The organism is Flavobacterium muglaense (assembly GCF_014305155.1).
In the GTDB taxonomy this organism is placed as follows: Bacteria; Bacteroidota; Bacteroidia; order Flavobacteriales; family Flavobacteriaceae; genus Flavobacterium; species Flavobacterium muglaense.
Genome location: NZ_JACRUK010000026.1, coordinates 1 through 50,380 on the forward strand (window position 1 = coordinate 1; position 50,380 = coordinate 50,380).

Annotated in this window: 50 protein-coding genes; 8 read left to right on the forward strand and 42 right to left on the reverse strand. The window is 34.2% G+C overall.

The features are described from left to right. Positions 1 to 135: 135 nt before the first annotated feature. Positions 136 to 2,742, reverse strand: coding sequence for a TonB-dependent receptor (locus H8R24_RS11080; protein WP_187018903.1), 2,607 nt, complete (start codon positions 2,740 to 2,742; stop codon positions 136 to 138). A 163-nt stretch (positions 2,743 to 2,905) separates the two neighbouring features. Between H8R24_RS11080 and H8R24_RS11085 the strand changes: the two genes are divergently transcribed. From H8R24_RS11085 to H8R24_RS11095, 3 genes are all read left to right on the forward strand, one after another. Continuing rightward, entirely contained in the window at positions 2,906 to 3,940 is a 1,035-nt protein-coding gene (locus tag H8R24_RS11085) for a LacI family DNA-binding transcriptional regulator (protein WP_187018905.1), read from the forward strand. Between the two features lie 113 nt (positions 3,941 to 4,053). Further along, positions 4,054 to 5,079 (forward strand): hypothetical protein, encoded by a 1,026-nt coding sequence (locus H8R24_RS11090; RefSeq protein ID WP_187018908.1) that lies wholly within the window; start codon positions 4,054 to 4,056, stop codon positions 5,077 to 5,079. A 10-nt stretch (positions 5,080 to 5,089) separates the two neighbouring features. After that, positions 5,090 to 5,947: a polysaccharide deacetylase family protein gene (locus tag H8R24_RS11095; RefSeq protein ID WP_187018910.1), complete on the forward strand. Its 858-nt coding sequence runs from the start codon at positions 5,090 to 5,092 to the stop codon at positions 5,945 to 5,947. A gap of 158 nt (positions 5,948 to 6,105) precedes the next feature. On the opposite strand, the gene H8R24_RS11100 is transcribed toward H8R24_RS11095, so the two are convergent. The 25 genes from H8R24_RS11100 to H8R24_RS11220 form a co-directional block, all read right to left on the reverse strand. Further along, on the reverse strand, positions 6,106 to 7,422 hold the full coding sequence (locus tag H8R24_RS11100) for a murein hydrolase activator EnvC family protein (RefSeq protein ID WP_187018912.1): 1,317 nt from the start codon (positions 7,420 to 7,422) through the stop codon (positions 6,106 to 6,108). 24 nt (positions 7,423 to 7,446) lie between these two features. Beyond that, complete coding sequence (locus H8R24_RS11105; protein ID WP_187018915.1) at positions 7,447 to 8,220, reverse strand: DUF4292 domain-containing protein; 774 nt, start codon at positions 8,218 to 8,220, stop codon at positions 7,447 to 7,449. Between the two features lie 7 nt (positions 8,221 to 8,227). After that, positions 8,228 to 9,571 carry a tetratricopeptide repeat protein gene (locus H8R24_RS11110; RefSeq protein ID WP_187018917.1) on the reverse strand — a complete coding sequence of 448 codons (1,344 nt, stop codon included), beginning with the start codon at positions 9,569 to 9,571 and terminating at the stop codon, positions 8,228 to 8,230. A gap of 74 nt (positions 9,572 to 9,645) precedes the next feature. Continuing rightward, complete coding sequence (locus H8R24_RS11115; RefSeq protein ID WP_187018919.1) at positions 9,646 to 10,662, reverse strand: sugar nucleotidyltransferase; 1,017 nt, start codon at positions 10,660 to 10,662, stop codon at positions 9,646 to 9,648. A 101-nt stretch (positions 10,663 to 10,763) separates the two neighbouring features. Continuing rightward, on the reverse strand, positions 10,764 to 11,198 hold the full coding sequence (gene dut / locus H8R24_RS11120; protein WP_187018921.1) for a dUTP diphosphatase: 435 nt from the start codon (positions 11,196 to 11,198) through the stop codon (positions 10,764 to 10,766). A 131-nt stretch (positions 11,199 to 11,329) separates the two neighbouring features. Continuing rightward, positions 11,330 to 12,796: a lipopolysaccharide biosynthesis protein gene (locus H8R24_RS11125; protein WP_187018923.1), complete on the reverse strand. Its 1,467-nt coding sequence runs from the start codon at positions 12,794 to 12,796 to the stop codon at positions 11,330 to 11,332. Positions 12,797 to 12,867: 71 nt separating this feature from the next. Then, positions 12,868 to 13,323, reverse strand: a complete 456-nt coding sequence (locus H8R24_RS11130) for a hypothetical protein (RefSeq protein ID WP_187018925.1) — start codon at positions 13,321 to 13,323, stop codon at positions 12,868 to 12,870. A 10-nt stretch (positions 13,324 to 13,333) separates the two neighbouring features. Next, a complete protein-coding gene (locus tag H8R24_RS11135; protein WP_225876810.1) occupies positions 13,334 to 13,771 on the reverse strand; it encodes a GNAT family N-acetyltransferase in 438 nt (145 codons plus the stop codon). A 100-nt stretch (positions 13,772 to 13,871) separates the two neighbouring features. Next, positions 13,872 to 14,732, reverse strand: a complete 861-nt coding sequence (gene atpG, locus H8R24_RS11140) for an ATP synthase F1 subunit gamma (protein ID WP_187018927.1) — start codon at positions 14,730 to 14,732, stop codon at positions 13,872 to 13,874. Positions 14,733 to 14,806: 74 nt separating this feature from the next. Next, complete coding sequence (atpA, locus tag H8R24_RS11145) at positions 14,807 to 16,384, reverse strand: F0F1 ATP synthase subunit alpha (RefSeq protein ID WP_187018929.1); 1,578 nt, start codon at positions 16,382 to 16,384, stop codon at positions 14,807 to 14,809. Positions 16,385 to 16,422: 38 nt separating this feature from the next. After that, positions 16,423 to 16,956: an ATP synthase F1 subunit delta gene (atpH, locus tag H8R24_RS11150; RefSeq protein WP_187018932.1), complete on the reverse strand. Its 534-nt coding sequence runs from the start codon at positions 16,954 to 16,956 to the stop codon at positions 16,423 to 16,425. Between the two features lie 4 nt (positions 16,957 to 16,960). Beyond that, a complete protein-coding gene (locus tag H8R24_RS11155; protein ID WP_187018935.1) occupies positions 16,961 to 17,452 on the reverse strand; it encodes a F0F1 ATP synthase subunit B in 492 nt (163 codons plus the stop codon). Positions 17,453 to 17,534: 82 nt separating this feature from the next. Continuing rightward, on the reverse strand, positions 17,535 to 17,735 hold the full coding sequence (gene atpE, locus H8R24_RS11160; protein ID WP_031453874.1) for an ATP synthase F0 subunit C: 201 nt from the start codon (positions 17,733 to 17,735) through the stop codon (positions 17,535 to 17,537). A gap of 40 nt (positions 17,736 to 17,775) precedes the next feature. Then, a complete protein-coding gene (gene atpB, locus H8R24_RS11165) occupies positions 17,776 to 18,948 on the reverse strand; it encodes a F0F1 ATP synthase subunit A (protein ID WP_394354173.1) in 1,173 nt (390 codons plus the stop codon). Between the two features lie 104 nt (positions 18,949 to 19,052). Next, entirely contained in the window at positions 19,053 to 19,436 is a 384-nt protein-coding gene (locus tag H8R24_RS11170; RefSeq protein WP_187018937.1) for a hypothetical protein, read from the reverse strand. Further along, positions 19,436 to 19,663, reverse strand: a complete 228-nt coding sequence (locus H8R24_RS11175; RefSeq protein ID WP_187018939.1) for an AtpZ/AtpI family protein — start codon at positions 19,661 to 19,663, stop codon at positions 19,436 to 19,438. The genes H8R24_RS11170 and H8R24_RS11175 overlap by 1 nt, the downstream gene beginning before the upstream one ends. Then, the gene (locus H8R24_RS11180; protein WP_187018942.1) at positions 19,632 to 20,039 is read right to left on the reverse strand and encodes a bactofilin family protein; all 408 of its coding nucleotides are present in this window, start codon (positions 20,037 to 20,039) and stop codon (positions 19,632 to 19,634) included. The genes H8R24_RS11175 and H8R24_RS11180 overlap by 32 nt, the downstream gene beginning before the upstream one ends. A 23-nt stretch (positions 20,040 to 20,062) precedes the next feature. After that, the gene (gene porW / locus H8R24_RS11185; protein WP_187018944.1) at positions 20,063 to 22,690 is read right to left on the reverse strand and encodes a type IX secretion system periplasmic lipoprotein PorW/SprE; all 2,628 of its coding nucleotides are present in this window, start codon (positions 22,688 to 22,690) and stop codon (positions 20,063 to 20,065) included. A 231-nt stretch (positions 22,691 to 22,921) separates the two neighbouring features. Next, a complete protein-coding gene (locus H8R24_RS11190) occupies positions 22,922 to 23,617 on the reverse strand; it encodes an ABC transporter ATP-binding protein (RefSeq protein WP_187018947.1) in 696 nt (231 codons plus the stop codon). Positions 23,618 to 23,666: 49 nt separating this feature from the next. Continuing rightward, complete coding sequence (locus H8R24_RS11195; RefSeq protein ID WP_187018949.1) at positions 23,667 to 25,136, reverse strand: DUF5687 family protein; 1,470 nt, start codon at positions 25,134 to 25,136, stop codon at positions 23,667 to 23,669. Between the two features lie 46 nt (positions 25,137 to 25,182). Further along, the gene (locus H8R24_RS11200; RefSeq protein WP_187018951.1) at positions 25,183 to 25,890 is read right to left on the reverse strand and encodes a hypothetical protein; all 708 of its coding nucleotides are present in this window, start codon (positions 25,888 to 25,890) and stop codon (positions 25,183 to 25,185) included. 13 nt (positions 25,891 to 25,903) lie between these two features. Beyond that, positions 25,904 to 26,584: a hypothetical protein gene (locus tag H8R24_RS11205; protein WP_187018953.1), complete on the reverse strand. Its 681-nt coding sequence runs from the start codon at positions 26,582 to 26,584 to the stop codon at positions 25,904 to 25,906. 9 nt (positions 26,585 to 26,593) lie between these two features. Next, the gene (locus H8R24_RS11210) at positions 26,594 to 27,253 is read right to left on the reverse strand and encodes a hypothetical protein (RefSeq protein WP_187018955.1); all 660 of its coding nucleotides are present in this window, start codon (positions 27,251 to 27,253) and stop codon (positions 26,594 to 26,596) included. A 3-nt stretch (positions 27,254 to 27,256) separates the two neighbouring features. After that, a complete protein-coding gene (locus H8R24_RS11215; RefSeq protein ID WP_187018957.1) occupies positions 27,257 to 27,910 on the reverse strand; it encodes a hypothetical protein in 654 nt (217 codons plus the stop codon). Between the two features lie 10 nt (positions 27,911 to 27,920). Then, the gene (locus tag H8R24_RS11220) at positions 27,921 to 28,262 is read right to left on the reverse strand and encodes a PadR family transcriptional regulator (RefSeq protein ID WP_026708801.1); all 342 of its coding nucleotides are present in this window, start codon (positions 28,260 to 28,262) and stop codon (positions 27,921 to 27,923) included. 127 nt (positions 28,263 to 28,389) lie between these two features. Between H8R24_RS11220 and H8R24_RS11225 the strand changes: the two genes are divergently transcribed. Beyond that, entirely contained in the window at positions 28,390 to 29,442 is a 1,053-nt protein-coding gene (locus tag H8R24_RS11225) for a ferredoxin--NADP reductase (protein WP_187018959.1), read from the forward strand. Positions 29,443 to 29,532: 90 nt separating this feature from the next. On the opposite strand, the gene H8R24_RS11230 is transcribed toward H8R24_RS11225, so the two are convergent. Both H8R24_RS11230 and H8R24_RS11235 read right to left on the reverse strand, forming a co-directional pair. Then, positions 29,533 to 30,546 carry a glycosyltransferase family 9 protein gene (locus H8R24_RS11230; RefSeq protein WP_187018961.1) on the reverse strand — a complete coding sequence of 338 codons (1,014 nt, stop codon included), beginning with the start codon at positions 30,544 to 30,546 and terminating at the stop codon, positions 29,533 to 29,535. A 33-nt stretch (positions 30,547 to 30,579) separates the two neighbouring features. Continuing rightward, positions 30,580 to 31,185: a DUF4254 domain-containing protein gene (locus H8R24_RS11235; protein ID WP_187018964.1), complete on the reverse strand. Its 606-nt coding sequence runs from the start codon at positions 31,183 to 31,185 to the stop codon at positions 30,580 to 30,582. Positions 31,186 to 31,316: 131 nt separating this feature from the next. Between H8R24_RS11235 and upp the strand changes: the two genes are divergently transcribed. Next, positions 31,317 to 31,970 carry a uracil phosphoribosyltransferase gene (gene upp / locus H8R24_RS11240; RefSeq protein ID WP_187018966.1) on the forward strand — a complete coding sequence of 218 codons (654 nt, stop codon included), beginning with the start codon at positions 31,317 to 31,319 and terminating at the stop codon, positions 31,968 to 31,970. On the opposite strand, the gene H8R24_RS11245 is transcribed toward upp, so the two are convergent. Next, positions 31,965 to 32,894: a DUF6427 family protein gene (locus H8R24_RS11245; protein ID WP_187018968.1), complete on the reverse strand. Its 930-nt coding sequence runs from the start codon at positions 32,892 to 32,894 to the stop codon at positions 31,965 to 31,967. The two genes, upp and H8R24_RS11245, sit on opposite strands and share 6 nt — an antisense overlap. A 134-nt stretch (positions 32,895 to 33,028) precedes the next feature. Here H8R24_RS11245 and H8R24_RS11250 point away from each other — a divergent pair, with 134 nt between their 5' ends. Beyond that, on the forward strand, positions 33,029 to 33,259 hold the full coding sequence (locus tag H8R24_RS11250; RefSeq protein WP_187018970.1) for a DUF6341 family protein: 231 nt from the start codon (positions 33,029 to 33,031) through the stop codon (positions 33,257 to 33,259). A 45-nt stretch (positions 33,260 to 33,304) separates the two neighbouring features. Here H8R24_RS11250 and purD read toward each other — a convergent pair whose 3' ends face one another. Beyond that, the gene (gene purD / locus H8R24_RS11255) at positions 33,305 to 34,579 is read right to left on the reverse strand and encodes a phosphoribosylamine--glycine ligase (protein ID WP_187018972.1); all 1,275 of its coding nucleotides are present in this window, start codon (positions 34,577 to 34,579) and stop codon (positions 33,305 to 33,307) included. Positions 34,580 to 34,710: 131 nt separating this feature from the next. Here purD and H8R24_RS11260 point away from each other — a divergent pair, with 131 nt between their 5' ends. After that, a complete protein-coding gene (locus H8R24_RS11260) occupies positions 34,711 to 36,021 on the forward strand; it encodes a phenylacetate--CoA ligase family protein (protein ID WP_187018975.1) in 1,311 nt (436 codons plus the stop codon). On the opposite strand, the gene H8R24_RS11265 is transcribed toward H8R24_RS11260, so the two are convergent. The 12 genes from H8R24_RS11265 to H8R24_RS11320 form a co-directional block, all read right to left on the reverse strand. Further along, positions 36,005 to 36,787 carry a glycosyltransferase family 2 protein gene (locus H8R24_RS11265; protein ID WP_187018977.1) on the reverse strand — a complete coding sequence of 261 codons (783 nt, stop codon included), beginning with the start codon at positions 36,785 to 36,787 and terminating at the stop codon, positions 36,005 to 36,007. The genes H8R24_RS11260 and H8R24_RS11265 overlap by 17 nt on opposite strands. 2 nt (positions 36,788 to 36,789) lie before the next feature. Further along, positions 36,790 to 38,157: an undecaprenyl-phosphate glucose phosphotransferase gene (locus H8R24_RS11270; protein WP_225876811.1), complete on the reverse strand. Its 1,368-nt coding sequence runs from the start codon at positions 38,155 to 38,157 to the stop codon at positions 36,790 to 36,792. A 47-nt stretch (positions 38,158 to 38,204) separates the two neighbouring features. Beyond that, the gene (locus H8R24_RS11275; RefSeq protein ID WP_187018980.1) at positions 38,205 to 39,188 is read right to left on the reverse strand and encodes a UDP-glucuronic acid decarboxylase family protein; all 984 of its coding nucleotides are present in this window, start codon (positions 39,186 to 39,188) and stop codon (positions 38,205 to 38,207) included. Positions 39,189 to 39,364: 176 nt separating this feature from the next. Continuing rightward, positions 39,365 to 40,093 carry a class I SAM-dependent methyltransferase gene (locus H8R24_RS11280; protein WP_187018982.1) on the reverse strand — a complete coding sequence of 243 codons (729 nt, stop codon included), beginning with the start codon at positions 40,091 to 40,093 and terminating at the stop codon, positions 39,365 to 39,367. 30 nt (positions 40,094 to 40,123) lie between these two features. Next, entirely contained in the window at positions 40,124 to 41,239 is a 1,116-nt protein-coding gene (locus tag H8R24_RS11285) for a glycosyltransferase (RefSeq protein ID WP_187018984.1), read from the reverse strand. 122 nt (positions 41,240 to 41,361) lie between these two features. Continuing rightward, positions 41,362 to 42,666 (reverse strand): O-antigen ligase family protein, encoded by a 1,305-nt coding sequence (locus tag H8R24_RS11290; RefSeq protein WP_187018987.1) that lies wholly within the window; start codon positions 42,664 to 42,666, stop codon positions 41,362 to 41,364. After that, positions 42,629 to 43,699, reverse strand: a complete 1,071-nt coding sequence (locus tag H8R24_RS11295; RefSeq protein ID WP_187018989.1) for a hypothetical protein — start codon at positions 43,697 to 43,699, stop codon at positions 42,629 to 42,631. The genes H8R24_RS11290 and H8R24_RS11295 overlap by 38 nt, the downstream gene beginning before the upstream one ends. 41 nt (positions 43,700 to 43,740) lie before the next feature. Next, positions 43,741 to 45,051, reverse strand: a complete 1,311-nt coding sequence (locus H8R24_RS11300) for an MATE family efflux transporter (protein WP_187018991.1) — start codon at positions 45,049 to 45,051, stop codon at positions 43,741 to 43,743. A 53-nt stretch (positions 45,052 to 45,104) separates the two neighbouring features. After that, positions 45,105 to 46,082, reverse strand: coding sequence for a hypothetical protein (locus H8R24_RS11305; protein ID WP_187018994.1), 978 nt, complete (start codon positions 46,080 to 46,082; stop codon positions 45,105 to 45,107). 8 nt (positions 46,083 to 46,090) lie between these two features. Next, positions 46,091 to 47,770 (reverse strand): DUF6909 family protein, encoded by a 1,680-nt coding sequence (locus H8R24_RS11310; RefSeq protein WP_187018996.1) that lies wholly within the window; start codon positions 47,768 to 47,770, stop codon positions 46,091 to 46,093. 35 nt (positions 47,771 to 47,805) lie between these two features. Then, the gene (locus tag H8R24_RS11315) at positions 47,806 to 49,293 is read right to left on the reverse strand and encodes a GH3 family domain-containing protein (protein WP_187018998.1); all 1,488 of its coding nucleotides are present in this window, start codon (positions 49,291 to 49,293) and stop codon (positions 47,806 to 47,808) included. A 36-nt stretch (positions 49,294 to 49,329) separates the two neighbouring features. Next, a complete protein-coding gene (locus tag H8R24_RS11320; RefSeq protein ID WP_187019001.1) occupies positions 49,330 to 49,824 on the reverse strand; it encodes a peptidase in 495 nt (164 codons plus the stop codon). Positions 49,825 to 50,041: 217 nt separating this feature from the next. Here H8R24_RS11320 and tatA point away from each other — a divergent pair, with 217 nt between their 5' ends. Next, positions 50,042 to 50,215: a twin-arginine translocase TatA/TatE family subunit gene (gene tatA / locus H8R24_RS11325; RefSeq protein ID WP_187019003.1), complete on the forward strand. Its 174-nt coding sequence runs from the start codon at positions 50,042 to 50,044 to the stop codon at positions 50,213 to 50,215. Positions 50,216 to 50,380: the final 165 nt, after the last annotated feature.

Genomic DNA, 50,380 nt, shown 5'->3' on the forward strand with positions numbered 1-50,380 from the left:
AATTATTAAGATGATGAAGCATAAACACATTGGATTACAAATAATTAAAATAAGTACATAACTTTACACCTCTAATTTTTTATTAAAAAAGATGCCTTGATGTATAAAGACCAAGGCATCTTAGTTTTTATTGTTTTAGAAAGTAAATGTCAAATTCATTAATGCCGTTCTTGGGATAATTGGTCTACCCACAAAGAATTGCTCATCTGTTTGATTATCACCTAATCTAGGAGAACCTTCTGTAATTCCAGCAGAATTAAATAAGTTGAAAGACTGCGCTCCTACTCTAAGTGTTTCGTTATCAGACCCTACATTGAAAGTGTATCCTACACTTAAATCAACAATTCCAAAACCTTCTAATTTGATTGTATTAGCGTCATTTGTGAATTTATCACCAGCATAGTTATAATCAAGATTCGCATCAAAATTTGATTTGTCATAAGACAATCCTAATTTTGTCATTACATTAGGTTGTCTAGCCAATTTGTTTCCTACATAAGTTGGATTATTCTCAGACTTCGTCAACTCATGTTTTTGGTAAGTAAACGTACCGTTAAATGCGAACCCAGGGATAAATCTCCAGTTCCACGTACTTTCAATACCATACGATTTTGTGTCTTGTAAATCTACCTTTTCAATGAAACCACCTGAATTATTTGGGTCATTAATAAATTGAACGTTTCTTCTATCAGACAAATTTGCTGAGTATAACGCTACAGTTCCAGAGAAATCTCCTTTACCATATTTCAAACCTGCTTCGGCTTGAATAATTTTCTCAGGAGAATACGTATTTGGATTACCTAGAGCATCAAATTTTACAGAACGCAATTCTGGGAAGAAATACCCTTTAGAAAAGTTACCATAAACGCTTGTGCTTGTACTTATTTTGTACAATGCTGCTAATGAAATTGCGTAATCACTTGTAGAAACATGTGCACGTTGGTATGCTCCAGTTCCCCAAATTACTTTATCAATACCCGCGATACCAGTAGCATATGGAGTAGTTGCTAAATTGTACTCTTTTGATTTTTCGTTTTCAATTGTTCCAGATGCTGTTTCATGTCTGAAACCGATATCGAAATTCCATTTCTCTAATTTGATTTGATCCGTTAAGAAAAAAGCCAATTTATTACTTGTAATGTTTTTATTAGAATATCCAGTAGCTGTATTAGTTAGTCCGTTTACAGTATAACCAGAAAGGTTTACTAATCCCGGGCGGTTACTGTATTCGCTTAAATAACTCGTTGTGATATTCAAATCTCCTGCAGATGATCTAGACATAAATGTTCCCGCTGTAACAGTATGAATTCCCATTTTGTTGATTATTTTAATCTCAGATACTAATTCGTCTAATGGACGAACTCTGTCTACAATTCTGTTTTCGAATAAAAGAGCAGAAGCTGGTAAAGCTGCACCGTTTATAGTTGTAAAATTACCTGACGTTATGCCTCTAGTAGCTTTGAATTGATCTTGTGTTTCAACAGCTTTTGCACCTGTAACACCACTTCCGTCCGTAAAAAAGTTAAATTGATTCTTATATTGAGATTTTCTAATTTTAGCATCAATACTGAAATTATCTGAAAAATCATGTACAAAATTAGTCATGAAATACCCTCCTTTTGTGGCAACACCATCTTTAATATTTGATGTAAACATTCCGTTTGGCGTAGCATAAGAAATATCAGAAACGGCAGCTGTTTGCAAAGTCAAAATTTCTTTTCCGTCGTTACCAATAGGTCTTGTTCTGCTTCCTCCTTGTAATGGGTAAGGCAAAAAGAATTGTACTTTATCGTCAATTACTTGTCCAGAAAAGGTAATCGTACTTTTGTCAGTTACTTTTTTCACGTTAGCACGTATTTGGTATCCTTCAGTTGGCAATCCTGTTTTGATTGGTCCTTCATCATAACGATAAAACCCTGTTACGGCATAGAATAAATTAGAATCTTTCCCTCCTAATTGTCCACTAGACAAGAAATCTGCTTTGTATCTAGAATTAGTCCCTACTTCGGTCTTCAAAATATTTTTTGGAGTCGCTGAACCTGTTTCACTTGTATAATTAATAATACCTGCAACAGAACCCGCACCATATAATACTGATGAACCACCACGAATGAACTCTAAACTTTTCATACCAATATCTGTTCTAAAATAAACATCATGAGCAGAAGAGTTTAATCCAAAAGTAGATAATACTGGCATTCCATCTATTTGCAAAGGATTAAATTGAAATTGACCTCCTGAAGGTAAACCTCTCACAAACACGTTGGATGCTACTTCACCACCACCATTCTCAGTAGTAATTCCAGGTACACTTCGCAAAATATTAGCTTGGCTACTTGTATTTAATTTTGTTAAATCTTTCGCGCTAAAAGAAGTAATCGAAACGGGAGTTTCTTTTTGAGAACGTTTTACTGATGTTGCAGTCAAAACAACTTCATCTAAACTTTCAATACTTTCCTTTAATGTAAAGTTTACCGTTGCGTCTCCAGAGAAGTTTACGGTTTTTGTTTGCGGAAAAAAACCAATGTACATCACTTTGACTTTTTGCTCCCCACTTAGCTTTGCAGTAATCTCGTATTTTCCGTCAAAATCTGTTGTGGTTCCATAATTAGTTCCAGCTACAACAACATTCACCTGTGGCAAAGGGTTGTTTTTCTCATCCGTCACCGTCCCTTTAATAGTCGATTGTGAATAGGAACAGGTTCCTATCAGCAATAAAAATACTTTTAAATATTTTTTCATTTTGGTTGAATTTAAATTAAAATTTTGGTTTATTATTTTTGGCTAAACTAAAATGTTTCCAATCATATTGATACCAAAAAAATACAAAAAATGACCGCAAACCTTTGCGGAAACGTTTGCAAATAAAATAAAATTAGTACTTTTGTTGATATATCTATAAAAAATGCGCAAAAAAAATATTGTTACCTTAAAAAAATTGGCCTTAGATTTAGGATTGTCCATTTCTACTGTTTCAAGAGCATTGAACAATCATGCAGACATTAGTGAAGAAACAAAAGAGCGTGTTAAGGCTTACGCCAATAAAGTAAAGTATGCTCCCAATTTATTTGCCCGAGGATTTCGTTCTCATAAATCAAATATAATTGGGGTTATCATCCCTAACATCGAACACCAGTTTACCGCGACCTTATTAAAAGGAATTATTTACAATGCCGATCTCAACGGTTACAAAGTCATCATCTGTGAATCCTTTAATAACGAACAAAAACAAACGGAACTGCTGGAAACCATGATTCAGTTTGGGGTTGATGGTGTTTTATTATCATTGGTAAAAAAAACCACAAAGGTGGATGATATTCTGGAAATGATGGAACACATTCCGCTTATTCTGTTTGATCGCGTTTCTACAAAAGTACCTTGCACTCAAATTGTCATTGATGATGAGGAAGCCGCTTTTAAAGCAGTAGACCACTTAATTGCAACTGGCAAAAAAAGAATTGCCATCATCAAAGAAACCGAAAGTTCAATCCTATCCGAAATGAGATACAAAGGGTATTTGAGAGCGTTGCAAAAAAACAAGCTAGAACTAGACGATAGCCTAGTTTTAAGTTCCGAAGATCTTTCTATAGCCGAAGGAAAAAAACTAACCTCCGTGCTTATTGGATTACAAAACAAACCGGACGCCATCTTTGCCATTACGGATGAAGCAGGGATTGGCGCCATTCAGATTCTAAAAAAACACAAAATAAAAATCCCTTCAGAAATCGCTGTAGCAGGATTCAGTAATTCGATCTATTCGACCATTATCAAGCCTAACTTAACCACCATTGATCAACCCGGAAACCGTATTGGCGAAACGGCTATTAAGTATCTAATCGAAGAAATGAATACCGAAAACCAAATCAATTACAAAACCGTCGAAGTTAAAACAAATCTAATTATTAGAAAATCATCTTTTACCACTATAAAAAGAAAATAAACGATAAAAGCCCCCTTTTTTATACCGTGAATTATATAAAATTCAGTCCCTTAAACATAATAAATAGACTATAAATAGGGTTATCTTTGTACTAAACACCTACACTGCTTACTATGAAAAATCCTATAATCGCACTATATTCTCTTTCTGTTTTGACCCTCCTATCGAGCTGTAATCAAAATAAAAATTCGGACGACAAAACAATTGAAAAACAAGCCACAGAGCGCGCCGCAGATTCAATTATTAAAAAAGCGGTGGCCACCATTGACACCTTAGATTATACTAAAAGAATGCTAGCCATTAGCAATAACGACACCACCGGAAAATGGCCTGTAAAAACTCCTTATCCGTTACCTGGTGCCTTGCTGCCATATAACCGAATCATTGCTTTTTACGGTAATTTATATTCGAAAAGAATGGGAATCCTTGGGCAAATACCAAGAGAACAAATGATCACCCAATTACAAGCGGAAGTTGCTAAATGGGCCGCCGCCGACCCCAGCGTGAAAACCATTCTCGCTTTGCATTACATTGCTGTTACTGCTCAAGGTGCTCCCGGAAAAGACAATATGCATCGCATGAGAATGCCTTTTAAGCAAATTGACACCGTCATTAGCTGGGCAAAACCTATTGACGCACTAGTTTTTCTAGATATTCAAGTAGCACATAGCACTGTAAAAACAGAGGTAGAACTTCTAGAACAATACCTTGCCATGCCCAATGTACACCTTGGAATTGATCCTGAATTCTCCTTAAAAAACGGAGAAATTCCAGGCTCTAAAATAGGCACCTTTACTGCCGATGACATCAATGATGCAATCGATATTCTGGTAAAAGTGGTACAAAAAAACAAACTAACTCCAAAAGTTTTAGTCGTTCACCGTTTTACTCAAGGAATGGTAACCAATTATAAAAACATAAAAAAAGTACCCGAAGTACAAGTAGTCATGGATATGGACGGATTTGGTAGCAAAGTATTAAAGAAATCGACTTATCTAAGGTACATTTATCGCGAACCCGTACAGTTTACAGGGTTTAAATTGTTCTATAAAAATGACAATTGGAATAACTGGACCATGTACACGCCCGAAGAATTGTTGCAATTTACACCAAAGCCACTTTACATTCAATATCAATAAGCGTACACTCATGAAAACAACTATTGCATTTTCACTAAGTTGGTTGTTGCTTTTGGGAGCTTGTCAATCAAAAACAGATCAGAAAATTACACCAATAGAAAAAGGAACCAAAAACACAAATGTCCCTGCACTGCCTGTACCAGAAAAGAAAATGGCAACTACAGCCGCCATTCTTGCCAAAAAAGAGGTGCCTATTTTATGTTATCATAATATTCGAGAGTTTAGCCATACCGCTAGTGGCGATGTAAAAACATATACCGTAAAACCAGCCGCATTTTCGGATCAAATGAAAGCCTTAGCCGCTGCAGGTTATCATACCATATTACCCCATCAATTGTATGAATACCTCGTTCATGATGCCCCACTGCCCGATAAACCCATCATGATTACCTTTGATGACACGCGAGAAGAGCAATACACCATTGGAGCAACCGAAATGAAAAAATACGGTTTTAAAGGGGTCTATTTTGTCATGACCGTATCCATCAATAGACCCAAATACCTAAGTACTGAACAAATTAAAGAATTGTTCGATACAGGAAATACTATAGCCGCCCATACTTGGGACCACCATATGGTGACAAAATACAGTGGCGAAGATTGGAATATTCAATTGAATAAACCAAAAGCTAAACTAGAAGAAATCATTGGCAAACCCGTGACTTATTTTGCTTATCCGTTTGGGCTGTGGAACCCTACTGTAATCCCCGAAATTAAAAAAAGTGGTTACCAAATGGCTTTTATATTATCGACTAAAAGAGACCCTAACGAACCTCTTTATACTATTCGTAGAATCATTGTATCGGGTACCTGGACAACAGCAGGCGTTTTAAAGGCAATTGAATCTAGTTTTAATAAATCTATTTAAATTCACTCTATCCATGATTAGATAACCTACAACAACAACCAATGCAACTATTTTTACCCGTGATACAGCAGCAGCGCTAAAAAGAGGTTTCGAAACAGCAGGGCATAAAAAAAGCATCATTTAAACGATGCTTTTTTTGTACTTTGATTATGTTATTACTACTTTCCAGCTAACCAACTCTTAGGATCAGTATAACTTGTATTTTGTAGCAGTAAAAACTTAATTACAGTTTTACCCGTATCTCCATTGGTTCTTACACGTCCTATGACTTGCTTAATACTTACTTTATCCCCCTTGCTTACAGAGACTGAACTTAAGTTTTGATAGATTGTAAAATAATCTCCATGCTGTATCATTACCGCTTTATTTACTGGTGAAAGCACGATTATATTCGATACTTCTCCACCAAAAACCGCTAAGGCAGATGCTCCTTCGTTTGTGGTAATCTCAACACCACTATTATGAACCACTAGCGAACTGTAAATAGGATGGGCTTGGTCTCCGTATCCTAGAGAGATAAATCCACTTGACACTGGCCAAGGTAAATTTCCTTTGTTCGCTCTAAAATTATCTGCTACTATTTTTGACTCCGGAGTCAATTCAATCCTGGATGAAGAAACGGGATCTTTGCTAGCTTCTTTTGCAGCTTCTCGCACGGCTTCTTTGGTTTCGCCTTTTGATGATGACTTCGCACTATTTGCTAGTGCTAGTGCTTTGGCTTTCGCTCTTTCTATTGCCGCTTTTCTATTGGCTTCAGCAATTGCTTCACGAATCAAACGATCGATTTGCTTGTCGATTGTTTTAGACTCTCTTTGTTTTTTTCGAATATCCGAAACAATTTTATTTTTATCTTTCTTAATCGAATTAACCAGTTTTTCTTGCTCTACTTTTTCTTTAACAAGGCTTTCTTTTTCTTTTTCGTTCTCCGCAATTAATTTTTGCTTCGCCACTTTTTGAACCTGTAGCTTTTTATTATAAGAAATCAATTCAGTAGATTTTGAATAAATTTCTTCTCCTTGCGCTTTTCTAAAATTGGTGTATTGTTTTAAATATTGCGCTCTCTTGTAGGCTTGTAAAAAGTTTTCTGATGACAAGATAAACATGGCTCTACTTTGCTCTGAACGACTTTTATAGGACTTCAAGATCATCTTTGCATAATCTTCTTTTAGTATAGATAGTTCTCTATTTAGCTTATTAATCTTCATTTGATTAATATACATATCATTAGCCAAAAGTTTGCTTTGCTTTTCGGTTGTATTGATCAGTATTTCTTTCAGTCTAATTTTATTTTTCTGAATCATAAATACATTCATCGCCGATTTTTCCTTGGATTTCACGGACTGCAATAACTTTTCGTTATCCTTAATTTCCTGTTGGATTTGGGCTTTTCGTTGTTCTAATTTTTCTTGCTGCGATTGGCTCCACATTACTGAAGTCAAGCATAGAAAAATTAAGCTAAGGAGAAATTTTGGCATCTTAAAAATATATTTTTTGCAAATTTACTTAATTATAATTCTATTGTAACCATTTGGGACACTATATGGGAAAGAAATTTCTTCATTAAAAGAAATGTTATTGTAGTCCAGGTTAATTTCAGTTTTACCTTTAGTTTGATAGGCATCAATAGCAACAGTTGTAGGCATCAACGCTTCGTTGTACTGTTTAAAACCATCATAAGCTATTTGTATCATTCTACCTTCGGCAGTTTGTGTTATTTCTTGACGGTTAATGCTAAAATCGTTTCCGTTAATGTAAAATGATTTTTTAGTATTGCCACTGCCAACAGCATCTAAACGGTACAATTGTTCTACTAAAGACTCCGTATATTTGCCTTGCTTCAAATCGTCTAAAGCCTCGCCTAGCAACATGTTTTGGATTTTAGTATAATCTAAATCCGTTCCTAGCCATTGACTCAACGAACTAAAATCACCTTCAAAATAAGTTCCTTTAATTTTTTCATAATAACTCACAGATGTTGGAGTTATAGAAGCCTTAGCCATTGTAATTCCTAGAAAACGAATGCTCACTAAGATTTGCTCGTCTTTTTTGATTTTAATTTCGGCTGTAACATTTTGCGATTGCTTCTCGTCACTATACTTCACATTTGCCTTAATGTATAATGTCGAAAAATCAATTTTATTGTTATAATGTCTCATTATAATTTTCTTAGCCGCAATATTATCTATTGGTGCTGTTGCTGCTTCTGTAACTACCATTTTTGATTTGCAAGAAACCAAGGCAAGAATTGCTAATAAAGCGAATATCTTTTTCATGCTTTTTTTATTTTTTTAATAATTGATTGGCTTTAGAGAAATACAAGTCTTTTTTCTTGCTGTCTCCCAAACCATTATAGGCTTCCCCAAGTTGAATGTTAAAATTGACCTCCAATGGAACATCTTCAACCACATAATCCATTCCCATTTCTAGAATGTCTTTGGCCTTTTTAAACTGACTCAATTGATTGTATCCTAGGCCCGCATAATAATAAAATTGCGGCTGTGCCGGAAACACATCTACTAGATCTGTTGCTTTCTGGGCTACAATTGCAAATTGTTTGGTTTCGGTATACGCTTGAAGCAAAAGCAAATTAGTCTCTAAATCGGCAACGGTACTTTTTTGATTGGCTTTCTCATAGTACACAATTGCCTTATCCCATTGTTTTCTTGCGTGGTAAAACTTTCCTATTTCTAGATTTACATTAACCTCTGTGTCGTTATCAAAATAGCGTATAGCTTTTTCTAAGTCGGTATCATACTGCGGATTAGCGATAGTAAAAACCAAAAATTCATTTAAAACACGGTGCTTTATTTTAGCGTCTATTTTACTACTAGCCAAAATTATATTCATGGCATTAACTGCTTTCACTCCATCCTTATTTTCTAAGTGGTGCTTAAACAGGCTCACTTGTGCCCACTCTGATGTTGGGATTTCAATCTCCAATTTTCGTGCCGTTTCAAGTACTTTATCTACTTCATTATTTTTTGAATACAAATAAATAAGCGAAATATAATTAGACTCTACTTTGGGGTTTTTTAGTATTTGCTCGTTCAAATTGACAATCTCGGCATTTTGATATTTACCTTGCGATAAAATTTGCAATTTGTACGATTCCCTTCTGTCTGATTTGCCTGTGGTTTCATTTAACTCATTGATTAAAGCCAAGGCTTTGTCAAATTGCCCCGTGTTCATGTACAAGGAAGTTAAATCTTCTTTGAACTTAGGATCAAACGGAATTAATTTATTGATCGTATAAATGGCTTTTTCATAATCCTTAGTCGCATAATTCACATCATACATCCCCACAAAAAACCATTTGTTAGTAGGATCAATCTGGCTGGCTTGTTCAAAATAAGTGTATGCTAGTTTGTACTGCTTTGAAGCCAAATAATTTTTACCTAATTCAAAATGTACTGTCGCATTTTGAGGCTCGAGTTTTAAACAGTGTTCCAAAGCAACAATGGCTTTATCATAATTCTCAATGGCCTTTTGCTTGAGCGACTCATAAAAAAAATCTTGAAATTTATTTTCGTCTACCTTTATTTGTTCCGGCTCTGCTTGTGCCAATACCAAATTGGGATTGCCAAGCAAAACAAAAAACAATAGTACGAAAGCTGATTTCTTCATCTTAAATTGAAATAATTTGAACCTTGAGTACTACAATCGTTACTCAAGGTTCTACTTGATTATTAGGTTTTTAATTATTCTAAAACTGAATAATCGCCTATGCTAATACTGGTAAATTTACCATCAAAACTAACATGATTTCCAATCATGGCATTGTCTAAATTGGCATTCTTTATATGAGAATGTGTTTGAACTAAACTGTTTTTTATAGTTGAATCCATCACATGACATCCTTTTCCTAGCGATACATTAGGTCCTACGGTTGCATTGATCAACACTACATCATCGGCAATAAAACAAGGAGGGATGATGGTAGAGTTCTCTGATTTGATTGATTCACTTACTAAAGTCGCTCCATCATTTTGTAAAAAACCAAGCATTCTAGCATTTGTTTCAACGGTTACATTTTTGTTTCCGCAATCCATCCACTCGTCGACGCTACCTGTTTTAAAAACATTACCGCTTGCCATCATGGCTTTGATACCGTCATTGATTTGGTATTCGCCACCGTTTTGAATGTTATTGTCTAAAACGTTTTGTAATTCTTTTTTTAGATTTCCTACTTCTTTGAAGTAGTAAATTCCGATAACAGCCAAATCACTAACAAAATCTGTTGGTTTTTCAACTAGTTCTGTAATCTCATTATTGGCATTCATTTTCACCACTCCAAATGCTTCTGGTTGATCTACTTGTTTTACCCAAATTACAGCATCGGCAGTTGGATCTAAATCAAAATCGGCTCTAATTAAAGTATCGGCGTACGCAATTACAGCAGGCCCAGACAAAGATTCCTTGGCACACATAATAGCATGACCCGTACCCAAAGGCAAATCTTGACGGTAAATTGCTGGCTTAGCGCCTAAGCTTTCTGCCAATTCTTTTAAACTTTTGACTACATCATCGCCAAAAAAGGCTTCGTCTCCTAGAATAAAAGCAATTTCTTCTATCGGTTCTTTTAATATTTTAGCAATGTCTTCTACCAATCTATGAACGATAGGTTTACCTGCAACAGGAATTAAAGGTTTAGGTACTGTTAATGAATGTGGGCGAAGACGTGAACCACGTCCGGCCATTGGTACTATTATTTTCATATTTGCCCCCTAAACCCCCGAAGGGGAACTACTACTAGGGGTAAGTAGGATTTTAATTTATACTAATTTTATTTCTCTTCCCCCTTCGGGGGTTAGGGGCTCTATTTTACACCCGTACTACCAAAACCGCCTTCACCTCTTGAAGTTTCAGATAATTCTTGAACTTCAATCCAGTTCGCACGTTCGTGTTTAGCAATGATCAGTTGTGCAATACGCTCTCCGTTTTGGATTTCAAATGGTTGATTGGATAAATTTACTAAAATCACACCAATTTCCCCACGATAATCGGCATCAACTGTTCCTGGCGCATTCAATACGGTAATTCCGTTCTTGAAAGCCAGTCCGCTTCTTGGTCGTACTTGTGCTTCATAACCGATAGGTAATTCTATAAAAAGACCGGTTTTAACAAGGGTTCTTTCTAAGGGTTGCAAGGTGATTGGCTCGGTAAGATTTGCTCTTAAATCCATTCCTGCTGATGCTATGGTTTCATAGTGTGGCAAGGCATGTTGTGATTTATTGATGATGTTTATTTTCATGTTTTTTTATTTGGATGGCACCAGTCGTGACTGATCCGTACGTATGTTTTTTTTTAGCCCTGATGGAAGCGGCATCCTTTTCTTGACTTTTTTAGGAAAGAAAAGATACAGCGTACAGCAGGAAATAGCTCCTAATTACTTTTGGGAGCAATGACTTTTAATATAGTTGCTTTTTCGTTGTGGTATATAAAATAGAGAAATACTAACAATAACGGGATTCCCACGAAATAATTCTCTCTGAATCCGTAAAATGATACCGCCGAAAATAGAATCGACAATGACAAATAGCCTCCTATTTTCTTTAAATCGTACGGAATGGGGTAGTATTTAGTTCCCAAATAATACGAAATTAACATCATGCTTCCATAGGCTGCGATGGTAGCAATTGCTGAACCATAATAGCTCATGCTAGGAATTAACAGGAAGTTTAAAACTAAGGTAATCACAGCACCAACTATGGAAATGTAGGCGCCAATATAGGTCTTGTCTATCAACTTGTACCAAACGGAAAGGTTCGTATAAATGCCTAAAAAGAAATTGGCCAAGATAATCAAGGGAACTACTTTCATAGCCACCCAATACGATTCGTCTTGGATCATGTAGGTTTTAAACAAATCAGCAAAAACAATTACGGATAACAAAATGAAAGATCCAAAGATCACAAAATATTTGGTTACCATGGCGTAGGTTTGCGGCGCATTCTTATCGGCAGCATGGCTGAAAAAGAAGGGTTCGATCCCTAAAGTATAAGCCGTTCTATACAAGACCATGAACAACCCTAGTTTGTAACAGGCAGAATATACTCCCACCTCTGCCGCTGCAATATTTGCAGGTAATAAACGACCTAATAAGATTTTGTCAAATTGTTCGTTAATAGCAAAGGCTATACCAGCCACCATAATAGGCAATCCATAACGCATCATGCGTTTCCATAAATCCACATCAAATTTCCACTTTAAAAAGAAATAATCTGGCGCTAGAACCACAAAAGTTAACAAACTAGCGATAATATTGGATAAAAATATGTACCCTATTTCAAAGTTTTCAACGTATAAGCTGCTTACAAAACCTTGTGGATTTGCAGCAACAATTTTTGGCATATAAACCAAAAAGAACAGACTCAAAATAAGATTAACTAATACGTTTCCAATCTTAATGGCGGCATAAAACATTGGTCTTTGAAAAGCTCTTAGCTTTGAAAAAGGAATGATTACTAAAGCATCAAGTGCCAAAATCCAGATGGTGTACCCAATGTATTGGGAATCGATTCCAGACCAAGCTGCTAATGAATTTCTTGATAATAAAGCAATAAACAAGAAAGAAATAGTAGTCCAGAAAATAGAAACCATTGCTGTTTCTACGACTGATTTTTTATTGGTCTCATTATTGTAAAACCTAAAAAATGCAGTCTCCATACCGTAAGCCAAAATCACATTAAAAAAAATCATCCATGCAAAAATGATGGAAACCTTTCCATACTCGGCTTTTGGCAATAGTCCTGTATAAAGTGGAACTAAGATAAAACTGAACATTCTAGGTAAAACCGTAGCTAGTCCATAAATTGCTGTTTGCTTAAAAAGTCTTTTATATAATCCCAAAATGGTGTGTCTATTAATTTTAAAGAACAAAAATAACTAATTCTTTGGTTTAATCATTGCTGCTTACCCAATCATTGCTGTTCTTCTACCGCATTGATTTTATAAAAATGAACAACATCATTCCATTTGTACTGTAATAAAGCTTGATTTGGTTCTAATTTAAATCTAGGATCCATGACAACAGGTGCTTTATTACCGTATTCCTTTGCAGAATTGCCATCGAGAACTAAATCGGTTTTAGGTTCTAATGGTTTTACGGCCACCAGATACTCAATATTACTTACTTTGACAACCGCATTGATTTGATTTCTGAAATACAATTGTTGCAATTGCACCGCTAAAGGCTCATTGAAGATCAGGTGAACAACAATATTACTGGATTCTGCAGTTCCCTCGGCATCGACCTTGTTGTAATAGACCTCCTTAATTGCATGATCGAAATCAATTGTTTCATTTTTTACACTTCCACAAGAAGAAAGCGCAATTGCAATTGCGAAACACGTTACACCTAATCTGAATTCTCTCATAATAGCTGGTTTAAGAAAGTCCGTCTTCGTTGATCATCTTTAAAAAATGAAATCCTTTGGGAATGTATCCTTGGTTGAAGTAAAAACGTTGGGCAGTAAAATTATTAGTATAGGCATCCAGAACAATCATGGTACAACCTTGCTCCCTCGCTTTGACATCTATATAATCCGTCATCTTTTTACCCAATCCTTTGGCACGATGTGCTGGATCAACAATAAAATTATCAATCTCAATGTATTTACCGGACCATAATTTGAAACCTGTCCAGAAACCTGTAAGAGCCACACAAACTTCATGTTCATAAATGGCTAGTTGTTTGTAATTGTGCGGCACCATTTCTTTAAGATAGGATTCATATTTCTCTAAGGTAAAGGTTGGGTACAAATGTTTTAATATGGCAATTTCGGCCAACATTTCGTCTATTGTTGTCAGTTCTTTTAATACCAATTTGTCTAGTAGAATTAAATTAATAAATGCGGATAAAATTAAACAAAAAAAAGAGCCTCACTATTGTGAGACTCTAAATATAATGTAAAATATTTTCTTATTATCCTTTCAATGCTTCGGCACCACCAACGATCTCTAAGATCTCGTTTGTAATTGCAGCTTGACGGGCTTTGTTGTAAGTTAATTTTAATTGATTTCTCAATTCTGTTGCATTATCCGTTGCTTTGTGCATTGCAGTCATACGTGCTCCATGCTCTGAGGCAAATGAATCACGAATTCCTTTGTACAATTGCATTTTCAATGATTTAGGAATCAAGGTCAATACAATTTCTTCTTTTGAAGGTTCAAATAAATAATCTCCAGTTGAAGCCACAACATCTGATTGGATTGGTGCTAATGGCAAAAACTGTTCGGTTTGAACGATTTGAGTCGCAGCATTTTTAAATTGATTGTAAATCAATTCGATTTTGTCATATTCACCAGCCACAAACTTTTGAGTCAATACATCTGCAATTACAGCAACATTATCAAAAGTCAAACTATCGTATACTGCACTTTCGTTAGCAACAACAGCGTGTGTTTTAGTCAATACGTCGTTTCCTTTTTTACCAATTGCAAAAATATCTACTTGTTTACCTTCATAGTAAGCAGCACGATTTTTAGCACCTTTAATTACATTTGTATTAAATGCACCACATAAACCTCTGTTTGAAGTAATAGCAACTAGTAAAACTTTTTTTACTTCACGTTGTGTAGTAAACTCTCCCCCAGCATCACCTTCAAGTGTAGCCGAAAGATTTTGTAGCAATTCTGTTAATTTTTCGGCATAAGGGCGCATTGCAGTAATCGCATCTTGTGCTTTCTTAAGCTTTGCAGCAGAAACCATTTTCATCGCTGATGTAATTTGCATCGTTGATGAAACGGAAGTAATTCTATTACGGATTTCCTTTAAATTTGCCATTTTTATTTTTAGTAATTAGTAAATAGTGATTAGTAAATAGCTGTTCGCTACTTACTAATCACTAAACACTTATATTAGTTATATTTTGCTGAAACTTCTTTCGCTACAGATTGAATTACATCAGTAATTTCATCTGTTAACTTTCCTGCTTTTAAAGCATCAAGAGTTGCTCTGTGCTTGTTGTTCAAGAATTCCAAGAAATCTTTCTCAAATTCTTTTACTTTGTTCACAGGAACATTTTTCAATAAATTTTTAGAACCAGCGTAGATAATTGCAACTTGGTCTTCAACAGTATAAGGATCATTTAAACCTTGTTTCAAGATCTCAACATTTCTTCTACCTTTTTCAATTACGTTTAAAGTAACTGCATCTAAGTCAGAACCAAATTTAGCAAACGCTTCCAATTCACGGAATTGTGCTTGATCTAGCTTCAAAGTACCTGCTACTTTTTTCATTGATTTAATTTGAGCATTACCTCCAACACGTGATACCGAGATACCTACGTTAATTGCTGGACGAACCCCAGAGTTAAACAAATCTCCATCAAGGAAAATTTGACCATCTGTAATCGAAATTACGTTTGTTGGGATGTATGCAGAAACGTCACCAGCTTGAGTTTCGATAATAGGTAGCGCAGTTAATGAACCTCCACCTTTAACGATACCTTTTAATGAATCTGGTAAATCATTCATGTTTTTAGCAATTCCATCATCAGCAATTACTTTACAAGCACGCTCTAATAAACGACTGTGTAAGTAAAAAACGTCACCAGGATATGCCTCACGTCCCGGTGGTCTTCTTAATAAAAGAGAAACCTCACGGTAAGCAACAGCTTGTTTAGATAAATCATCATAAACAATTAAAGCTGGACGACCTGAATCTCTAAAATACTCACCAATTGCAGCACCTGCGAAAGGAGCATACACTTGCATTGGAGCTGGATCAGAAGCATTAGCTGCAACAATAATGGTATAAGCCATTGCACCTTTTTCTTCTAACATTTTAGCAATTCCTGCTACAGTTGACGCTTTTTGTCCAATTGCAACATATATACAAAATACAGGTTTTCCTGCATCGTAAAATTCTTTTTGATTTAAGATAGTATCGATACAAACAGTTGATTTACCTGTTTGACGGTCACCAATAACTAGCTCACGTTGTCCTCTACCAACTGGGATCATAGCATCAACTGCTTTTACACCTGTTTGTAATGGCTCAGTAACTGGCTGACGGAAGATAACTCCAGGAGCTTTTCTTTCTAACGGCATTTCGTATAATTCACCACCAATTGGTCCTTTTCCATCAATTGGAAAACCAAGAGTGTTTACTACACGTCCTACCATTTGTTCTCCTACTTTAAGAGAAGCGATACGTTGTGTTCTTTTTGCAGTAGATCCTTCTTTGATTCCTGTTGATGGTCCTAAAAGTACCACACCAACATTGTCTTCTTCAAGATTTAGTACAATAGCCTCAAGACCATTGTCAAATTCTACTAATTCTCCATATTGCACATTCGAAAGCCCGTAAATACGAGCAATACCATCTCCAACTTGAAGTACCGTTCCTACTTCCTCTAGTGTAGCACCAGATTCAAAACCTTCTACTTGCTTTCTTAATATTGCTGAAATTTCAGCAGGTTTGATTTCCGCCATCTTAATTTATAATTTAGACACTTAATGTGTAATAAAAACTAGTTACTTAATTCTCTTTTTAATACTTGTAATCTGTTAGCAACAGAAGCATTGTACTGCTTGTCACCTATTGTTAAAATAAATCCACCAATGATCGATGGATCTACATTATTTTCAATTGTAATTTTCTTATCTGATAAGGTTGCAATCTTAGCTAAAACTTTTGCCTCTAAAGCTGCATCCATAGGAATAGCAGTAGTAACCTTAGCTACTTCCACACCATTCATAATATCAAATAAACCATTATACTCTAATGCTATTGCTTCTAGAATTTCAAATCTTTTGTTTTCAAATAACAAATGAAATAAACTTTTAGTCACACCATTAGTGTTTGCAAAAACTTCTAATAAAGCGCTTTCTTTTTGATCCACTTTTAAAGTTGGATTTTCGATAAAGCTTTTTAATTCTTGGTTTCCTTTCACGGTAGAAGCAATCGTTTTCATATCTATGTTAACGGCTTCGGCCACACCTTTTGATTGTGCTATCTCTAAAATTGCTTTTGCATAACGAATTGCTGCTCTAGTTCCTGACATAATCTTAGTTTAATTTTACGTCACCCAACATGTTCTCAACTAATTTAGTTTGAGCTTCTTTGTTAGATAATTCGTTTTTCAATAATTTTTCAGCTATGTCCAATGATAAAGTCGAAACTTGAGATTTTAATTCAGCCATAGCTGCATTTTTCTCAGCTGCAATAGCCGTTTTAGCTTGCTCTATCATTCTCTCTCCTTGCGCTTGCGCTTCGGCTTTAGAATCAGCAATCATTTTCTCTCTCATTTCACGTGCTTCTTTTAATAAAGCATCACGTTCTACTCTTGCTTCTTGTAAAATACGTTCGTTGCTAGCTGTTAAATTTAGCATTTCAAGACGAGCTGATTCAGCAGATGCTAATGCATTGTTGATAGACTCCTCACGACTTTGCACAGCTCCCAAGATTGGTTTCCAAGCAAATTTTCTTAAAAGAATAAAGAAAACAACAAATATAATTGTTGTCCAAAATATTAAACTCTCTGGTGAAGTTAATTGCATAAACTTATATTTTAAAAATTGTTTTTGTTTTTTGTAAAAAAACTTCCTGTAGCCAACCGCTACAGGAAATTTTAGATTTTAATTACTTCGCGATTAAAGCAACTACAACTGCGAAAAGCGCAACACCTTCAATAAGTGCAGCAGCGATAATCATAGCAGTTTGGATTTTTCCAGCAGCTTCTGGTTGACGAGCGATAGCATCCATTGCAGATCCACCAATTTTTCCAATTCCAAGTCCTGCTCCGATTACTGCTAATCCAGCTCCAATTCCAGCTAATACCATAATAGTAAATTTATATAGTTAATAATTATTAAAACTCATTTTAATGATGATCATGCTCTGCTACAGCCTGACCAATAAACAATGCTGATAACAACGTAAACACGTATGCTTGTAAAGCTGCTACTAACATTTCTAATACACTCATGAATAAAACGAAGGCTCCAGAGATAGGAGAAATCCAAACCGTCTCAAAGATGAAGATTAAGGAAACTAAACTCAAAATGATAATGTGACCTGCCGTAATATTAGCAAACAAACGAATCATTAAGGCAAACGGTTTTGTTAGCATTCCGATAATCTCAACAGGAATCATAATTGGCGCTAACCAAAACGGTACTCCAGGAGTGTTGAAAATGTGACCCCAGTAGTCTTTGTTTCCACTTAGCGTAGTTACAATAAAAGTGATCAATGCTAATACAAATGTAAAATAGATATTTCCAGTTAAGTTTGAACTAAAAGGAAAGAAAGGAATCAATCCGATAAGGTTGTTAATCCAGATAAAGAAAAAGATTGTCAACAAGTACGGCATGTACTTTGCATATTGTTTTTCTCCAATATTTGGTCTAGCAATATCATCTCTAACAAATGTTACTAATGGCTCTAAGAAACCAGCAAGTCCTTTTGGAGCTAATTGGTTTTTCTTGTAAGAACGTGCTACTACTAAAAATAAAAAGAACATAACAAGCGCCGACATGAACATTGAAAACACATTCTTAGTGATTGAAAAATCCAATGGTCTAGCGTCAAATTCAAAAGCGCCAAGTTCTCTTTGCTCTTTTGCTAATGCTTCATATTTATCAGCATAAAAAATAACTTCGTTAAAACGAACAAACTTCTGACCGTTTATGTCAACAACGTGTTCACCTGTATTATCATGGTGAAAAGCCTCTGCTGAGAAAACTTCTAATCCATTATTTGTCCATAAGATTACAGGCAAATAAAGAGAAATAGGGTGACCTTCCCAATCAGCAATGTGAAATTCGTGAGAATCCTTGATGTGATCGTTGATTAATTCTGTAGCATTAAACTCTTTTTTCTCGGGTGCAGCATGGGCTTCATGCGCTGCAACAGGCTCATTAACAACAGAAAGACTGTCAACCGCTGGATTTGCAAATCCGAAGTAAGGAATACTGGCTACTAAAGCAACTAATAAGAACTGAACAGGTTTATTTGAAAATACCATTATTAAATTGTTGTCTAATTTACGTTTCAAAATTTTTTGCAAAGGTACATAATTTATTCACAATTGAAAATATATCATTTAGTTTTTAGGCTAATGTTCTCATTTATGCGTCAAAAATGTGATAAATATATAATTTAATGCTTGTTAATCAGACGAATCGCGAAAAAAGTTTCAAAAAACAAGTATAAAAAATACGGAATAAAAAAAGCAGCCACGTCTGGAATCTGGCTTTTAACCTCAGATTGCAACAGCGGAAGCAGGAATACAACAGCGGCCATCATTTTTACAAGACTAAATCCCATAAAAGCAAAGCCGGTATTGTCTGGAAAGGTTTTATTTACAAATAATAAAAATAAATACGATCCGATGGTAATTAATACATGAAAAAGATAAATACTCCAAGTACTATAAAAAAACGGAATTTGATTAAAAACACTGTTAATCAAGTAATTTTGAGTTAAAAAAAGCACAACCGTAAACGGAATGATGTAGGCAAGGAATGAAAGCGACTTTTGCATTAATCTTCTTTATTTAAGTTTTTGACCTGTCTTATTACATTATATAAGGATAAAAAAACAGATAATAGTGATACTATTATAGTAAATACATTTGTACCTGTGTAGGTTTTATCAAGCCAAATACCTAGATAGGTAAAGCTGAAAATGATGACTCCCATTTGAAACGGAATGTTCATCAGGACTAGCCATTTTTTACTAGCTTGTTTTTTGTTTGGCTTCTTTTCCATCCGCTAGTAAGAGGTTTTTTACATTGGGTTTCATCGTACAAGTTGCGCTAAAATCAGCTCCAGGTTCTACGGATAATTTACCTACTGTTACCTGTCCTTGAATGGACGCTTTGGCCTTTATATTTAGTAATTCTGTAACCTGAATTGTACCGCTAAATTTCCCTTCGATATCGGCATTATTACAAATTACATCGCCTACAATACTTCCTGAAGGACCAATCACTAATTTTCCAGTAGATTGAAAATCTCCTATCAATTCTCCGTCAAAACGAAAATCGGCTGTTGATACTATATTGCCTGTAATAACAGTTCCTTCGACAATTCTATTGGTCTTTCCTAGAACTTCTGTAAACGACTTTTCTTTTTTGGTAAACATTTTATGGTGGTATTTAATTTGTTTTACTTTATTGCTTGATAGGCCTCAAGATTTTTCTTGATTTGGATCACTTTGTAATTTTGGTTGGTAATCGTAATCGCTTCGTTTGCAATCTTATAGTCCTTATTTTCTTTTAAATCTGTAATCAATAATTGTCCTAACTCCTTAGAAGTTAATCCATGAATTACCAAGAAATTAGTGGTTCCTGTATAAAAATCATACGAATAACTGATGCTTTTATTGCTGCTATTGGTCATGAATTTCTTGATGCTTTCTTCTACTTTTTTAGTGCTATCATCGGTTCTTGCGGTCACTTTATACAGTACTTTCCAACTGTTTGTGTCAGCTGGATCAAACTCGATTTTTTCTAAATATGGAATTTGACTGCTAAGCACTTCCTCTGCTTTTTTACCTTCTTCTTTGTTTGGATAATTGTCTGCTACGTACTGTAACGCCGTTTTATAGGCTGCAAGTCCGCTTATTTTCCCGATGGTATTGGCTTTTAAAAGTTCTAATTTAGGTAAAATAGCATCTCCACCAAACTGAGTAATTAGCCCATTTGCTTGTTCTAAAACCAACAAATATTGTCCCTCTGTAAACGACTTGTACAACTGGTTGTAACTGCCCTCTGGACTATCGTTTGTGGCAGCTCCATCGGTTGTACCGTTGTTGATGATTTGCGCATAACGCGAATTGGCAAACTGCGCATTGATTCTGTCTTTAACGGCAAGCGCTTTTGCACTATTTGTAATTTGATAGATTTTGTACAAATTGTACAAAGTAGGCAAGACTAATTTTTCTTCAGGCTTGTTGTCTAATACTTGCTCCAATTTACTGGCAGCCAAGTTGTATTCTTTGAATTTTTCTTTGTAAATCACACCCAATTGGTAGTAAGCATCATTGCGTTCCTTAGCAAGGCTATCAATTACAGTAACTGCCGTTGGAAGCTGTTTGGTATAGAACTCCGTCGTGTATTCGGCTACGTTTTCTGGGTCAAATGCAATAGTTTTATTCTCTTTTGTAGGATCAATATTGGTGTCATCCGTAGCCACTGAATTAGCATTGGTTTCAGATAATCTCCAGTTGCCTTTTGGGTTACGAACGCCCCATATTTTCTTGAATTCTAATTTCCCGAAAGCAACCGTAGAAGCCGTATAAAAGTAAAAAGTACTCGTGCTAGCAGTTGTTGCTGACGGAATACTTGGTGGTCCAAACGGGACTTTTCCTCCAGATGGAATTCCTGAATTAGGATTAGGAATTGCCGAGTTGATCAGGCCTACTGAACTATTGTTAGCCATGTTCTCTACCTTTTCCTTTTCCTTCTCGATTTTATTTCTTTTTATTTCATCTGCTATTTTCAATTTGGCGATGTACCTTTCATAATAGCTATTCCTATCTGATGGAGACATTGCTACCACTTTAAGAATACTGTCGTTAGTCTTGGCGATGGATTCATAAATGATGACATCGTCTAGATCTTTCCTGATTTTACTAATGCGCGCATATTCTCTGGTTTTTGAATCTAGTTTTACTAAGGTGCTATCATAATATTTTGCAGCAATCAAATAATCGGTGTCTTTGAAATACATATTTCCAATATTCCTGTAATTTGACGCTACTACGTACTGATCTGTAGTTGCTTTTTTAAGGGACTGATTGTAGAAATGTAAGGCTTGTTTTCTATTGTTTAAATTGTCGTAAAAAATTCCTTTTTGGTGATTCAATACATCTAGAAAGAGACGGTTTTCACGATCGGCTAGTAGTTTTTTGTAGGTGTTTACAAAAAGAAGGGTGTCCCCTTTTTTATAATCAAACAATTGTGCTTTTCTGATATGGGAATGAATCACATATTTCCTTTCGGATTTTCGATTCATTTTTATAACCGCTTCATAGCTATAAATGGCGCTATCTTTCTTGCCCAACTCTTCGTATAATTGTCCTAGAATAAAACGGTATCTCGCTCTTTCATTATTGTTTCTAGTAAACTTAACTGCTATTTTTAATTGCGTTACTGCGCTATCTTTTTCTTCATTGTTTAGAAACGCCTCTGATAATAAAGCATTTGCATCGGCTATAACTTGTTTTTTAAGCTTTTTTTCCTTGAGCATTTTAGTTATGTTTTTTATAACTAAACCGTCATTACCCAAACGCATATTGGTTTTTTCGCGCCAAATTTTAGCTTCGTAAATGGTGCTACTAGTAGGGTATTTGTATAAAATGTAATTGAAGGCATCCAGAGCGGGTAGGAATCTCTTATCGTAATACCTTGCTTTTCCTAATAATAAGTAGGCTTCATCAACTTGATAGTTGCGTTCACGGCCTTTGATATTCATGGAATGTTTTTGAATGGCTTTGGTCGCTTTGGTCTCGGCCAATTCAAAATCTGGATTTTTTATTTTTTCGGTGGTAATGAGTTGTTCCCCCATTTGCATTCTTTCGATAGGCAAACGTTTCCAGAAATCATCTACGTTCTGGGATTTGATGCCTGCAATACCTTTGTCTAAACCTATTTGTCCGTTGTACAAAATGTTATATCTTGTACTTAAGGCGTGCGAATTACGAGATAAGAAACTGTCATCTGTAGTAGAACAAGCTACCAAAACAAGCAGTAATCCTAGCGTAGATGAAAATTTAAGTTGGCGGTTTTTCAATGGTAAACGTTTTTATCTTTAAACTTTTAAAAAAGCTTTTTAGTATAGTAACTGGTAAAAATACGTTTCTTTTTGAGAAAGTGAAAATTATCTGTAGTTATTTGAACAGAGCCGCATGAGGGATGCAGTGGAAATCCTTTTTTATTTTATTTTTCATAAAATAAAAAAGATTGGGAACAAAAGCCCGACCACGCCTTTTTTTGGCGTGGTCATGCCCTAAAAATTTATATTTTAAACTGCAAAAAACTGCTCTAATTCCTGTAAAGTTTCTGCAGAGGTTTGTATGTCTTTTACAACTTCGCCTTTGTTTAGTGCTACAATTCTATCACTTACTTCTACGGTGTGCAATAAATCGTGGCTAGAAACTAGCACGGTTACATCTGGATTATCGGCTAGTTCTTTGATGATTTTTTTAAGTCTGAATTGGGTTGTTGGGTCTAGATTTGCAAAAGGTTCGTCTAGAATAATTACCTCTGGATTCCCAATAAGTGTGGCAATGATACCTACTTTCTTTTGGTTTCCTTTGGATAAATCGCGCAGGTATTTTTTATTTTTAAGTATTTCACCGTTAAAAAACTCTTCGTGTTTAGCGAGTAACGCATCAACATCGGCTTTGTTTTGACCTCGAAGATCTCCTATGAAATAAAAATATTCTTCGGGCGTTAGGTAACCTATTAGGAAACTCTCATCAAGAAAAGAAGCTGTAAAAGGTTTCCAAGCTTCGCTGGTGTTTACTTGTACATTGTTGTTGACAATTTGTCCTGTTGAAGGCTGGATTAAGTCTAGTAATAAACTGAAAAAGGTGGTTTTACCAGCTCCGTTGTTTCCTACTAAGCCGAAACTTTCTCCTTTTTTAATTTCTAAATTGTCTATTTTTAATACGGTTGTGCCGTTATATTTTTTTGAAAGATTTGTAACTTGTATCATGGTTATAAGTTTATTCGTTGAACTGCTTTTTGGTGAGTTTGTCTCTTGATTATCCTTTTTGCTTGTAAGCGGCAATAGTGGCGTATTTCTCTGATTTATAGATTTTCTCTATTTGCTTGAAAGCGGTGCTTTTTAAAGCCAAACCGAGTACGCCTACTCCAGCCACAAGTGCTAAACCAACAGTAGGGCCATCCAGTTTAACGCCTATCCAGTACAATAATATTGGTAATCCTAATTGCGGAAGTGAGATTAACATGGTTTTGAAATTAAAGGCTTTTTTGTCTCCAAAAGCGCCTTTTCCTGAGCTTAAATCTATAGGTGTTTTAGTATATGCGCCACCTAATAATACCAACTGGGAGTTGACACCGATGTTGTAAATCCCACCTACTACAATGGTTAAATAGGTTTCCCAACCAAAATAAAGGTAGAATGAGGCGAGACAGGTCGTGATGATTGTTGCAATGACCATTAACCACCATTTAGAACTTAAATAGCCTTTGTAAGGAATGTTTTGTGTCATCATTAACTGGTAATACGCACTATCCCAACTGGGTACAAATTGCCCAAAAGTGATTAAAAATCCGCCCGATACAAATATACCTGCAAAGATGTGCATGTATGGATTGTTGTAGACTTCGATTGCATTTGTAAAAAATAAAAAACCATAAAAAAGAAACATAACACTTAGTCCTACCGTGGTTTTTGATCGCTTGTTTCTCTTGATTAATTTGATGTCGTTTTTCAAGAACGTACCAATGGTTCCAAATTGATTCAACCAACCCAAATCCTCTGTTTTTGCTTCATCCTGTTTTTGAGAAAGTCCTGCATCGAGGTACAAATTCTTTTTGAAAAACTGAAAAGTGGTATAATACAACACTGCCAAAGCTACAATAGGAATTGCCGCTGCCCAATAAGTATTGAAAATGGCATCAAAGAAAGGCGCTGTATAGGTGGTAATATTAAAATAATCAAAATAATGAAGTGCGCCAAGTACTCCTGCAACAACTAAGAAAATTGAAAATAAATTATCCTTGTTGCTCAGAATGATATTAGTAAAATTATTGATGAACAGCAAAGAATAGATAGCCAAGAACCATAGCACCACTGAAAGCGGATCATAGCCTTCGATTATTAACACCACACTAAACGGAATAAGAAAAAAGGCGTGTATGATGTTGAAAATAGATAAGGCTGTTTTTCCTAGTGAAAAATGTACGATTGTTGATTTCTTGATGGGGAAAATCAGCAACGGCCTAATGTTCATTACTGGAATTTTTTGAAGCATTAATCGAAATACTAAATCAAAAATGATGTAATAAATCATAAATTTATTGATCGTAACAATAGGATCTAGGTTTTGTTTTTTCAAGATAAAAAAAACACCTATCCCTAATGCTAAGAATACTACAATAAAGTAAGCGGCTACGAAACCCATCAGGATTTTTAAGGCCATGTTTGTTGAGAAGGAGGCCGATCTAAAAAAAGCTTTCCACTCGAGATACAGGAATTTTTTAATCATAACTTTTGGTTTGTTTTAATAGTAAGTAGGTGAAAATGTAAAAACGTTACGATTTTTCTAACAAATATTCTGGATAAGTGCTGCGCAAATAGTCCTCCATCTTAGCAGGTATGGTTTTAAAGAGGATAAAAAGAACAACTGCACTTAATACCAAAACAATGCTGAGTACCCATAAATAGAAGTCATTGATAAATATATCGCGAACATTAGTATACAATTGCAAACAGATATTAAAAGGTACAAAGACGATCACTGAAAAATTGCCGTATTGATTTATTATTTCCTCAAATAACCATTTCTTTTTATTGTGTTCTCTATTACTCTTTTGTTGTCGTCTCGACTGCATTATTGAGTAGCCTGAAAAAATGAATAGCAGACCTATAAGACTTAAAAGTACAATCTCTTTGTAATCACTAACTTTTAAAATACTGAAAATGAGAAGCGTCAAGACTAAAGTAAATACAATTTTTGGGAAACCAAAAAAGTCTTTAAAAAGTTGCCAAACCAAACCATTGTACTTTTTATTCAATACGGCTTGCCTATTCTCTACCACATCCATAAAGCCAAAAATGCCAAATTTCTGGAATTCAAGATTTAAGGCTTCGTCAAAAGTCAATGTTGGAGACTCTTTCATCTGTGCTTCTATCGCGTGCGCGAGATGATCTACCAGTTCCGTTTGTAAATCGTAATATTCCACGTAATGTTGGCGAGTAAACAGATACAGTTGGTCAATTTGTACAGCGGTTAGCGGCATGGTTATTAGAAGTTTAGATTTTTTTTAATTTTGAAACGATTGTAAAGTGCTTGAAAGCCATTGTAATTTGACAATACGAGTAGAAAAACAAACAGCCATATAACAAACAACTAATAAAATTTTCTGTGAAAGTATGATTAGAATCAAAATGTTTTAGCGGTTGGTTTTCTATATTGGTCATGTAGCAGAAAAGGAAAACCACCAAACCTCTGTATAAAAACAACCTGCCAAACGTTGTTTTAAAACTAGACTGCCTAATTAGAAACCCACTAACAGCAGTTGTTATGACCATTGCATAAAACAACCCTCCTACAGTTACCCTAAGCATATCTATAAATGATGCGGTACCAATAGTTTCACCCAAAATACTTAGCGCACTGGCAAAACCAATTGAAAGCAACAGTACATTTATAATTTGTTTCTTACTGTAAGCGACTAATTTGTCTACTGCAAATCGAGGTGCTTCAAAGAAAGCTCCTAACCAAGCATAACTTGAAGAAATTTGTAACTCACTTTTCCATTTCTCAAAAACTGATTTGTGGACGGTCTCAAATGAAATTTCTTCATGGTTCATCCTATCTTCAATTTCTGATGCTATGTGGTCTAATACTTCAAGTTTAATATCTTCAAATACCAAACCTTTTAAAACTAAGGTTTGCTCTATTGTTGCGATTTGTTCGTTGGTTAGTTGCATTTCTAAAAATTAAGTTAGTTGGTATTGTTTTTTGATACTTATAAAAACTTTATTTGTCAAATGATACGATGTTAGTATCATAGCAATCGTTACTACAAATAGAAAACAAGCAATCGGTAATGCATATTCTATAGCTAAATAATCTTTGGTCATGACAAGAAATCCATAAAAACCTAGCATAACAGAATTAGTCATTCGAAATGTCATTTCAAGAGCTAGAAATCTTTCATTTTCTACCTTTCTAAACCAAAGCCAAATCATCATATGAATAAAGTTTAAACCTAATACAATGATTGATAAGGTTTTAATATAGCTAACAGTGCTTTCAAAATAAAAAGAAAACTTGTAAACCAGAATTAATGCTAAGATTGACATCACAATTTTTGGGAATTTTAAATAATCTGTGAGTTCTTTCCTTTGGGTTCTATTATACTCTTTCTGTAAAATATTAATTCTTTGTTTTTCGATTGCTTTATATTCCTTTTTACCAAAGCGTTGATGAGCTAATTCTTTAGCTTGGTAAAATGTTAAATCTTGGTTTTTATCCCAAACATCTTCTATAATCGAAATAAAATGGTCAGTTAACTCAACTTCCAATTCATACCATTTAATTTCAAAGGATTGAATATCTGAATTAACATACGCTATTTGTTGGTTGGTTAGTTTCATGTTCTATTGAATTGAAAATTTTCTTTGAAATTGTATGTGCTTCATTCCTAAATAAATGATCGAAAGTAAAAACACAAAAAAACAACTTATTGTTCCTACATATACATTTTGATTGGTTAAATCATGAGGAATACCGGGATTAATAATCAATGATATGAAAATAATCAGCACCGTAAAACGACTGTCAAACAAATGCTTATATGTAGATGTAACTTTAGATTTTAAATTCCATACTTTGATCATAAGTGCTACAGCTGTTGTTGTACAATAGGCGTAAATCAGGACATCTTTCACTAGGCGAATAAATTCTAATTTTTCTTGTGTGTTATTGACCAACTGAAAACTAATAATTAATAGTATTGACGATACTACTGATAAAATCACTTCCCTTTTAAACTGATTTTTCAATTTACTATTAACTAGTCTAGGATAAGTTGATTGTAATGAAAAAAAGTCTCTCGTTAATTTGAACTCCTCTCTCCAATTGTCAAAAACTTGATTGTAAACTATTGGAAAGTCATTATTAGAAACTTCCATTTCAATTTCAATTTCTGTAGCTATATGATCTAAAACCTCGAGTTTTATATCGTCAAACTTTATCCCTTTTTCAATCAAGGTTTGGTTGATGCATTCTATTTGTTCGGTTGTTAATTGCATGATCTAAAAATTAAAATTCTAAACTTGGTTTTGGGTTCACTAGACTCTGCATGTTTCTAATGAAGTCTTCTAACTCTGATAAGCGATTTACGGTTTCCTTCTCCCCTGCTTCGGTAAGCTTGTAATACTTGCGCATGCGATTGTCCACTTTAGCAATTTCGACATCCAGAATTCCTTCTGCCTCCAGTTTGTGTAAAGCCGGATACAAAGCACCCTCGGTAATATTGAGCTCACCCGCTGTAATGGCCTTTACTTTTTGGGTGATTTCATAACCATACATCTTGCCGTTTTCCTCCAGCAACTTCATGATAATGGTGTTCAAACTTCCTTTATATAATTGTGAATTTTTCATTTCGATCTAATTTTGAATAACAAATATACATAAGATTCTTATACATAATACTTTTATGCATATAAAATTTCAATATTTTGATTTAAAGAAACCTAATCTGTTTAGTATATTTGTAAAAAAATTATCTATGCCATCTTTTTTAAAATTAATCATAAAAGAAGTAAAACGCGAAACCGCTGCTGCCGTTTCGATACTTTTTAATGTACCCGAAGAATTAAAAGCAAACTATAAATTTGTAGCTGGTCAATATGTTAACTTGAAACTTACATTAGACGGTAAAGAAATTCGTCGTGCCTACTCTATTTGTTCCTCACCCGAAAGTGGCGAACTACGCATTGCAGTGAAAGCGGTTAAAAACGGTGCTTTTTCTCAATTTGCTAATACAAAACTAAAAGCCGGAGATGTACTTGAAGTAGGAACTCCCGAAGGTAAATTTACATTTGAGCCACAAGCCGATCGTCAAAAAAATTATGTAGCTTTTGTATCTGGAAGCGGAATCACACCTGTACTTTCTATCTTGAAATCGGTTTTAAAAAGCGAACCAAAAAGCTCATTTGTATTGGTTTACGGAAATAAATCACCCGAAGAAACTATTTTTTACCAAGAATTACATGACCTGCACTTGCAATATGTAAGTCGCTTGTTTGTACATTATGTCTACAGTCAAGCCAAAGCTGACCATGCTTTGTTTGGTCGAATAGACAAATCAGTCGTTAATTTTGTTTTAAACAACAAACACGCGGCCTTAGAATTTGATAAGTTTTACTTGTGTGGACCAGAAGAAATGATCAATACCGTTTCGACGGTATTGAAAGAGAAAAACGTAAAAGAATCGGCTATAAAATACGAGCTTTTCACTACTTCATCACATGAAAATGTCATTACAGAATCATTAGAAGGTCATTCGAAAATTACTGTAATGGTAGATGATGAAGAGACGACTTTTGAAATGTCTCAAAAACAAACCATCCTTGAAGCTTCCTTAAAACAAGGAATTGATGCTCCGTATTCTTGTCAAGGTGGAATATGTAGCAGCTGCCTAGCACGTGTAACTGCTGGAACTGCTGAGATGACTAAAAATTCTATTTTATCAGATAAAGAAATCGCAAGCGGATTGATTTTAACCTGCCAAGCACATCCTACTTCTGAAAATATCTACATCGATTTTGATGATGTTTAGCCTCTAGTTTTCAAATTACATTTGAAATTTTATAATAAACCATTAAGGAATTAAGAAAATTAAGGTTAGCCCTAAATGAAACTTAATTTCTTAATGGTTTAATTTTTTTATGATTTTTGCTACAACTACTTCAGGAGCAATCGTTCGCATAGCCTCTTCATATCCTTCGACTTTTTTATTACCATATACGGATGTAGGTAATAAAGGAAACTTTTCTCTATCAGCCACTAAACTATTTTCAATAGATTGATTAAAAGGAGTAAATCCAGCATACGGATGAGTTGCGCCCCATAAACTTATAACTTGAACACCCAGCATAGCCGCAATATGCGCATTACCAGAATCCATAGAAAGCATCACATCAAGGTTGCTTATCAATTGCAATTCTTGTTGAAATTTAAGTTGCCCAGCCACAGATTTCACATTTTCATGAGCAGCAGCTAGTCCGTCCAAAAGTTCCATTTCCTTTTTTCCACCACCAAAAAGTAAGATGGTGTAGCTTGGATTTTGCGCCAATTGAGTAATAACTTCCTGCATTAAATCCAAAGGATACACCTTAGCATCGTATTGAGCAAAAGGAGCTATCCCTATTAAAAATTGCTTATTTGCTCCTGTAATATTGGTTATTTGATCGTTTAAAACGGCCTTTGTAGGGAAGTCCGGATGGGATAAATCAACCGTAAAACCCAATTGCTCAAAAACAGCCAAATGCCTTTCAAACATGCTTGGTAATTGTTTAAAAACTTTGTTTTCGGCTCTTGTGAGTGCCTTCTTCCCAGCTCTTCCTTTATCAACAGCTGCTGTTTTTTTTCCGCTTAACGCAAAAAGTGTTCGTACTACCTGAGCACGCAAAACGTTATGCAAATCAGCAAAAGCGTCTACTTTTAAAGCGCTCAAATCTCGAAATAAACGCACTAAGCCAAAGAACCCTTTATGCCTTTCTTTTTCATCGAAAGCAAAAAAAGAAACCGAAGGAATCGTATCAAAAAAAGGTTTGAAAAACGGCCTTGAAACTACCGTTACTTTTATATGAGGATACTGCTTTACAAAAGCGCGTAAAACAGGAACCGTCATGGCAACATCTCCCATAGCGGAGAGTCTCATGACGGTTATATGCTTAATTGTATGTGCCAAATCTTATTTCTTACCTTGGTACAAAACAGGATTTAACTCATCATCATTGTACATTTTCATTTGTTTGTACACTTTCATGAATTTATCTCCGTTTTCAATATCGGTTAACAAATCATCGATTGCTGTAGACAAATCCGTTCTTTGTTCCAATAAGATATTCAATTTTACTTGACATTTATCTCTATGATCCTGAGAAGCTTCGGCACGAGTAGCTTCTTCATTCATATGGTAAATTTTCAATGCTAAAATTGACAAACGGTCAAATGCCCATGCTGGACTTTCGGAGTTTATTTTAGCTTCATTTTTAACAACAGCACTACTGTACTTTTGCAAAAAATAACCATCAATATATTCTACCATATCCGTACGCTCTTGATTTGACGCATCAATTCTTCTCTTTAAAGTCAAAGCAGCTACGGGATCAATATTCGGGTCACGAATAATGTCTTCAAAATGCCATTGTACGGTATCTATCCAATTTTTCAAATAAAGCAAATGCTCAAATTCTTCCTTAGGATAAGGATTATTTATAGGTTGGTCAACATTATCAAATTGATGATAATCTTTGATACTTTGTTCGAATACGGAATAAGCTAATTTTGAAAACATATCTATATATTTATTAAGACAAAGATACTTTTTATACTTTTATAAAAAAATTAGAAATCATAAATCTATTTGGAGTTCCCGATCAATCTTTATAAAAACAGAGATCTTATTCCAATTACTAATAAAACAACATGCAAATACATCATTTATCAGAAAACAATAGCGTTCTCAATCATTTTCTAGGCCAAATTAGAGATGTGAATGTCCATAAAGACAGCATGCGTTTTAGACGAAACATTGAGCGAATTGGCGAAATTATGGCGTATGAAATGAGCAAAGAACTGCATTACAAACCCGTTGCTATTCAAACTCCACTGGGTATTAAAAACACAACTGCTATCAAAGACCAATTGGTTTTATGCTCCATCCTACGTGCTGGATTGCCGTTGCATCTAGGATTTTTGAACTACTTTGACGAAGCCGAAAACGGATTCATATCAGCCTACAGACACCATCCTAACAATGATGATTATTTTGATATATTAGTTGAATATCAAGCTGTTGCCGACTTTAACAACAAATACTTGCTGCTAGTAGATCCCATGCTTGCCACAGGACAGTCTATTGTTGCTGTTTTTAATAAATTGATGGAAAAAGGAAATCCAGCCGCAGTGCATATTGCCGTAGTAATTGCCGCTCCCGAAGGAATTGCCTACCTGGAACAACAGTTGCCAGACCATTGCCATTTATGGGTAGCAGCAATCGATGACCAATTAAACGAACACGATTATATTGTACCTGGATTGGGAGATGCTGGTGATCTTGCTTACGGTTCTAAGCTATAATTGAGAGAAAAAAGCAAAAAAGCTACAAGCGATAAGTACGTATAAAATCATTTCTCTTCGTAATTTTACTTGAGGAAGCTCAATATTACTTGTCGCTAGCATGGCTAATGGTGCAATCGTAAATATTAAAACGTCGTTGCTTTTATGCGGAGAAACAATGTATATGAAGACTCCAATAAAAAAAGAAGCGATTATTTTCTTAAAAGTCGAATGCAAAACCAAAGGCATATTAGACAAATTAGCAAAAATTGAAATCATAAAAAAGAGCGCCACGGTTGCATAAATGGATAAAGCTGCATTTTCATAGTTGCTAGTAAAATAATTGATTTCATAACTAGTTGCTAGATGACTACTAATGTAAGCTTGGCTGTCGATATTGAATACAATTGTAAAAAAACCAAAAATGATTACCGTTGCCAGAAAAGCAATAAAAGGCAAAATCCAGTTTCTATAATCTCGTGCAACGTGAAAAATTATAGATATAAATACCAAAATCAAGTATACTAAGCTCCAGAAGTGAAATATAGCAGCCAAGAAAATCCACAATGAGGCGTCAAATATTTTTTCTTTGGATGCACTTAAAGATTGAAGCGAAATCAATCTACGCATGGCCAATAAAATGAAAAAATTAGATAAAACTAAGTTGAAATCATTTAGAATCGAAGGGAAAAAAAGCACAAACAGCAGGTAAAAAAAAATCGTGAAACTACTGTCCCTACTAACTCCGTTGCGCTTTACTATGAAATTTGATACAAAGATAGAGCTCAACAAAACAGCCAATATACCTGCTTTTTCGGCAATAAGAAGCGACGAATTTGTCCAAGCAAAACTTTGAAATTGATATATAAAAAAGAATACTAGCACTAAAAATACTACTAAGGATAAATTTAATGGTGTAGATTTTTTAAAAACACTTGTAATCATAAGGATATTTTATACTTTTGTGACTGTAAATATAATACTTGTTTAAAAAGGAAACCCTCAAGTTGAAAAAGAATCTTCAAAAAGAATTCCCAACGCTTGAGAATTAAAATACTAACAACATAATTTTATACGATATGAAAACATTTTTTGAAGGAATTCAATACTTATTTGTAAATATTTTATTTGCTCCTCTAGATTTCTTACGTTCATTAGAACTAAGTACTTGGTTTGGTGCTAATACTATTAACTGGATTTTCATGGCTATTTGTGCATCTGCAATGGTGTACTGGATCAAACAATTGAGAATTTTTGACGCAGCAGGAACAGAAAATCAAGATACTACAGCGCATTCTTTCTTAAAATAAAACTCCCCTAATCCTAAGGTATAGGATTAAGGAAGATTCCTTTATTTATAGAAGATCGTTTCCAATATCTTTTCTAAAATTCATCTTATCAAAGCTTAGTTTATCTATGTTTTGATAAGATTTTTTTATGGCCTCTTGGAAGTTGTCTCCGTATGATGTAACCGTTAAAACACGACCACCATTAGTAACCACCTGGTTGTTTTCTAATTTTGTACCTGCGTGGAATACAATAGAATCAGTAACATTTTCTAATCCTGATATTATTTTTCCTTTTTCGAAATCTTCTGGATATCCACCTGAAACTAGCATTACTGTAGTAGCGCTTCGCTCATCAATTTCTAAGGTAATTTGGTCTAATTTTTCATTGGCTGTAGCCAAAAATAATTCTACTAAATCCGTTTTCAATCTCGGAATAACAACTTCGGTTTCTGGATCACCCATACGCACGTTGTACTCAATAACGATAGGCTCATTGTTTACATTGATTAAACCAATAAAAACAAAACCTTTATATTCAATCCCGTCTTTTTGGAAACCTTCAATAGTAGGCTTCACGATGCGTGACTCGATTTTTTCCATCAACACAGCATCAACATAAGGAACTGGAGAAACAGCTCCCATTCCGCCTGTATTTAATCCCGTATCTCCTTCACCTATGCGTTTGTAATCTTTGGCGGTAGGCAATATTTTATAACTTTTTCCATCAGTCAATACAAAACAGCTCAGCTCAATTCCGTCTAGAAATTCTTCAATCACCACTTTTGAACTTGCTGCGCCAAATTTTTGACCTACAAGCATATTGCGTAATTCTTCTTTGGCTTCCGCCAAATCATGAATAATCAAAACTCCTTTTCCTGCTGCTAAACCATCTGCTTTTAAAACATACGGAGGTTGCAAAGTAGCAAGAAAATCACATCCTTTTTCAACCGTTTCTGCAGTAAAACTATCATAAGCTGCAGTTGGGATGTTGTGTTTTACCAAAAACTCTTTGGCAAACTCTTTACTACCTTCTAATTGAGCACCAACTTTTGATGGTCCAATTACGGGAATATGATTTAATTGATCATCGTTCTTGAAAAAATCAAAAATCCCTTTCACTAACGGATCTTCTGGTCCCACTACAACCATTCCTATTTTATGCGCTATTACAAATGCTTTAATGGCATCAAAATCGGTTGGACTCATGTTAACATTTGTCGCAATTGATGCTGTTCCAGCGTTTCCTGGCGCAACAAAAAGAGTATCGCAAAGCGGACTTTGAATCATTTTCCATGCAAATGCATGCTCTCTTCCTCCTGAACCTAATAGTAAAATAGTCATGTTTCGTTTTTTTAGTTGTCGTGCAAAAATAATTGCTTTTGGACGTAAATAATAATTAATTTCTAAAAAGTTGTTGGTTCTTCTCAAATAGTTATTGTTTAATATTATTTTTGAACAAATAAACACTTAAAATGCTACCTCTTTTTGACTTATCGCTTCGTTTGAACGGTTATCCCATCCAGGAGGCTGACGCTGAGTTGCGTAAAATTGCTGCTTTATCAGCCAAAGAGTATCTCCTTTTTTTAGAAGAAAGGAAAACAGCAATTGTTGCTTATCATCTAGAAAACAATGCTTTTTATAAGGAACTACTAGCTGCTTCAACCGTCAAAAACTGGGCAGATTTACCCGTTTTAAATAAAACGAACTTACAAAAACCTTTGGCCGAAAGGCTGTCAAAAGGTTTTACCAGTACCAATATTTATAGCAATAAAACCTCTGGTTCAAGCGGAGAACCCTTTGTTTTTGCCAAAGACAAATACTGTCATGCACTTACATGGGCTTCTAATAAATACCGTTTTGGTTGGTTTGGACTCGACTTAAATCAGTCCTACCAAGCACGATTCTATGGTAGACCGCTGGATTTTATAGGCCATAAAAAAGAACGTTTTAAAGACCTTTTAAGCCATCGTTTTCGGTTTGCTGTTTTTGACTTATCGGATGTTGTTTTAGAAGGTTTTCTTGCTCATTTTGCAACTAAAAAATTTGATTACCTCAACGGTTATACTAGTTCTATAGTTTTGTTTGCTAAGTTTTTACAAAAGAAAAACATCGTATTAAAAGATATTTGTCCCAGCTTAAAAGTCTGTATTGTCACCTCCGAAATGCTATTTGAAGGCGATAAAATCTTACTAGAGAAACAATTGGGTGTTGCTGTTATCAATGAATATGGAGCATCTGAACTGGATTTAATTGCTTTTGAAAATCCTGAAGGAGAATGGCAAGTTAATGCCGAAACCTTATTTGTTGAAATTCTAGACTCCAATAATGTTGCTTTGCCTTACGGCCAAGAAGGGCGTATTGTGATCACTTCTTTGTACAATAAAGCACATCCTTTTATTCGATATGAAATTGGAGATTTGGGAATTTTGGATGAAAAAAGTACTTTGCAAAAACCCATTCTAAAAAAACTTATCGGAAGAACTAATGATGTAGCTCTTTTACCAAGCGGAAAAAAAGCACCCGGACTGACCTTTTATTACATCACAAAAACGATCATAGAAGATGACGGAAACGTAAAAGAATTTGTCATTAAACAAACTAAAATTGATGCTTTTGAGATTAAATATGTGAGTGATTCTAAGCTTACGGTTGACCAGATACAGCAAATTGAAAAAGCCATTATCTTGTATTTAGAACCCAACTTACAGTTTACTTTTATCAGGGAAAAAACTTTAAAAAGAAACAAAAGAGGGAAGTTGAAACAGTTTACATCATTGGTTTAATTTTCTTGATGTAGCGTGGTTTTATCAACAATTGAGTGAATAAAAATAGTTTCATACAAGCCACCGCAATAGGGAAACTAAAACCGTGAAACTGCCTGTAAACTGCAAAATTGTATTGTATCAAATTTATTTTTGAAGTCGAAATAGAATTTTCCCTGATGCGGTAGTACGCTAAACTTTCGGGTACAGCAGTCGCCTTCCTACTCTTTTTAAGTACGGCTAACCACAGCATCCAGTCTTGTCTTTTTCGGATGGATGAAATGGGGATTTTTCCAAAGTAATTCACATCATAGATCGCTGTTAAATTTCCAATATAATTGCAAAAAAACAATTGATTGTACGTTAGAGGTATTGGTGCTTCGACTCTTTTATGAAGACTTTTACCCGACTCGTCTATGAGATCATAAAAGGAAAAGGTAAAAGGCAAATTATGCGATAACATAAAATCAACTTGCTTTTGCAATTTTTCTGGCTTCCATAAATCATCGGCGTCTAGAAAAGCGATAAATCTCCCTTTGGCTGCAGCCAAAGCATTATTTCGAGCTACACCCGTGCCTGAATTATTGTCTAATGTGGTATAATAGATTCGGTGGTCTATTAGTGCTACTGCTTTAACAATTGAAAGAGTTGCATCTGAAGAACAGTCATCGACAAGGATAATTTCCCAATTGGAATAGGTTTGGTCTTGCACAGATCGAATCGCTCCAGCAATAAATTGTTCAGAATTGAATGTTGGAATAAGTATTGAAACTAAAGGTGTATCCATCGCTAATATGCTTTTTTATCTCCTTTTACAATATTTGCAACCGTCATATAAATTATTTTCAAGTCGAGAATTAAAGACCAGTTTTCGATATAAAAAACATCCATTTTTATGCGGTTTACCATGTCTTTCTCGGTCTCAATCTCGCCACGATACCCGCTTACTTGCGCGAGTCCCGTAATCCCTGGTTTTACATAGTGACGCAACATGTATTTCTTAATTTTAGTACCATACATTTTGTTTTGTGACCATAAATGAGGGCGAGGTCCCACAATAGACATATCACCTAGTAAAACGTTGATAAATTGCGGCATTTCATCAAGACTAGTTTTTCGTATGAAACGGCCTGTTTTAGTAACTCTTGGATCGTTTTTCAAGGCCTCAGTTTCGGATCTTGAATTCATTCTCATAGAACGAAATTTATAGCAATAAAACTGCTTCTCTTCCATCCCGGGACGGCCTTGCTTGAATAAAACAGGACCTTTGGATTCTAATTTTATTATAATAGCTAATAAAGGGGCGAGCCAGGACAAAATTCCAAGAATTACAATCAATGAAAAAACAATATCAAAAAAACGTTTGAATGTCTTTACAGCTGGTTCATTTAAAACGGTTTCCTTTAAAGACAGTACTGGGAAAAAATCGTAATAATCAATTTTTAAGTTCTTTGCAAAAATCTCTTTGGTATCCGGAATAAATTTGATTGTTTTATTATGCTCATCGGCAAAATCAAGTAAGTCTTTTAACTGCGTATTAGAAACTTCATTGAGCGAACAATAGATTTCGTCTATTTTATTGGCTTGTACAAATGTTTTTAAATCGACTAAATTCCCCTTTATTTCTGGATTTACTTGCTTATCCGAAAAGAAACCTAAAAAATGGTATCCGTACTCCTTTTTTCGTTCAAAAAGCTCTTTTAACTGGATTGATTCTGGTGTGTACCCCACTATTACTGCTTGCCTATAATTGCTTCCTACCACGATGCGATAGGTTTTTAAACAGTAAAATAAAAGCAATTTTAAAACGGTAATTAAACCCAAACTACTGATAAAAAATACCGCAATACAATTTACATTAAAAACAGCTTGGACTGAAAAAGGGAAAAAAGCAATTACAATCAATAAAAAAATAACTCCTTGTTTGATGATTTTTGAGATTATTTCGATCACTTTCGTAAAACGATAAATCGCATAAAAATCTAAGAAAATAGCAGTAAGAATCCAACCAATATTGAGGTAGACAATAAAATCTACAAGGTTTATATTGAGGTTTTTAAGTATAAAAGATGCGGTACAACTAATCACCATCACATCCATTAGAATACTAATGGGTCTAATGAACTTTGAATATCTACCTATCTTAGATGCTGTCATAAATCTCAATCTGGTGTCAATAACCTGCTCTTAAACTTAGAAGCCTGCTACTTAATGTATGCTGTAAAGTCTTTATGTTCTTCCTTAGAAAGGGCTTCTTTCGATAATGATTTAAAATAGTCGTAGGTAATTTTCATTCCCTCGGCGCGATTGACTTTGGCTTCCCATCCTAATAATTCTTTGGCTTTGGTAGTATCCGGTTGTCTTTGCAACGGATCGTTTTCGGGCAATGGATGGTACACAATTTTTTGATTGGTTCCTGTAAGTTTTATAATCTCCTCAGCAAAATCTTTGATGGTAATTTCATCAGGGTTTCCTATGTTTACCGGATACACATAATCTGAATGTAATAGTCTAAAAATTCCTTCTACTTGATCATCTACATAACAAAATGAACGAGTTTGCATTCCGTTTCCAAAAATCGTTAAATCTTCGCCACGCAATGCTTGCCCAATAAATGCTGGAATTACACGACCGTCATTGAGTCGCATTCTAGGTCCGTAGGTATTAAAAATACGTACAATTCTAGTTTCTACACCGTGAAAAGTGTGGTAAGCCATCGTGATCGATTCTTGAAAACGTTTGGCTTCATCATAAACACCTCTTGGTCCTATAGTGTTTACGTTTCCATAATACGCTTCGGTTTGAGGATGAACTAACGGATCGCCATACACCTCAGATGTGGATGCAATTAGTATTCTAGCTTTTTTAACTCTAGCCAATCCCAAAAGATTATGAGTCCCTAATGAACCTACTTTTAAGGTTTGAATTGGAATTTTTAAATAATCAATAGGGCTTGCCGGTGAAGCAAAATGAAGTATGTAATCTAATTGTCCTGGAACATTCACAAATTTGGTAATATCATGATGATAAAACTCAAATTGTTCTAATTTGAACAAATGTTCTATGTTCTTTAAATCTCCTGTTATTAGGTTATCCATACCTATCACAAAGTAACCTTCTTTAATAAAACGGTCACATAAATGCGATCCTAAAAATCCCGCAGCTCCTGTAATCAGTATTCTTTTCATATCGATTTTTATAGTTTGGATCGTAAAGGATTGCTTTTTGTTGAAGTATTACAATTCCTCATTGACCTCATCAAGTCATTTGGTCAAAATTAAACTTATCATTAGGATTTTGAAAGAAATATAAACAAAAGTTTTATTCTGCTTCTATTATAAACTGCTGATTGTTGTGGTTGCCGTTAGCTTATCTTTTCTAAAATAAATACATTATTAAAGTAGGCTGTTTTGTCTACTGGCAATATAAAGCTAAAAAACAGTCCTAAAGTATTAAAAAATAGAATAAAAGGCAATAAAAAAAATTGTCTTAGCACTTTATTATTCGGCAGTATATTTTTGATATAATTCAAATTAAATTGAAAAATAACTTCGATATAATTGCCTGTTTTAAAGTGGTCAATAACCTTAAAGCCATTCCTTTCGTATAAATATTTCAAAGCAGGCGTTGTATATCTTGCAAAGTCATAAGGCATCTCATGCTCTTCCCACATAAAAGGTGTTGTAATTATAGCAAGTCCATCATTTTTTAATACTCTATGAAACTCCACTAATAATTCATCAATATTAAATACATGTTCAAGGACTTCTGTGCATAAAAGCGAATCAAATTTTTCGTTTTCAAAGGGGATATTTTTCCCATCATAAAACGCATCTACTTCACTATAGTTTTGTTCACGTCCTTCAATCTTGTAATCAACTCCTAGGTATTCCTTAACGTTTACAAACAATTTTTTATACGGTTTTGTTCCGCATCCAAAATCTAATAATGAACCTTCTAGCTTGGATGCATTACTCTTTATGGCTTTTTGAATTGATTTTCGAATTAGAAAATTATAATTAATAAAAAAACCTATGATACCTGGATCAAATGTTTCTTTTTTAATTGTTTTTTTGATGAACTCTATATCCATTTTGTTTTTTTTCAAAATTAATCTAGCGCTCTAGCCTAAATAAATAGTTTCTAGCGCTGCAATATTTTTCTTGATATTATAGTTTTCCGAATAAGAAATCAAAGCATTATTTGACATTTTATCTAATAATTCCTTGTCGCTTAATAAGCTTACTATTTTGTTTTTAAAGTCAGCTAGATCCTCATTGTTAATAATAAAACCATTGTAGTTGTCTACTATTAAATCCTTGTTTCCATCGCAATTACTAACGACGCATGGCTTAGCCAATGCCAAACTTTCAATTATAGCATAAGGCATTCCTTCGTACCTTGCTGTCGAAATATAAAATTTAGAATACTTTATAATGTTAAAAACATCAGTCCTTTGTGTCCAGTCTAAAAGTGTTACATTTTGATCAAGTCCTAGTTCCTTAATTAAATCTTTAACTGAAGCTAATTGTCCTGAAACTGGACCTACGCCCATGACAATCAAATGAATTCGAGCTTCTTTTTTTACTTCGTGCAAAACCCGTATCATCTGTTCTATGTTTTTTTGATAAGAAGGACGGCCCACAGTACATATATAAGCTTCTGGCCACGTTTTGGGAATCGTTAGTGGTGCTATTGTGGTTATGGGTTCAATACAATTATTAAAAACTTTAATAGTAGTAGCTGCATAACCCACCTCGTTTAAAGCGCGATCTTTTTCAGATGTAGAAGTGGCAAGAAGCACCACCTTTTGACGAAAAATAAATTTTTCAATACTCAAAAAAAGACTTCTTTTAATGCTGTTTTGAGTACTTAAATAAGAGAAAGCGTGTGGTGTGTACAAAATTCTTATGCCTAGTAATCTTGCCATCACTTTGCCTATAATTCCGCCTTTGGCACTGTGTGCGTGAATTAAATCTGGCTTTTCTTTTTTAAGGATTTGATAAGTTTGAAACAAAGCTTTGCTATCGTTAATAACGTTGATATCTCTAAAAATAGCCACTGAATATTGACGTACAGCATTACCCTTTTTGTCTAAAAATGGCTCACTAGTATCTTTCAATCCGTGAATAACACAATTGTCGAATGAATCAACACTCATGTTTTCTATAATAAGTCTTAAATACACATCGACTCCACCAATAGAATGCGCTAAATGAACGATTTTAAGTTTTGCCATAGTACTGTAAAAAACTACAACTGTTTCCTTTTGTAGTTGATTTTTGTTAAAATCAAATGTAAGCTAATTTTAATAATTAGATCGTGTTGCCTTATTTTATGTTTCCTATTACTACAATTATGCTATTGCAAGTTGTACTCGGGTACACTATTATTTTTTTGTTGCAACCAATAAGCGGTAAACAAACAAATCCACAATCCGCTAAAAACAATTCCGTCAAAACGAAGCAGAAAATCATCTGTAAGATTCGATATGAAAAATAAAAAAAAGAATGAAAACACCACCGCATTTTTAGACTTGACTCCTACATAACCTATAAAACCAATATAACTTAAAACTACAATAGGTCCTAACACACCAAATTTTAATAAAAAATCTAAAAACTGATTGTGTGTAGGGAACTCGTATTTAGCTAGAAACACTTGATTTGTTTTTTTAAAATACTTAACCAACTCAATCTTACCATCTGATGCGCCTACACCAAAAGGAAGGTTTTTAAGTGATAGCTCCCAAGCTGATTTCCATATTGATACTCTTGTCACTAGCGCACTGAAAACGGTGATTTCAGGATGGTCAATTTCATCCAGTTTTCCTACTTTATCCATGTGAGAAAAAATTTGGGTTGTATATTTTTCTTTCATGTAAGGGTCTTTCTGGACGAATAAGAACAATACAATTCCCGCCAAAAAAAACGCTACTAATCCTGATACAAGGATGCGTTTTGCGTCAAATTTTTTAGAAATTAAAAAATAAATCACTATTATAAATCCGCACAAAGTAGCTAACAATGCTATTCTAGTATTGACAAATAAGACAAAAAAGAATGAAAATATAAAAAATGCTAAATCACGTAATTTCAGCCATATACAAACATTAGACTTCGAAGATTCTAATAAAAAATAAAAGTTTGAAAATGCAACAAAAGCCAAGTGCATGTTGAGTGCAGGTGCATGAATACCCATGTTGTTAGCAAAAACATAACCCATTTCCCATAAATCAATACCCTTAAGGTATTTTGCAAAAACTTCTGGATAGACTACTATAAACTGTATAAAAAAGAATAGCATAATAATTGTAGTACCCAAGCAATAAGCTTTCAACAGAGAAACAAACTGAATTCTCTTGTAATTCCCAATGATAAATACAGGCAAAAAAAGTAAAGAAAGGCTTTTCTCTAATGATTTTAATCCCAGTGCATAAGAATCATTTCTGCCAAAAAACAAAAGCTCCATTAAAAATGGTGACGCTATTATCAATAGCAAAGGCAACTGGCTTTTGGTAATTTTTATTTTTTTATAAAAAACCAAATTAAAAACTACAAAAACGATCAGAAAAATGGTGCATAGTTTTCTGAAAATTAATGTAATGGCAATAATAAACAAGAGTAAGTTAAGTACTTTGTTGAACGTCTTTTCTGAAATCTTCATAATACAATGCAAAATATAGTAATGGAAAAAGGCCTATTTTATGTCGGATGGATGTTCCTAAATCAGGTTCGAATATTCCTTGGACAATAAAAAAAGAGAACAATAGTAATAAGGTCCACAATTCAAACTGATAGTAATTTCTGTTTTTTAAACACTTTGAAAACCGCACAAATAAAATATAGAAAAGCAATAATTGCCAAAGCATAAAGATTATTACTTGTGGCGACAATATGTGCTTTATTCCTTCCAATACAGGAATATTGACAGCCATGAAACCATAAAAAATTCCAAACGTTTCTCCATACCAAGTATCCTGTGAAAAAGGCGAAACTATAGCGGTGTTAATGTTGTTTTTATTAGCGTTTTCAACAACGTAATTTTCCCGAGTTTTTTTTGAAATATACTCTCCTTTAATAATACCGTGACTTAATGACAGAAAAACCGCAATTAAAATTCCGTAAAAAATGGTACTCATAGACTTGTTTTCAAATTTAACAAATGACAACGCATACATCCCTACTGAAAAAATGGGCATCAGTAGGTAATAGGGTCTGAAAAATGAAAAACAAGCGATTAAAAACAATGAAAAAGTGATCTTAAAAGAAGCTTTTCGATCAGATTGAAATATAAAAGGAATTGTACTAAACATCAAAAAGGTAATAAACTCCTTAGTAGGCATTGACATGTATAATCCTAGCAGTAAAAAAGCGATGTAAACCAATATGTTTTTAACGTTTAATTTATGCAAATTGACGGGTATCCCTATCTTAAATAAAATGCAAGTGACGATAGGAAACTGAATTAACGCAATCAAAAAAAAGGAAAGATGGCGCAATCCTGTAAGCTTGTAAAACATAATGGCAAAAGGGTAACTACCCAGCCAACCTATTTCCTTTCCCTTATCAAATATAATTATGACAGTGTCATTAAAGTACCTTTCGGGTAAAATATAAGGGGTCAAGAATGCAATAATTAAACTGCAAAAAAACAACCCTAGAAATACTGTTTTATTCTTTCTTACTACTATTCGCATTTTTGTTCTTGTATTGAAAATGATCTTACATTCGAATTATTTTAATGAAATAACACTATTAATTTGTCTTTTTTATAAATTATTATGGCTGCAACAATATTCCAGAAAAACGTACTGACCACAAATGCAATTGCTGCTCCATTCATTCCATAAACAGGAATTAAAAACCGATTTAAAACAAAATTGATACCCACTGCAATTAGTAGTGTTCTTTGAAAAATTGCTTGCCTACCGGTCATGTTTAAATACACCCTTGCGCTTCCAAAGAACGCACAAATGAATTGGCCAAATAGTAGTATCAACAATGGTTCTTTAGCAACGAGATAATCTTTACCAAAAAAAGCCAATATAGGAGATACAAATACAGCCAAAAATAAAGCTATTGGCAACGAAATTAAAAGAATTAATCGGCTACTTTTTTTAAGAATGTTATGCAGTTCCTTCCAGTTTTCGGCTTGAAAATACTCTGATATTTTTGACGAAATTGTTATTGTAACTGTCAAAACAATCATGGTCAACATCGTAATTATTTTTACTGCAACTCCATAATAGGCCACTGTAGCATCATCTCGATATTTTTTTAAAAACAAAACGTCAAAGCTCATTAATAAAAACATGGCCATTCCGCTTATGGCAATCGGATAAGACTTTGTAGTAATCTCTTTATACGAAAATGAATTATTAGCAAAACTACCTGCTGATGTACTGAAGTAATACAGTAATAACAAACTGCTAGCCACTCCCAGTACTACAAAACCATAGCTAAATACTTGTGGTAATAAAACCTCCTGGCTTGTTGATAATAAAATAATAGACCCTACCATTACCGGAATATACTTTATAGTGTTCCGGAACAATTCAGCTACATATAAATGATCCAAGGCTCTAAAAACCTCCGTATTAAGTACTGTTAGGGCATAGAAAAAGAGAATCGATGTAGCTTGCAGTAACATGGAGTAAACATTCCTATCAGCAAAATAGTTGTTAACCCAGTTTTCATCCAATATAAAAATGATTGCATATAGTACCACGGACATGACTAGTAGTACGACTACCATCTTTTTGTAGGTGTTTTTTATGCCGTCTATTGCTTTTATACCACTTAGTCTTCCTTTAAAATAAAGTATTGATTGCTCAAAACCCAACAAACAAATGCTTCCTACAACAAAAAGAAATGTTCTAACAAAATCATATTGCCCTATAATATGTGCACTATAATTCTTAGTCAAAAACAACGTAAATCCAAATAAGAGTAATACGCCCAAAACTCTCAAAACTAAAGTTAATAGACTCTGCACAACCATACTGTCTCTATAACTTTTATGAAAATACTGTCGTATTATTTTTAACATTTTAAACTGTTATCATTCGATTATTAAAAAAAACACTTAAAAATAAGCTGCAATTATAGTTGCGCAAGAGCAGCTTGTTTTTTATAAAATGAGCGAAACAAACAACCAAAAATAAAAAGAAATACAAATAAAAATGGAATTACTAATTTCAACTTTCCATTTAATGCTTTAGTCTTTACTTTGTTTAAAATTAAAGACTTATCATTAATTATTTTATTCGAATCTAATAAATCAATGTTCAAATACCCCAACATGTTTGTTAATGAATCTTTCGTCCTCACCATATTATTGAGTTGCAAGTTCTCATTGTTATACACTAATTTATCACCTTTGGCATTCAATCCATCCCCTAAAGTAAATTGGGCAATAATACCATCAATTTGAGTAATGATTTCCTTTTTTACCTGTATTTTTTGGGCTAGGTTACTTCTAAATACTTTTTTGTAAGCATCATAATAATTGCTTGTATTTAAATACTTCAATATAGGTTGAATACTTGCTTCATTGACCTTTGTTTTGGTTTCAATACTAATGGTATGGTAAGCATAATTTTTACTTGTTGTAGTTTCCTCAACAATTGTTTTTAAATCTCCATTTTGTGCCATCAATTTTAAGAGTTCCATGTTTTGTCCATTTGAATTTATAAATTTATAAATATCAACAATGGGCTCAACAGTAATTGCTTTTATTTCGGACACATCTTGAATCCCAATTCCTTTTAAAAATGCCACATCATGCTCTGAAATCTTAGATTCTAATAAGGCTATTTTATGGTATAAATAATCCGTGCTTTCAAATTTTGGCTCTACAATTAATTGTTGCCTATAGGTTTTAAAATTTGAATCTAAATACAAACCTATCCCAAAACCAAGAAATATTAAAACGATCAATATGATTGCGTTTTTAATAAAAAAACGTATCATTTTGAACAGCATGGCATTAATCCACTGAAAAAAATTGCCTACTTTATTAAAAATCATAAATAAGTCAATCTCATGATTGTCTTGGCTTTGGGGTACATTTGTACTCATTTATTTTTTTATTTTACGTTAAAAATTTGTTCCAAAATTTTAATAGTAATCAAATACGTTGGTTTTACTCCAGTTGTCCCTAAACCTCCAGAAGCTAGTGTACTTCCCGTTTCTAATGGATTATCTGATGCATAATATGCATATCGTACTTTAACATCCATTGGTACACTTTTTCTAATTTTAGAGGCTGATTGAATGGCTTTTTGATAATACGATCCTTCCATTTCTAATCCAATTACTCCCCAAGTAGATTCGTGGAAAAACTTTAATAAATCCCTATTCTGTAACGATGTTCCTAATACAGTAACCATAGGTCCTGCAAAAACAGCAATATCATTGCCTTCAAACATAGCAGCAGTTAATTCATTTTCGAAAAAATAATTATCAGCTGTTCCTTCATTAATATGTGCATTTGGAATCATAATATCTCCCTTTCCTCCTTCTAGAATTCCTGCTTTACCCATAATAGAAACCGATTCTACATTAAGCAAAGTGTCTTTCTTGAACGGTTTCAGCAACTCATCAATAGTTTCATAAGCTTGCTCACCAAAAGCATAATCCATTACAATCAAAACTGGTTTTTTATCCCCTAGTTTTGCTGTTGGAAACGATGAATTGGCCCAATTAATTTTGGCAGTATCAAATATTTGAACATCAATATTAGTTCCTGAATCATCTGGAACTGCAATCATTCCTTGTTTCATTGCAACTGCTGCTACACTATTACGCACTTCATGAGCTCCTGATTTACTTAGTTCTTCATAAATAAAGAAATCCGATTGGTCTTTGAACTTTGATTTTAAAACTGATGTTGCAAAAATAGAATTCATCACCGAGTGCATATTGGCACTAATCACATGAATAGGACGGTCGATCAACCCGTTTTCTTTCAAAACTTCCTTGATGTTCGTTGCCCATCTTTCGCCGTGAATATGGTGTCCTAAACGCTCTCTTAAAATAGGACTAAAAGTAATGGTTCTTTTATTATTATCAACAATTTCTTCGATAGCCAGTTTCCCTAACCAGAATATAATTTGTAAAAAACGATCTGGAGCTGCCTCAGATGCAAACGCATCGTAGATATCTAGAACTTCCTCAAAAGTACGACCTAGAATATTTGCAGCATGTGAGATGGCTTTCTCTTTGTCTATTAGTGACAATTTTTTGGTTTGTGAAACTGCATGCTCAAGCTTCACCCAGTCACGAGAAACCTCACCAGCATCATCCAGTAAAACTCTGTTTCTTATTTTATGAGATTCGATAAAAATGAACGTTAAATGCGTCAAAATATCATAGATATCAGATCGCCCACGTGTGATCTCAACATTCATTTGCTCTTCATCAATTCGGTAACAATTACGTCTCCTTTTTGGTGGTACAATAGCTTGAAAATGTGATTTAGAATAACCTTCATCCGAAGTCAAATTAATAAATCGACATTCCTCTATTCCTAATGGAAGCCTTTCGATAACATACAAAAGTCCATTTAACTCTACTTTTTCTTCGGCAATATTTCCATATATTTCAGGACGTAACGTCATTAATGCTTCCCTCAAAGTATCTCCAGAGATCCCCATGGGTTTATAAAACCCTCTATTGAATAAATGGCGCATGGTAATGTACATTTTTTCAATTGCTGCCGATGATTCTTGTGCCCTAGAGCGTGATATATTTTTACTGTCTTTCATTTCTTTTTTTAATTTCTAACCAACAAATGTAATTTTTATTTTTTATTCAAAAGCGCTACTATGTCGCGATTATCTGATAGTCTTGGTATTTTATTTTGACCCCCTAATTTTCCTATCGATTTCATATAATCTTGAAAACCGTTTTTGGCCACGCTGGTAATGACTACTTTTTGCAAAATGTTACCTCGGATCAAATCATCATAATAAATGTTTTGCTTTCGCATAGCATCATCAATCGCTTTCGCAAAAGTTTCCATGTCAGTAGGTTCACTTTCAAATTCGATAAACCATTCATGATAAGGCAAGCCTGTAATTGGCGTGATTTGAGGCGCAACGGTGAATTCATTTACACGAATACTGCTGCCTTCCATAGCTTCTTGCAACGCACTCTCTACTTCTTTACCAATAACATGTTCCCCAAAAGCCGAAATATAATGTTTGATTCTGCCGGAAACAATCACCCGATACGGCGCCAAAGACGTAAACTGAACCGTGTCTCCTATATTGTATCCCCAAAGTCCCGCATTAGTAGATATTATCAAAACATAATTGACGCCAAGTTCTACTTCTCCAATGGTATACCGTCTTGGTTTATCAGTATGGAACTCCGTACTTTTTACAAATTCATAAAAAATACCAGCTTTTAATAACAATAGCATTCCTTTTTCTTTTTGTGAATCTTGGTACGCAAAAAAACCTTCTGAAGCAGGGAAAAGCTCTATACTATCTACTTTTCTTCCTATAAGGTTTTCAAATTTGGCCCTATATGGTTCATAATTCACCCCTCCATAGATAAATAAATTGAAGTTTTTAAAAATCTCCCCTACCGCTTTACCACCTTTTTGTTCTAAACGCTCAAAATACATTTGAACCCAAGAAGGAATTCCTGAAATCACCGTCATATCTTCATGGAAGGTCTCCCCTACAATAGCATCAATTTTAGTTTCCCAATCTTCTATACAGTTAGTTTCAAATGATGGCATGCGGTTTTTTTGCAAATATTTAGGAACAAAGTGCGCTACAATTCCAGATAAACGTCCAAATTGTATTCCGTGTTTTTCTTCTAAAATAGGGCTTCCTTGTAAAAAAATCATTTTTCCATCTACAAAATCAGCTTTACCCGTTTCATGTATATAATGCAAAATAGCATTTCGTGCCGCCTGAATGTGAAAAGGCATGGATTCCTTAGTCAACGGAATGTATTTAGCGCCAGAGGTTGTCCCTGAAGTTTTGGCAAAATAGAGTGGTTTTCCTTTCCATAGAATGTTTTCTTCTCCTTTGACTACTTTTTCAATATAAGGCTTTAAGTCCTCATAATCGCGAATAGGAACTTGCTTCGCAAAATCTACAAAAGATTTAATACTGGCAAAATTATGGTCGATACCAAAAGCCGTTTGACCAGCTTCTTTTATTAAATCCCTAAAAACAGCCTCTTGGCTCGCAACGGGATTCATTGCCCAAGCCTGTGTTTCTTTATATATTCTTTTGGCAAATAACTTTGCTGCAATTGATTTTATTGACATTGTAATAGAGGTTCATTTAAAATAAAAGCAGTGCGTTTATTTTGATTTTTTTGAAGTATTCTTCTTTTTTTGCTCTTGGTCTACTTCTTTTCTTAAGTCCATTTCGGCATCCGAAGCAGTCAGTTTTAATTCAGGCGTTGCTTCATTTACTGCAGTCAAAATAGAGTCTTTGTTGAATTTAGCATACTCTAATTGTCCATTTAGTACTTTTTGAATAGAAAGAATATAGGCTTCATTTTTCTTAAGTGCTAAGCTCAATGAATCTGATTTTAGCGCTAACTCCGTGGCATCTTTTTTTAATTTTGATGACGAATAACCTGGAATAAATTCTCTTAATGGCGTAAAGGCAATGATGAATGTGGTAATCCCAATCAGTAAAACGGCACCTAATGAGGCCACTACAAAAACATTCATCAAATTGAGCTTCATTGAAAAAATTTCCTCAAAAGTATCTTCGTTCAAAATAACCAAACGGTTTTTGATAAATAATTTATTGTGAATTTTTTTTCTTTTTAATCTTTTGCCTGCCATAGTAGTTCTTTATCATACAAATATAAATAATTAATACCATTGTAAACACTTTGGGACATTTCGTAATCGCATAATACTCCTACCTATTTTATATTAATAAACTTTTAACTTTTCAATAATTAAATAAATGACTTAAAATGAGCGCTCATCTACTAAAACTATTTATCTTTGCAGTTACATTTATTAGAAATTTGCTACGGCAATAAATTATTCAATCATGGGAAGATTTGGTGTTACAGAAATCCTAGTTATTTTAGCAGTTGTTTTATTACTTTTTGGAGGGAAAAAAATTCCAGAATTAATGAAAGGTTTAGGAAGCGGAATTAAAGAATTTAAAAATGCCGCTAAAGAAGATCAGCCAGCTGATAAGAAAGAAGAAACTAAAGAGTAATTCTTTATAAAAATGAGTGCACTTTCGTAGTGCTTCATGAGGTAATCCCAAATCCCAATTACTGGTGTTTGGGATTTTTTTATTTAAGTAGGGCTTGCTGAAAAATTGCAAATCCAATAAAACACAGGTATTTAGAGTTACTTTTTCTTGTTTAAATGCAAAGAA

Coding starts and splice junctions, on each gene's coding strand:
- dut (WP_187018921.1), bottom strand. CDS start 11,198: ATGAAAATAAACATCATCAATAAATCACAACATGCCTTGCCACACTAT.
- H8R24_RS11095 (WP_187018910.1), top strand. CDS start 5,090: ATGAAAACAACTATTGCATTTTCACTAAGTTGGTTGTTGCTTTTGGGA.
- H8R24_RS11080 (WP_187018903.1), bottom strand. CDS start 2,742: ATGAAAAAATATTTAAAAGTATTTTTATTGCTGATAGGAACCTGTTCC.
- H8R24_RS11155 (WP_187018935.1), bottom strand. CDS start 17,452: ATGCAATTAACTTCACCAGAGAGTTTAATATTTTGGACAACAATTATA.
- H8R24_RS11275 (WP_187018980.1), bottom strand. CDS start 39,188: ATGAAAAGAATACTGATTACAGGAGCTGCGGGATTTTTAGGATCGCAT.
- atpH (WP_187018932.1), bottom strand. CDS start 16,956: ATGTCAGGAACTAGAGCAGCAATTCGTTATGCAAAAGCAATTTTAGAG.
- H8R24_RS11215 (WP_187018957.1), bottom strand. CDS start 27,910: ATGCAATTAACAACCGAACAAATAGAATGCATCAACCAAACCTTGATT.
- atpE (WP_031453874.1), bottom strand. CDS start 17,735: ATGGTATTAGCTGGAATTGGAGCTGGATTAGCAGTAATCGGAGCAGGA.
- H8R24_RS11210 (WP_187018955.1), bottom strand. CDS start 27,253: ATGAAACTAACCAACCAACAAATAGCGTATGTTAATTCAGATATTCAA.
- H8R24_RS11290 (WP_187018987.1), bottom strand. CDS start 42,666: ATGAAGATTTCAGAAAAGACGTTCAACAAAGTACTTAACTTACTCTTG.
- H8R24_RS11245 (WP_187018968.1), bottom strand. CDS start 32,894: ATGATTACAAGTGTTTTTAAAAAATCTACACCATTAAATTTATCCTTA.
- H8R24_RS11270 (WP_225876811.1), bottom strand. CDS start 38,157: ATGACAGCATCTAAGATAGGTAGATATTCAAAGTTCATTAGACCCATT.
- H8R24_RS11205 (WP_187018953.1), bottom strand. CDS start 26,584: ATGCAACTAACCAACGAACAAATCGCAACAATAGAGCAAACCTTAGTT.
- H8R24_RS11105 (WP_187018915.1), bottom strand. CDS start 8,220: ATGAAAAAGATATTCGCTTTATTAGCAATTCTTGCCTTGGTTTCTTGC.
- H8R24_RS11170 (WP_187018937.1), bottom strand. CDS start 19,436: ATGCAAAAGTCGCTTTCATTCCTTGCCTACATCATTCCGTTTACGGTT.
- H8R24_RS11285 (WP_187018984.1), bottom strand. CDS start 41,239: ATGGCAAAACTTAAAATCGTTCATTTAGCGCATTCTATTGGTGGAGTC.
- H8R24_RS11280 (WP_187018982.1), bottom strand. CDS start 40,093: ATGGATATAGAGTTCATCAAAAAAACAATTAAAAAAGAAACATTTGAT.
- H8R24_RS11190 (WP_187018947.1), bottom strand. CDS start 23,617: ATGATACAAGTTACAAATCTTTCAAAAAAATATAACGGCACAACCGTA.
- H8R24_RS11250 (WP_187018970.1), top strand. CDS start 33,029: ATGAAAACATTTTTTGAAGGAATTCAATACTTATTTGTAAATATTTTA.
- H8R24_RS11320 (WP_187019001.1), bottom strand. CDS start 49,824: ATGGCAGGCAAAAGATTAAAAAGAAAAAAAATTCACAATAAATTATTT.
- atpA (WP_187018929.1), bottom strand. CDS start 16,384: ATGGCGGAAATCAAACCTGCTGAAATTTCAGCAATATTAAGAAAGCAA.
- H8R24_RS11175 (WP_187018939.1), bottom strand. CDS start 19,663: ATGGAAAAGAAGCCAAACAAAAAACAAGCTAGTAAAAAATGGCTAGTC.
- H8R24_RS11260 (WP_187018975.1), top strand. CDS start 34,711: ATGCTACCTCTTTTTGACTTATCGCTTCGTTTGAACGGTTATCCCATC.
- tatA (WP_187019003.1), top strand. CDS start 50,042: ATGGGAAGATTTGGTGTTACAGAAATCCTAGTTATTTTAGCAGTTGTT.
- H8R24_RS11090 (WP_187018908.1), top strand. CDS start 4,054: ATGAAAAATCCTATAATCGCACTATATTCTCTTTCTGTTTTGACCCTC.
- H8R24_RS11305 (WP_187018994.1), bottom strand. CDS start 46,082: ATGAGTACAAATGTACCCCAAAGCCAAGACAATCATGAGATTGACTTA.
- atpG (WP_187018927.1), bottom strand. CDS start 14,732: ATGGCAAATTTAAAGGAAATCCGTAATAGAATTACTTCCGTTTCATCA.
- upp (WP_187018966.1), top strand. CDS start 31,317: ATGCAAATACATCATTTATCAGAAAACAATAGCGTTCTCAATCATTTT.
- H8R24_RS11225 (WP_187018959.1), top strand. CDS start 28,390: ATGCCATCTTTTTTAAAATTAATCATAAAAGAAGTAAAACGCGAAACC.
- H8R24_RS11310 (WP_187018996.1), bottom strand. CDS start 47,770: ATGAAAGACAGTAAAAATATATCACGCTCTAGGGCACAAGAATCATCG.
- H8R24_RS11130 (WP_187018925.1), bottom strand. CDS start 13,323: ATGAGAGAATTCAGATTAGGTGTAACGTGTTTCGCAATTGCAATTGCG.
- H8R24_RS11220 (WP_026708801.1), bottom strand. CDS start 28,262: ATGAAAAATTCACAATTATATAAAGGAAGTTTGAACACCATTATCATG.
- H8R24_RS11200 (WP_187018951.1), bottom strand. CDS start 25,890: ATGCCGCTAACCGCTGTACAAATTGACCAACTGTATCTGTTTACTCGC.
- H8R24_RS11085 (WP_187018905.1), top strand. CDS start 2,906: ATGCGCAAAAAAAATATTGTTACCTTAAAAAAATTGGCCTTAGATTTA.
- H8R24_RS11235 (WP_187018964.1), bottom strand. CDS start 31,185: ATGTTTTCAAAATTAGCTTATTCCGTATTCGAACAAAGTATCAAAGAT.
- H8R24_RS11195 (WP_187018949.1), bottom strand. CDS start 25,136: ATGATTAAAAAATTCCTGTATCTCGAGTGGAAAGCTTTTTTTAGATCG.
- H8R24_RS11295 (WP_187018989.1), bottom strand. CDS start 43,699: ATGCGAATAGTAGTAAGAAAGAATAAAACAGTATTTCTAGGGTTGTTT.
- H8R24_RS11300 (WP_187018991.1), bottom strand. CDS start 45,051: ATGTTAAAAATAATACGACAGTATTTTCATAAAAGTTATAGAGACAGT.
- H8R24_RS11265 (WP_187018977.1), bottom strand. CDS start 36,787: ATGGATACACCTTTAGTTTCAATACTTATTCCAACATTCAATTCTGAA.
- purD (WP_187018972.1), bottom strand. CDS start 34,579: ATGACTATTTTACTATTAGGTTCAGGAGGAAGAGAGCATGCATTTGCA.
- H8R24_RS11110 (WP_187018917.1), bottom strand. CDS start 9,571: ATGAAGAAATCAGCTTTCGTACTATTGTTTTTTGTTTTGCTTGGCAAT.
- H8R24_RS11100 (WP_187018912.1), bottom strand. CDS start 7,422: ATGCCAAAATTTCTCCTTAGCTTAATTTTTCTATGCTTGACTTCAGTA.
- H8R24_RS11230 (WP_187018961.1), bottom strand. CDS start 30,546: ATGAGACTCTCCGCTATGGGAGATGTTGCCATGACGGTTCCTGTTTTA.
- H8R24_RS11115 (WP_187018919.1), bottom strand. CDS start 10,662: ATGAAAATAATAGTACCAATGGCCGGACGTGGTTCACGTCTTCGCCCA.
- H8R24_RS11315 (WP_187018998.1), bottom strand. CDS start 49,293: ATGTCAATAAAATCAATTGCAGCAAAGTTATTTGCCAAAAGAATATAT.
- H8R24_RS11180 (WP_187018942.1), bottom strand. CDS start 20,039: ATGTTTACCAAAAAAGAAAAGTCGTTTACAGAAGTTCTAGGAAAGACC.